General features: G+C 69.3%; 59 protein-coding genes (2 of these 59 running past the window's edge). 28 read left to right on the forward strand and 31 right to left on the reverse strand.

Annotation, left to right across the window (positions count from 1 at the left end):
• From ACTWQA_RS14345 to ACTWQA_RS14365, 5 genes are all read right to left on the reverse strand, one after another.
• Nucleotides 1-503 carry the 5' portion of an ABC transporter permease gene (locus ACTWQA_RS14345; protein WP_443159710.1) on the reverse strand. Its footprint begins 442 nt before the window's first position, so the window shows 503 of its 945 coding nt (coding positions 1-503); the start codon lies at nt 501-503; its stop codon lies beyond the left edge, outside the window.
• Nucleotides 500-1,912 (reverse strand): ABC transporter substrate-binding protein, encoded by a 1,413-nt coding sequence (locus tag ACTWQA_RS14350; protein WP_443159711.1) that lies wholly within the window; start codon nt 1,910-1,912, stop codon nt 500-502. The genes ACTWQA_RS14345 and ACTWQA_RS14350 overlap by 4 nt, the downstream gene beginning before the upstream one ends.
• A gap of 152 nt (nt 1,913-2,064) precedes the next feature.
• Nucleotides 2,065-2,832, reverse strand: coding sequence for a sulfite exporter TauE/SafE family protein (locus ACTWQA_RS14355; RefSeq protein ID WP_305924334.1), 768 nt, complete (start codon nt 2,830-2,832; stop codon nt 2,065-2,067).
• 109 nt (nt 2,833-2,941) lie between these two features.
• Entirely contained in the window at nt 2,942-4,147 is a 1,206-nt protein-coding gene (locus ACTWQA_RS14360) for an MFS transporter (RefSeq protein WP_443159712.1), read from the reverse strand.
• A gap of 46 nt (nt 4,148-4,193) precedes the next feature.
• Nucleotides 4,194-5,147, reverse strand: coding sequence for an NAD-dependent epimerase/dehydratase family protein (locus ACTWQA_RS14365; RefSeq protein WP_443159713.1), 954 nt, complete (start codon nt 5,145-5,147; stop codon nt 4,194-4,196).
• 72 nt (nt 5,148-5,219) lie between these two features.
• On the opposite strand from ACTWQA_RS14365, the gene ACTWQA_RS14370 reads away from it, so the two are divergent.
• A complete protein-coding gene (locus ACTWQA_RS14370; RefSeq protein ID WP_443159714.1) occupies nt 5,220-6,140 on the forward strand; it encodes an AEC family transporter in 921 nt (306 codons plus the stop codon).
• 475 nt (nt 6,141-6,615) lie between these two features.
• On the opposite strand, the gene ACTWQA_RS14375 is transcribed toward ACTWQA_RS14370, so the two are convergent.
• Both ACTWQA_RS14375 and ACTWQA_RS14380 read right to left on the reverse strand, forming a co-directional pair.
• Nucleotides 6,616-7,449 (reverse strand): hypothetical protein, encoded by an 834-nt coding sequence (locus tag ACTWQA_RS14375; protein WP_443159715.1) that lies wholly within the window; start codon nt 7,447-7,449, stop codon nt 6,616-6,618.
• A 344-nt stretch (nt 7,450-7,793) separates the two neighbouring features.
• Nucleotides 7,794-8,027: an AAA family ATPase gene (locus ACTWQA_RS14380; RefSeq protein ID WP_443159716.1), complete on the reverse strand. Its 234-nt coding sequence runs from the start codon at nt 8,025-8,027 to the stop codon at nt 7,794-7,796.
• A 260-nt stretch (nt 8,028-8,287) separates the two neighbouring features.
• Between ACTWQA_RS14380 and pyrH the strand changes: the two genes are divergently transcribed.
• Nucleotides 8,288-9,007: a UMP kinase gene (gene pyrH / locus ACTWQA_RS14385; protein WP_443159717.1), complete on the forward strand. Its 720-nt coding sequence runs from the start codon at nt 8,288-8,290 to the stop codon at nt 9,005-9,007.
• Here the strand turns inward: pyrH and ACTWQA_RS14390 are convergent.
• The 6 genes from ACTWQA_RS14390 to ACTWQA_RS14415 all read right to left on the reverse strand — a co-directional run bounded on the left by ACTWQA_RS14390 (nt 8,994) and on the right by ACTWQA_RS14415 (nt 12,538).
• Nucleotides 8,994-10,136, reverse strand: coding sequence for a methyltransferase domain-containing protein (locus ACTWQA_RS14390; protein ID WP_443159718.1), 1,143 nt, complete (start codon nt 10,134-10,136; stop codon nt 8,994-8,996). The genes pyrH and ACTWQA_RS14390 overlap by 14 nt on opposite strands.
• Nucleotides 10,136-10,300: a hypothetical protein gene (locus ACTWQA_RS14395; protein WP_443159719.1), complete on the reverse strand. Its 165-nt coding sequence runs from the start codon at nt 10,298-10,300 to the stop codon at nt 10,136-10,138. The genes ACTWQA_RS14390 and ACTWQA_RS14395 overlap by 1 nt, the downstream gene beginning before the upstream one ends.
• A 62-nt stretch (nt 10,301-10,362) precedes the next feature.
• Nucleotides 10,363-10,569: a hypothetical protein gene (locus tag ACTWQA_RS14400; RefSeq protein ID WP_443159720.1), complete on the reverse strand. Its 207-nt coding sequence runs from the start codon at nt 10,567-10,569 to the stop codon at nt 10,363-10,365.
• A gap of 261 nt (nt 10,570-10,830) precedes the next feature.
• Nucleotides 10,831-11,691 (reverse strand): helix-turn-helix domain-containing protein, encoded by an 861-nt coding sequence (locus tag ACTWQA_RS14405; RefSeq protein ID WP_443159721.1) that lies wholly within the window; start codon nt 11,689-11,691, stop codon nt 10,831-10,833.
• A gap of 21 nt (nt 11,692-11,712) precedes the next feature.
• Nucleotides 11,713-12,213 (reverse strand): DUF6879 family protein, encoded by a 501-nt coding sequence (locus ACTWQA_RS14410; protein WP_443159722.1) that lies wholly within the window; start codon nt 12,211-12,213, stop codon nt 11,713-11,715.
• Complete coding sequence (locus ACTWQA_RS14415) at nt 12,179-12,538, reverse strand: hypothetical protein (protein ID WP_443159723.1); 360 nt, start codon at nt 12,536-12,538, stop codon at nt 12,179-12,181. The genes ACTWQA_RS14410 and ACTWQA_RS14415 overlap by 35 nt, the downstream gene beginning before the upstream one ends.
• Nucleotides 12,539-12,637: 99 nt before the next feature.
• Here ACTWQA_RS14415 and ACTWQA_RS14420 point away from each other — a divergent pair, with 99 nt between their 5' ends.
• A complete protein-coding gene (locus ACTWQA_RS14420; protein ID WP_443159724.1) occupies nt 12,638-12,976 on the forward strand; it encodes a hypothetical protein in 339 nt (112 codons plus the stop codon).
• On the opposite strand, the gene ACTWQA_RS14425 is transcribed toward ACTWQA_RS14420, so the two are convergent.
• Nucleotides 12,961-13,092, reverse strand: a complete 132-nt coding sequence (locus ACTWQA_RS14425) for a hypothetical protein (protein ID WP_443159725.1) — start codon at nt 13,090-13,092, stop codon at nt 12,961-12,963. The genes ACTWQA_RS14420 and ACTWQA_RS14425 overlap by 16 nt on opposite strands.
• Before the next feature lie 71 nt (nt 13,093-13,163).
• Here ACTWQA_RS14425 and ACTWQA_RS14430 point away from each other — a divergent pair, with 71 nt between their 5' ends.
• Complete coding sequence (locus ACTWQA_RS14430; RefSeq protein WP_443159726.1) at nt 13,164-13,976, forward strand: SAM-dependent methyltransferase; 813 nt, start codon at nt 13,164-13,166, stop codon at nt 13,974-13,976.
• Between the two features lie 95 nt (nt 13,977-14,071).
• On the opposite strand, the gene ACTWQA_RS14435 is transcribed toward ACTWQA_RS14430, so the two are convergent.
• The 6 genes from ACTWQA_RS14435 to ACTWQA_RS14460 all read right to left on the reverse strand — a co-directional run bounded on the left by ACTWQA_RS14435 (nt 14,072) and on the right by ACTWQA_RS14460 (nt 21,863).
• On the reverse strand, nt 14,072-17,350 hold the full coding sequence (locus ACTWQA_RS14435) for an AAA family ATPase (protein WP_443159727.1): 3,279 nt from the start codon (nt 17,348-17,350) through the stop codon (nt 14,072-14,074).
• Between the two features lie 63 nt (nt 17,351-17,413).
• Nucleotides 17,414-18,616, reverse strand: a complete 1,203-nt coding sequence (locus ACTWQA_RS14440) for a cytochrome P450 (RefSeq protein WP_443159728.1) — start codon at nt 18,614-18,616, stop codon at nt 17,414-17,416.
• A gap of 94 nt (nt 18,617-18,710) precedes the next feature.
• Nucleotides 18,711-19,439, reverse strand: coding sequence for a class I SAM-dependent DNA methyltransferase (locus ACTWQA_RS14445; protein WP_443159729.1), 729 nt, complete (start codon nt 19,437-19,439; stop codon nt 18,711-18,713).
• A 39-nt stretch (nt 19,440-19,478) separates the two neighbouring features.
• Complete coding sequence (locus ACTWQA_RS14450; RefSeq protein ID WP_443159730.1) at nt 19,479-20,321, reverse strand: ABC transporter permease; 843 nt, start codon at nt 20,319-20,321, stop codon at nt 19,479-19,481.
• Nucleotides 20,318-21,286, reverse strand: coding sequence for an ATP-binding cassette domain-containing protein (locus tag ACTWQA_RS14455; protein ID WP_443159731.1), 969 nt, complete (start codon nt 21,284-21,286; stop codon nt 20,318-20,320). The genes ACTWQA_RS14450 and ACTWQA_RS14455 overlap by 4 nt, the downstream gene beginning before the upstream one ends.
• Before the next feature lie 10 nt (nt 21,287-21,296).
• On the reverse strand, nt 21,297-21,863 hold the full coding sequence (locus tag ACTWQA_RS14460) for an NADPH-dependent FMN reductase (protein ID WP_443159732.1): 567 nt from the start codon (nt 21,861-21,863) through the stop codon (nt 21,297-21,299).
• A 378-nt stretch (nt 21,864-22,241) separates the two neighbouring features.
• On the opposite strand from ACTWQA_RS14460, the gene ACTWQA_RS14465 reads away from it, so the two are divergent.
• The gene (locus ACTWQA_RS14465; RefSeq protein ID WP_443159733.1) at nt 22,242-22,748 is read left to right on the forward strand and encodes a hypothetical protein; all 507 of its coding nucleotides are present in this window, start codon (nt 22,242-22,244) and stop codon (nt 22,746-22,748) included.
• Nucleotides 22,749-23,258: 510 nt separating this feature from the next.
• Here the strand turns inward: ACTWQA_RS14465 and ACTWQA_RS14470 are convergent.
• Nucleotides 23,259-24,272 (reverse strand): LacI family DNA-binding transcriptional regulator, encoded by a 1,014-nt coding sequence (locus tag ACTWQA_RS14470; RefSeq protein ID WP_443159734.1) that lies wholly within the window; start codon nt 24,270-24,272, stop codon nt 23,259-23,261.
• A gap of 247 nt (nt 24,273-24,519) precedes the next feature.
• Here ACTWQA_RS14470 and ACTWQA_RS14475 point away from each other — a divergent pair, with 247 nt between their 5' ends.
• From ACTWQA_RS14475 to ACTWQA_RS14510, 8 genes are all read left to right on the forward strand, one after another.
• Entirely contained in the window at nt 24,520-25,368 is an 849-nt protein-coding gene (locus tag ACTWQA_RS14475; protein WP_443159735.1) for a carbohydrate ABC transporter permease, read from the forward strand.
• The gene (locus ACTWQA_RS14480) at nt 25,365-26,234 is read left to right on the forward strand and encodes a carbohydrate ABC transporter permease (protein ID WP_443159736.1); all 870 of its coding nucleotides are present in this window, start codon (nt 25,365-25,367) and stop codon (nt 26,232-26,234) included. The genes ACTWQA_RS14475 and ACTWQA_RS14480 overlap by 4 nt, the downstream gene beginning before the upstream one ends.
• A complete protein-coding gene (locus ACTWQA_RS14485; protein ID WP_443159737.1) occupies nt 26,231-27,652 on the forward strand; it encodes a glycoside hydrolase family 43 protein in 1,422 nt (473 codons plus the stop codon). The genes ACTWQA_RS14480 and ACTWQA_RS14485 overlap by 4 nt, the downstream gene beginning before the upstream one ends.
• Before the next feature lie 6 nt (nt 27,653-27,658).
• Nucleotides 27,659-28,954 (forward strand): ABC transporter substrate-binding protein, encoded by a 1,296-nt coding sequence (locus tag ACTWQA_RS14490; RefSeq protein WP_443159738.1) that lies wholly within the window; start codon nt 27,659-27,661, stop codon nt 28,952-28,954.
• Nucleotides 28,954-30,171 (forward strand): pectate lyase family protein, encoded by a 1,218-nt coding sequence (locus ACTWQA_RS14495; RefSeq protein WP_443159739.1) that lies wholly within the window; start codon nt 28,954-28,956, stop codon nt 30,169-30,171. The genes ACTWQA_RS14490 and ACTWQA_RS14495 overlap by 1 nt, the downstream gene beginning before the upstream one ends.
• Entirely contained in the window at nt 30,168-32,078 is a 1,911-nt protein-coding gene (locus tag ACTWQA_RS14500) for a pectinesterase family protein (protein WP_443159740.1), read from the forward strand. The genes ACTWQA_RS14495 and ACTWQA_RS14500 overlap by 4 nt, the downstream gene beginning before the upstream one ends.
• 191 nt (nt 32,079-32,269) lie before the next feature.
• A complete protein-coding gene (locus ACTWQA_RS14505; protein ID WP_443159868.1) occupies nt 32,270-32,482 on the forward strand; it encodes an SAM-dependent methyltransferase in 213 nt (70 codons plus the stop codon).
• Between the two features lie 133 nt (nt 32,483-32,615).
• Complete coding sequence (locus ACTWQA_RS14510; RefSeq protein ID WP_443159741.1) at nt 32,616-34,031, forward strand: hypothetical protein; 1,416 nt, start codon at nt 32,616-32,618, stop codon at nt 34,029-34,031.
• A 47-nt stretch (nt 34,032-34,078) separates the two neighbouring features.
• Here the strand turns inward: ACTWQA_RS14510 and ACTWQA_RS14515 are convergent, their stop codons facing one another.
• Nucleotides 34,079-35,416, reverse strand: coding sequence for an esterase/lipase family protein (locus tag ACTWQA_RS14515; RefSeq protein WP_443159742.1), 1,338 nt, complete (start codon nt 35,414-35,416; stop codon nt 34,079-34,081).
• Between the two features lie 326 nt (nt 35,417-35,742).
• Here ACTWQA_RS14515 and ACTWQA_RS14520 point away from each other — a divergent pair, with 326 nt between their 5' ends.
• The 8 genes from ACTWQA_RS14520 (at nt 35,743) to ACTWQA_RS14555 (ending at nt 42,039) form a co-directional block, all read left to right on the forward strand.
• Nucleotides 35,743-36,195 carry an Hsp20/alpha crystallin family protein gene (locus ACTWQA_RS14520; RefSeq protein ID WP_443159743.1) on the forward strand — a complete coding sequence of 151 codons (453 nt, stop codon included), beginning with the start codon at nt 35,743-35,745 and terminating at the stop codon, nt 36,193-36,195.
• 23 nt (nt 36,196-36,218) lie between these two features.
• A complete protein-coding gene (locus tag ACTWQA_RS14525) occupies nt 36,219-36,773 on the forward strand; it encodes a hypothetical protein (protein WP_305923302.1) in 555 nt (184 codons plus the stop codon).
• A gap of 5 nt (nt 36,774-36,778) precedes the next feature.
• The gene (locus ACTWQA_RS14530) at nt 36,779-37,129 is read left to right on the forward strand and encodes a hypothetical protein (RefSeq protein ID WP_443159744.1); all 351 of its coding nucleotides are present in this window, start codon (nt 36,779-36,781) and stop codon (nt 37,127-37,129) included.
• A 39-nt stretch (nt 37,130-37,168) separates the two neighbouring features.
• Nucleotides 37,169-37,438 (forward strand): hypothetical protein, encoded by a 270-nt coding sequence (locus tag ACTWQA_RS14535; protein WP_327587503.1) that lies wholly within the window; start codon nt 37,169-37,171, stop codon nt 37,436-37,438.
• Between the two features lie 125 nt (nt 37,439-37,563).
• Nucleotides 37,564-38,496 (forward strand): alpha/beta fold hydrolase, encoded by a 933-nt coding sequence (locus ACTWQA_RS14540; protein ID WP_443159745.1) that lies wholly within the window; start codon nt 37,564-37,566, stop codon nt 38,494-38,496.
• A gap of 101 nt (nt 38,497-38,597) precedes the next feature.
• A complete protein-coding gene (locus ACTWQA_RS14545) occupies nt 38,598-39,986 on the forward strand; it encodes a family 2B encapsulin nanocompartment shell protein (RefSeq protein ID WP_443159746.1) in 1,389 nt (462 codons plus the stop codon).
• Between the two features lie 29 nt (nt 39,987-40,015).
• A complete protein-coding gene (locus tag ACTWQA_RS14550) occupies nt 40,016-41,170 on the forward strand; it encodes a family 2 encapsulin nanocompartment cargo protein terpene cyclase (protein ID WP_443159747.1) in 1,155 nt (384 codons plus the stop codon).
• Complete coding sequence (locus tag ACTWQA_RS14555) at nt 41,167-42,039, forward strand: geranyl diphosphate 2-C-methyltransferase (protein ID WP_443159748.1); 873 nt, start codon at nt 41,167-41,169, stop codon at nt 42,037-42,039. The genes ACTWQA_RS14550 and ACTWQA_RS14555 overlap by 4 nt, the downstream gene beginning before the upstream one ends.
• 3 nt (nt 42,040-42,042) lie before the next feature.
• Here the strand turns inward: ACTWQA_RS14555 and ACTWQA_RS14560 are convergent, their stop codons facing one another.
• The 4 genes from ACTWQA_RS14560 to ACTWQA_RS14575 all read right to left on the reverse strand — a co-directional run bounded on the left by ACTWQA_RS14560 (nt 42,043) and on the right by ACTWQA_RS14575 (nt 45,170).
• A complete protein-coding gene (locus ACTWQA_RS14560) occupies nt 42,043-43,155 on the reverse strand; it encodes a S1C family serine protease (protein ID WP_443159749.1) in 1,113 nt (370 codons plus the stop codon).
• 154 nt (nt 43,156-43,309) lie between these two features.
• Nucleotides 43,310-43,969 carry a class I SAM-dependent methyltransferase gene (locus tag ACTWQA_RS14565; RefSeq protein ID WP_443159750.1) on the reverse strand — a complete coding sequence of 220 codons (660 nt, stop codon included), beginning with the start codon at nt 43,967-43,969 and terminating at the stop codon, nt 43,310-43,312.
• Between the two features lie 105 nt (nt 43,970-44,074).
• Nucleotides 44,075-44,527, reverse strand: a complete 453-nt coding sequence (locus ACTWQA_RS14570) for an STAS domain-containing protein (RefSeq protein ID WP_305923293.1) — start codon at nt 44,525-44,527, stop codon at nt 44,075-44,077.
• A 73-nt stretch (nt 44,528-44,600) separates the two neighbouring features.
• Nucleotides 44,601-45,170, reverse strand: a complete 570-nt coding sequence (locus ACTWQA_RS14575) for a helix-turn-helix domain-containing protein (protein WP_443159751.1) — start codon at nt 45,168-45,170, stop codon at nt 44,601-44,603.
• 71 nt (nt 45,171-45,241) lie between these two features.
• On the opposite strand from ACTWQA_RS14575, the gene ACTWQA_RS14580 reads away from it, so the two are divergent.
• The 3 genes from ACTWQA_RS14580 to ACTWQA_RS14590 all read left to right on the forward strand — a co-directional run bounded on the left by ACTWQA_RS14580 (nt 45,242) and on the right by ACTWQA_RS14590 (nt 46,920).
• Nucleotides 45,242-45,835, forward strand: a complete 594-nt coding sequence (locus tag ACTWQA_RS14580; protein ID WP_443159752.1) for a CGNR zinc finger domain-containing protein — start codon at nt 45,242-45,244, stop codon at nt 45,833-45,835.
• A gap of 62 nt (nt 45,836-45,897) precedes the next feature.
• A complete protein-coding gene (locus ACTWQA_RS14585; protein WP_443159869.1) occupies nt 45,898-46,368 on the forward strand; it encodes a protein-tyrosine phosphatase family protein in 471 nt (156 codons plus the stop codon).
• A gap of 39 nt (nt 46,369-46,407) precedes the next feature.
• Nucleotides 46,408-46,920: a GNAT family N-acetyltransferase gene (locus tag ACTWQA_RS14590; RefSeq protein ID WP_443159753.1), complete on the forward strand. Its 513-nt coding sequence runs from the start codon at nt 46,408-46,410 to the stop codon at nt 46,918-46,920.
• Here ACTWQA_RS14590 and ACTWQA_RS14595 read toward each other — a convergent pair.
• Nucleotides 46,892-47,251: a hypothetical protein gene (locus ACTWQA_RS14595; RefSeq protein WP_443159754.1), complete on the reverse strand. Its 360-nt coding sequence runs from the start codon at nt 47,249-47,251 to the stop codon at nt 46,892-46,894. The two genes, ACTWQA_RS14590 and ACTWQA_RS14595, sit on opposite strands and share 29 nt — an antisense overlap.
• A 224-nt stretch (nt 47,252-47,475) precedes the next feature.
• Between ACTWQA_RS14595 and ACTWQA_RS14600 the strand changes: the two genes are divergently transcribed.
• Entirely contained in the window at nt 47,476-48,654 is a 1,179-nt protein-coding gene (locus tag ACTWQA_RS14600; protein WP_443159755.1) for a site-2 protease family protein, read from the forward strand.
• Between the two features lie 4 nt (nt 48,655-48,658).
• Here ACTWQA_RS14600 and ACTWQA_RS14605 read toward each other — a convergent pair whose 3' ends face one another.
• Nucleotides 48,659-48,847, reverse strand: a complete 189-nt coding sequence (locus ACTWQA_RS14605; RefSeq protein WP_443159756.1) for a hypothetical protein — start codon at nt 48,845-48,847, stop codon at nt 48,659-48,661.
• A gap of 85 nt (nt 48,848-48,932) precedes the next feature.
• Between ACTWQA_RS14605 and ACTWQA_RS14610 the strand changes: the two genes are divergently transcribed.
• The 3 genes from ACTWQA_RS14610 (at nt 48,933) to ACTWQA_RS14620 (ending at nt 52,936) form a co-directional block, all read left to right on the forward strand.
• Complete coding sequence (locus tag ACTWQA_RS14610) at nt 48,933-49,697, forward strand: STAS domain-containing protein (RefSeq protein WP_443159757.1); 765 nt, start codon at nt 48,933-48,935, stop codon at nt 49,695-49,697.
• A 226-nt stretch (nt 49,698-49,923) separates the two neighbouring features.
• Nucleotides 49,924-52,029, forward strand: a complete 2,106-nt coding sequence (locus tag ACTWQA_RS14615; RefSeq protein ID WP_443159758.1) for a PQQ-dependent sugar dehydrogenase — start codon at nt 49,924-49,926, stop codon at nt 52,027-52,029.
• Nucleotides 52,030-52,039: 10 nt separating this feature from the next.
• Nucleotides 52,040-52,936, forward strand: coding sequence for a sugar phosphate isomerase/epimerase family protein (locus tag ACTWQA_RS14620; RefSeq protein WP_327587518.1), 897 nt, complete (start codon nt 52,040-52,042; stop codon nt 52,934-52,936).
• 88 nt (nt 52,937-53,024) lie between these two features.
• Here the strand turns inward: ACTWQA_RS14620 and ACTWQA_RS14625 are convergent, their stop codons facing one another.
• The 3 genes from ACTWQA_RS14625 to pstS all read right to left on the reverse strand — a co-directional run.
• Nucleotides 53,025-53,435, reverse strand: a complete 411-nt coding sequence (locus ACTWQA_RS14625; RefSeq protein WP_443159759.1) for an ATP-binding protein — start codon at nt 53,433-53,435, stop codon at nt 53,025-53,027.
• Between the two features lie 131 nt (nt 53,436-53,566).
• Nucleotides 53,567-54,403, reverse strand: coding sequence for an SAM-dependent methyltransferase (locus ACTWQA_RS14630; protein ID WP_443159760.1), 837 nt, complete (start codon nt 54,401-54,403; stop codon nt 53,567-53,569).
• 191 nt (nt 54,404-54,594) lie between these two features.
• Nucleotides 54,595-54,960, reverse strand: partial view of a phosphate ABC transporter substrate-binding protein PstS gene (gene pstS, locus ACTWQA_RS14635; protein ID WP_443159761.1) — the 3' end only. Its footprint extends 708 nt past the window's final position; only the last 366 of its 1,074 coding nucleotides appear in the window; its start codon lies off the right edge, out of view; its stop codon occupies nt 54,595-54,597.

Genomic DNA, 54,960 nt, shown 5'->3' on the forward strand with positions numbered 1-54,960 from the left:
GCCGTCGGCGGGAACCAGCCGAGCCGCACCGCGAACACCGCCACCAGCACCACACCCAGCGCGAACTCCGGGATCGAATACAGGCCGACGGTCACCGTCGTCAGCACCCGGTCCAGCGGCCCGCCTTGACGTACCGCCGCCGTCACGCCCACGGCCACCGAGATCGGCACGAGCAGCAGCAGCGTGAGGCCGGCCAGCACCAGAGTCGGCGGCAGGCCGTCGGCGAGCACGCCGGGCACCGGGCGCCCGGAGACGAGCGAGACGCCGAGGTCTCCACGTGCCAGCCCGGCCAGCCAGCCCGCCCACCGCTCGGCCGCCGGACGGTCCAACTCCAGGGCGTGCCTGATCTGGGCGATGCGTTCCTCGTCCGGGATGTCCCCGGCCAGCACGACGGCGGCGTCGCCGGGCAGCGCCTCGGTCAGCACGAACACCAGCGTGGCCACTGCCACCACCTGTGCCACGCCGAGCAGCAGCCGCCGCAGCGCGTAGCGGGCCAGACTCAAGCCAGCCATACCTTGTCGAAGCGGGCCCAGTCGAGGGTGTTCGCAGGGGCGTTGGCGATCCCGCGCACCCGCGGAGAGGTGCCGAGCAGCCAGTCGGCGAAGCCCCAGATGAGGAAGCCGCCCTCGGCATGCAGCGTGCGCTGCATCTCCAGGTAGATCTCGCCGCGCTTGTTCTCGTCGGGGCTGGCGACGGCCTGGTCGTAGAGCGCGTCGAACTCGGGGCGGGCCCATTTGGTGGCGTTCGTGGTGGAGCCGGTGAGCAGCCGCTGCGAGATGTGCGTCTCGATGGGCATCGCCCCGGAGCGGTAGCAGCAGATGACGCCCTTGTTCAGCACGTCGGCCCAGTAGGTGTCCTTGTTGCCGGTGGCGGCCGTCATATCGAGCCCGGCCTGCCTGGCCTGGTCGGCGAAGACGCTGGCCGCCTCCAGGAAACCGCTGGCCGCCGCCGAGGTGTCGAGCCGCACCTTCATGCCCTTCGCCCCGGCCTTGTCGATCAGCCACTTGGCCTGCTCGAGGTCGGGGGTGCGCTGCGGGATGCCGGCCGCGTAGTACTGGTAGTCCTTGCCGAACAGGTCGTTACCCACCTGCCCGGCGCCCGCCAGCACGCTGTCGATCATCTGCTCGCGGTCGGCCAGCAGGAACATGGCCTGCCGCAGCTGGGGGTCGTTGAAGGGCGGCCGGTCCACCTTCATCGCGAACGCCTGCATGCCGCTGTTGCTCAACCGGGTGATCGCCATCCGGCCGCCGCCCTGGTGAGTGCGGGCCGTGGCCGGGGCCAGGTCGTGCGCGTAGTCGGCCTGCCCGCCGAGCACGGCGTTCACCCGGGCGGACTCCTCGTTGGCGATCAGGTATTCGAGCTCGTCCAGGTACGGCGGCCCGTCCCAGTAGTTCGGGTTCCTCTTGAGCAGCAGCGACCGGCCAGGCTGGAACGAGCCGAACACGAACGGCCCCGACCCGACGGGCTTGCTGAACTCGTCAGCACCCTCAGGCACGATGTAGGCGCCGAAGGCCGCCAGCACGTTGGGGAACTCGGCGTAGGGGCGCTTCAGCGCGAACTCCACCGTGCGGTCGCCGATCGCGCGGCTGTTCTTCAGGTCGATCAGGGCGAGGTTGGCCTTGGCGCGGAAGGTGCGCTTCTCGTCGGCGATGCGGGCGTAGCTGTGGAGCACGTCGGCCGCCCGCACCGGCCGGCCGTCGTGGAAGGCGGCCTCGCGCAGCGTGATCCGCCACGTGCTGAGCTTCTTGTCCGCCTCCCACCCACTCGCCAGGCGCGGCACGATCGACACGTCGGTCCCGTAGTCGGCGAGCTTGTCGAACATCGCCTTGGACCGTGACGCCTCCAGGAACAGGTTGGCCAGGTGCGGATCCAGGCTCTCTTGGGCCCCGCCGCCCGCGAACGCCGCCCGCAACCTTCCACCCCTTCTGGGCTGAGACGACACGGTCCCGGATTCAGATGGGACGGCACATCCGGCGAGGACGATGGCGGCGGCGGAAAGGAAGGCACGACGATCGGGGCGCATAGCCGACAATGGTAACGATTTTCATTTATGCCGCAAGCTCTCTAGTCTGTGAGGAGTTTCACGATCGCCACGACGCCGATGCAGACGATCACACCGCGTAGGACCGGCTGTGGCAGTCTCCGCCCGACCCTGGCCCCGAGAAAGCCGCCCGCCATCGAGCCCAGCGCCACCAGCAGCACCGCGAGCCAGTCCACGTCGGCCACCACCGCATACAGCACGGCGGCCACCGAGTTCACCAGCAGCACGAGCACGTTCTTCGCCGCGTTCAACCGCTGCAGGTCATCGGCGAGGAGGATGCCCATCACGCCGAGAAGCAGGATGCCCTGCCCCGCGCCGAAGTAGCCGCCGAACATGCCGGCCGCCAGCGTGCCCAGCCACAGCCACGGCCCGCCGTGCGCACCGGAGCTCGACGCGGGGTTGAGCTCCGGCGCGTTGAGCAGGCGGCTGAGCCTGGGCTGGATCAGGACCAGCGTGCAGGAAATCGCGATCAGCACGCTCACGATCAGGTTGAAGCTGCTCTCGGGCAGGTTGAGCAGCAGGAAGCCGCCGATCAGTGAGCCGATGGCCGAAGCGGGGGCCAGCTTGAGCAGGCGCTCGCGCTGGCCCTTCAGCTCGGGCCGGTAGCCCATGACGCCGGTGAAGCCGCCGGAGACGAGGCCGATGTTGTTGGAGACGTTGGCGGTGATCGGAGGCAGGCCGACGGCCAGCAGTGTGGGGAACGTGATCAACGATCCGGACCCCACCACGGTGTTGATGGCCCCGCCCGCCACGCCGGCCGCCAGCACCGCGGCCATCTCCCAAGGTGTCATGCCGGGAGACTCTAGAGGACGTCTTATTGAATAAGACGATCGCTCTCGACATATGAGACTCGGGACGCCGCGAGCGCTCGTGGAGTTCGGCGCGCTGACCGGGTGACGGTCACGGTGCGGCGACGGCCTCGGCCGCGGCCTTGGCATGGCGGGCAGCCGGTGACAACCACGCCAGTGCCACGGCCGTCGTTGCCGCGACGAACGCGGCCAGGACCGGGGCAACCGGGGTGATCTCGTACAGGGCGGTGGACAACAGCGGCCCCACCACGAACGTCGACCCGATGACGGCGTTGACCAACCCGGAGATCGAGCTCTGCCCCTCGGGCCCGACGAGCAGGCCCGGCGCCGCCGCGACGCCCGGCATGGCGAGCCCCAGCCCCACGCCGAGCAGCCCGAACGCCACGGTGATCAGCCACAGGCTGTGGGCGACGGCGAGCAGTCCGAACGCGGCCACTGCGATGGGCGCCCCCACCCGGATCAGCCGGAGCGCCCGCCACCCCAGTGCCGGCACGAGCGCTCCCTGCACGCCGACGATCACGATGCCCGCCACGGCGAGCGCCAGGCCCACGCCGCCCGCCGTGGCCTGCGGATCCACATGCAGGCGGTCGGCGATCAGGAACCCCAGGATCACCTGCACGAGCCCGAGCGAGAGGAAAACGCAGAAGCCGATCGCGAACAACGGCCACAACCGCGCATCCCACAACCGCGGCCGGGGACCCTCGACGCCTTGGGGCGCTCTGGCAGGCTCACGCCGTACGGCCACCAGCACCCAGACCGCGAGCAGCAGACAGATCGCCGGCGACACGTAGAGGGGCAGCAGCAGCGACGCCACGGCCAGCACGCCGCCACCCGCGGGCCCGACGACCAGCGACAGCCCCTGCGCCGCACCGACCAGCCCGGTGACCCTGGTCCGATCGGCCTCTCCAGTCGTGACGAGCCCCGCCACGGTGAGGGCGGCGACAGGCAACGCGGCAAGCCCGAAGCCGAACAGAAGGCTACGAGTGGCGATCATCAAGGCGAACGTGACCGGCGGCGGCACCACTTCTTCCAGCCCGAGAGTGACGGCCACGGCGAACCCGATCAGGCCGGCGCTCGCAAGCCCGAGCCCGCTCAGCAGCACCGTACGCAACCGCATCCTCCGCATGGCCCGCCCCCACATCGGGCTGGCCACGGTCAGGGTGGCCGCGGAAATCGTGATCACCAGCCCGAGCTGCGTCTCCGTCAGAGCCAGCTCCCGCGCCAGCGGCGCCAGCACCGGCGTGAGCAGCTGCTGCGCGGAGAAGACGGCGAGGATCGTGACGAGCAGAGGAGCCATGGCCTTCCGCACGCTCGCACCCCTTCCGGTCAGCTTCCGGTCAGCTTCAGGTGCTGATGACGCCCGATCTGGCCAGCCAGTTCACGGCCTCGGAGATGGCCTCGAGCGGCGTGTAGCGCGGCCGGTGGCCCAGCAGCCGCTCGGCCTTCTCCATGCTGCAGTGCGGGCTGTAGGAGATGTGGTCGAGCGTGACCTGCGCGTCGAACTCGGACACCGTGGTCCGCCACTGCTCCCACGGCAGGTACGTCAGCCGCGCCTCCCGCCCGAACCACCCGGCCACCGCTTCGGCGTACCCGCGCAGCGTCAGCGCGCTCGAGGCGACCGAGTGGAAGCTCTCGCCCACGGCCACGGACGGACTGGCCATCGCGTCCATGAAGATGCGCGCCACGTCATCGGCGTGCACGTGCTGCACGGTCTCCAGGCCGAAGTTCGGCAGCGCCAGCTCTTCCCCGTCCGCCAGCGTCTGGAAGACGGCGGGATTGACGTTCCCGGCAGGATTGACCGGCACCCATCCAGGGCCGGTGATGTGCCCCGGATGAATGATCGTCACGGGGAAGCCATCCCGATGGGCCCGCTCCAGCAGATACGCCTCGATGGCGGCCTTCTTCCGGCCATAGTCCCCGAGCGGTGCCTTCGGCCGATCCTCGGTCGTCGGCACCTGCGCGCTCGGCCCGTGCGTCCAGATCGTCCCGCAGTGCAGGAACTGCCGCACCCGCCCGTGGAGCGCCTCGGCGAGGTGCCGCGCGCTGTCCTCCTCGAAGCAGATGAGGTCGATGACGACGTCGCCCTCCAACTCGACGATCCGCCGCCCGAACGTCCCGTCGGCATCCTCCGCGTCCCGGTCGGCCGTGACGGTGGTGACCCGCTGCCACGCCCCGTGCGGGCTGTAGGGGTCCCGCTTGCCCCTGCTCACCGCGACCACGTCATGACCTGCTTCGACGAGCCTTGGGACCAGATAAGTGCCGATATGACCGCTGGCGCCGATGACCACTACACGCATGGACGCAGCGTAACCCGCACCAGGGCAACCCGATACGCTCCTTAACGTCCGATTTTCGGAGGTCAGTTCAGCGTGTCGGGGGTTGTCGCGGCGTTCGCCGCCCTGGTGTCCGTTGCCGTGCTCGGCTACCTCGTCGGCGCCTGCGGCTTACTGCGTGCCAGCGACGAGCTGGTCCTGTCCCGGCTGGCCTTCTTCGTCGCGACACCGGCACTGATGTTCGCCACGGTCTCCCGCGCCGACCTGGCCACGCTCCTCTCCCCGGTGTTGCTGACCGAGGTCGTGGCGGTGGCGTGCGTGCAGCTCGCCTACGTGCTGGTGGCAAAGCTGCTCTGGCGCAGGGACCGCCGCGAGACCACGATCGGCGCGCTGGCCTCGTCGTACGTCAACGCCGGCAACCTCGGCGTCCCCATCTCCATCTACGTGCTGGGCGACGGCGCCCTGGTCGCGCCCATCCTCCTCTTCCAGCTGATCGTCATCACCCCGATCTCCTTCCTGATCCTCGACAAGGGTGCAAGGTCGATCCGCTCGGCCCTCCTGCTCCCGCTCCGCAACCCCCTCACGGTGGCCTCCCTCCTGGGCCTGGCCTGCGCCCTGACCGGCCTTTCCATCCCCGTCACGGTCATGCGCCCGATCGAGCTGCTCGGCGGCGCGGCCATCCCCGTCGCCCTGCTCGCCTACGGCCTCAGCCTGTACGGCTCCCAGCGCGCGCCCACGGAAAAGAGCGGCGGCCTCGGCTGGGACATCGGTCTCGTGGTCGCGCTGAAAGCGGTCGTCCAGCCCGCGATCGCGTACCTGACCGCCCGCTTCGTCCTAGGCCTCGACGACAGCGCGTTGCTGGCCGCCACGTTGTTCGCCGCGCTGCCCACGGCGCAGAACATCTACGTGTACGCGGTGAACTACGACACGGGCCGGCGCCTGGCCCGCAGCGCCGTCCTCATCACTACGGTCCTGTCCATCCCCATCATGACGGCGATCGGCGCAGTCCTGGGCTGAGCCATGCTCACCCTGCGCCTGCGGTTACCCTTGGCAGGGTCGCCGCCCGTGCGGCCGACGGAGGGCTGAGGATCGCGAGCCGGTATTCACGGGTCGTGGTCAAGCTCAGCGGTGAACTGCTGGCCGGGCCTTCGGGTTCGGGCGCGGACTGTGTCACGCAGACAATGACCCGCGCCCACGCCGTCGGCTGACGGGACCCGTCAGGCCGCGGCGATCTTCGCCCCGGCGGGTTCCCCCTCATCCGGGCGATGGGGTTCCGGATGAGTGGTAAGCACGGCGGCGGATCCAAGAAGAATGAGCCTCTCCCGCAGATCCAGCTCGTCCCCGTGCGATCATGTGAGACGCCGTTGCTGCACAGCTTCGGTCATCACGACCCCGTCGACACAAAGCGTCTCCAGGCTGATCACAGATGGTTCGTTTCATCCTCCGCCCCTACCCAACAGGCGGCAAAGCGTACGTCACGGCCCGCGAGCGCTCAGAAGTTGGCCGGGGTCAACTTCAGCGTTTGGACATCAATGTAGTGGGTCGGCACCGTGGCTCCGATGGCATAGAAGGGTTCGCCTTTATTGTCAATCTTGATATCTCCCGACTTGTCACCTCCGGTCCAGTGGAGCATCGCTTCCCAGGCTATTACCGTCGAGCCATCCGAACTGTTGCCGTGCAGAACGATCACTTCCGGCTCTTCATTGTTTACCATGTAGGGGAACGGAGTGACCTTGCCGGACGCGTCCGGCACCGGCGTCGCTACGGGATTGTCCGGATTGAATTGAAAGTACCGCTGCGGGATTCCCGCACCGCAGCCCTCGGGATCCTCGTCACGTAACTCAATAACGGACCCGCCACCAAGATCGGACTTATTCATCTTGATAATGGGTTTGAGTTCATGCAGCACTACGGCATTTGAATCCTTACCTGTGACGGTCAACTCTATGCCCTCGCGGTCAGTCCCCAGTTTGGCGCCGGACTCGATCAACGCCTGCTCCGCATAGGCGTATCGCTTAGCTATCGATGTGTCGGACGGCAGCTTCTGGAGCTTTTTCCGAACCGCATCAAGCGCGTCCTTCGGCGACACATCTGCGAGATAGTACGGCGAGCAACCACCATCTAACGGCTGCTTCTTAATGCGAACCTCTACCAGCGGTTCGCGACTTTCGAACAGTGCGGCGAAAAAACTGAGTCCGCCCGTCTGAACCCAGCCCGCCAGAACCGCAACGAGTCCCGTCGAGATCGCAGTGATGACGGCTGGCCTACGCCACCAAGGGCGTTGTGACGATGCCGGTTGTTCCGCCCCTTCTGGGGAATCAGGCATTTCCCACCCTATGGCCGCAATTTCTGCTAGATCTGCTCAACAGGTTCACACAAGGATCCCGATCATCGCAAGCCTTGACCGCAATCCGGTGCCTGTGGAGTTGCGATGCTCTCGCGCCACACGGAGCGGCCCCCGAGTCGGGCTTCACGACCTTACCCGTGACCGATCAAGGCAGACTTGAGTATGACCTCCCCCAAGGGCTAGCGTCACATGCGCCAGCCTCCAGACCTCGTCCCGCCCTGATCACCTCGTACGTCCTCGATCCACCGCGAAGCGGCAGCGGGCCCGGGGACGGAGGCGCGAGCTCGGCCTCGCGTGTACGTCAACCGGTCGCCGTTCCTCGATCATTGCAGGTCGCCTGCTGTCAATCGGTGGCGCAGACGCAGCTGCCGCACCGCCTCCTCGGAAGGGTCGGGAGTCATGTCCGCCCGCCCATTGATCACCATGCGCCGGAACAGGTCACCTCGGACATGCACCGAACGAGGCAGCCGTTGAGCCAGCCACTGCGCGATGGTCGACTTCCCGGCCGCCTGGATCCCGGTGATGAGGATGACGGCCTGCTGGTGTGCTGGGATCACTGTGCGGTGTCCTTCGTGGATCGGCGGCTCACGTCGGCGGCGTAGGTCATCCAGTCGCCGCTGCCGGCGCGTTGCCAGGCGACGGCGACGTCGATGTGGATGCCGAGCATGTGGGTGAGCAGGGCTGCGAGGAGTTCGGTGGCGAGTTGGAAGAGTGCGGCGGAGCGTGCCGGCGGACGGCGTAGAGCAGGGTGCGTGTTGGTCCCCCGTTACGCTGGTCGGGTCGCCGCCCGCGCGGCCCCGACGGAGGGCTGGAGATCGTGAGCCGCTATTCACGTGTCGTGGTCAAGCTCAGCGGCGAGGCGCTGGCTGGGCCTTCGGGCTGGGGCGCGGATCCGGCGAGTCTCGCGCAGTTGGCGGATGAGCTGCTGTCGGTCCACGCACTCGGAGTCGAGCTCGCCGTGGTGATCGGCGGCGGAAACTACTTCCGGGGCCGGATGGCCGAAGGATGGGGCATCGGACGAGCCGAGGCCGACAACATCGGCATGCTCGGCACGGTGATGAACGCGCTGATGTTGCGCGGGGTCCTGACGGCACGCTCCGAGTCGGACGTGCGGGTGATGACGGCGGTGCCGATGCAGAGCGTCGCCGAGCCATTCATCCGCTTGCGCGCCGACCGGCACCTGCGGCGCGGACTGATCGTGCTGCTGGCAGGCGGCATCGGGCAGCCGTACGTCACCACCGACTACCCGGCGGTCCAGCGGGCGCTGGAGTTGGAAGCCGACGCGCTACTGGTCGCCAAGCGCGGCGTGGACGGCGTCTACGACCGCGACCCGAACCGCGATCCCGACGCCAAACGCTTCACCACTCTCACCTATCGGGAGGCGCTGGACGCAGGGGTCAGGGTCATGGATCAGAGCGCTTTCGTCCTGGCCAACGAGCAAGGGCTCCTCATGCACGTCTTCGACGTCGCCGAGGTGGGCGCGATGAGCGCGATCTGCCAAGGCGAGGACATCGGCACCCGCATTACCCGCGATTGAGCACCTGATCGGGTGTGTCCAGCCAAACGCGCTGCTCTTCGGGGGTCACCGTCATCCCGAACCGGTCCCGTCCGGGCTCGCCCCAGCCGACCCACCGGAAGTAGGCATCGCACACCTCCTCCCACAGGGGACGCTCGCCCATCTGGTAGACCGTGTGCTCCGGATTACCCCGCTCATGGACGGCCACCGCCCACTGACCGGGATCGGCCGGATCCAGCACGTATGTCAGGAACCTGTTCTCCTCCCGGCTGATGTGCGCGTACAGGTCGGTGACAGCCGCCATGGCCAAGTCTGCGCCGGGTGGCGCGAGCCCGATGGTGCGCGGATGCACCTGGGTGGGGTGGCGCCGACCGCTGCCGTCGTCAGGGGCAGCTGAAGCAGGCCGCTGCAACCGCATCATCATGTAGGCGGCATAGCCGGGGAACCGCCCGATCGCAGTGCCATCCGGCAGCGCCACCAGTCGCAGCACGTGATCGCCGAAGCCAGGGCTATAGGGCGCTACGATGACCCCTCCCGGCCGGCACTGCTCGACCCACGCGTAGGGGAGGGTGCGGATACCACAGGTGACGTGCACACGATCGTACGGCGCCCGCTGGGGGCACCCGTCCGCGCCGTCGCCGATGACCATATGCGCCTGCACGCCGGTCTGGGCAAGATTCTTCGCGGCCTGCTCGCCCACAACCTCGTCTATCTCAATCGACGTCACGCTGCCGTGCGGGCCGACCAGGTGAGCGAGCAACCCGGCCGTCCAGCCCGTGCCGGTCCCCACCTCCAGAACCCGGTCGTCCGGCTCAGGGTCGAGGAGTTGCAGCAGATGCGCGACCGTACTGGGTGCGGACGAGGAGGACGTGTACGCGCCCACCCCGGCCCTGATGTCGCTGCCGCCGTCGTCGAGTTGGGTAACGATGGGATTCGGGGAGTAGACCGTGTCCCACCAGGAGTCGGGATCTGTATCCCGATCGATGACGAATGCCTGATCGGGATCGCCGGGCGTCGCCAGCGCCACATCGGGGATGAACCGGTGACGAGGGACCGCACGAATGGCCTCGGTGACGAAGCTCTGGATGTCCTCGAAACCACGAATGTACTCGACCAGGCGATCGACACGCTTTGCGATGGCCTCATCCACTACTTCTTGCCGTCCTTGCCTTTGTCGTCCGCATGCTTGCCGCCCGACTCTCTGTGGCCATCGGGCGTTGCCCTGCTGGGGTCGGCCTTGAACGGCTGGTCTTTGGGACTCTTGGGGTCCTCATGCTTGCCCACGTCGGGGTTCTCCTTTGCCTTAAGAAGCACTCATCGTGACCGTATGACTGCATAGTGGATCGGGCGAGGCAGGATCGACTTTCTCGAGCGCTTCACGCCGCGCCACGCAGTCGCCTGGGCGGCCGCTTCTGGCGGCCAGTCTCCTGCTCCAAGTGCTCAGAGAGCTCAGAAAGGGTGGCGCCGCAACGCACGTTGGAGAGTCCGCTGTGATCGGGCACCAGGACCGTACGGAAGGCGATGTAGCCGCCTCCGGCGCCGTCCATGATCTCCCAGCCCGGGTAACTCTTGGTCGTTGTCACAGCGCTTCTCCGCAGGGGTTGTCATTTGGTGGCGGAATGGCGCAGGCAGGGCATGGCGGCAGCACTATGGCAGGACGCCCGGCCTGCGCCGGATTGTGTGGAGCGGCGGGAAGGTCGTCACCGGTCCGCCCTGCCCGAGGCATAGCACTGCAATGACTGGCTCAGCATCAGACGGTGACGTTGAGCGTGTGTGAGCGCCATGCTTAGACGGTAGATGCGGGTGTAGTCAGAGCTCCAGAAGCTTGCGGATGTTTGCGAGCATTAGCCCATCGCGTGCTTGGCACGCTCGATAAGAGCCCGTGCCTGCCGTCCGAACACCGCCGCGTCGTAGAGGCCGACGAAGGTCTCCGCATAGAGCGTGACTTCCCGTGGCTGCCTGATCGTGAGAAAGCCTGAGACGAGCTCGACGTTCGCTTGCTCGTCGTCGAACATGTAGAAGTTCTCGACGGGCCATCGTCCCGCGCGTTCCACGTCAGGAGGGATGATCCCGAGAACGACCGAAGGCAGCGACATCGCCTCCAGGAGGTGGCTGAGCTGCTCCGCCATGACCCCCGGCCCGCCACGCCGATAAGACAGGGCGGCTGCTTCGAGAATGAAGACGAAACGGTGTCCCGGCGCGCGCAAGATGTGCTGGCGGGCCATGCGCTCGGCGACAGCGTCGGCCACGTCGTCTACGGGCACACGACGTCCGTCACGGATGGCCGACAGTGTCGCCGTGGTGTACGCCTCAGTCTGGAGAAGTCCGGGAATCACGTCTTGGCAATACGAGCGATACAGCCTCGTGCGCTCGTAGAGCTCCCTGACGGCCACATTCAGGTGCGCCAGGCCGGTTTTCTCCGCGCGACGCCAATCCAGCCAGGCCAGGTCGACGGCCCGCAGTTCCGCGACCAGCTCAGGTACCAGCCTCGGGACGCCGCACACGTGCGCCCAAGTCGCTATGTCACTTTCCGACGGCTGCTTTTTGCCGTGCTCGATGCGAGACGTCTTCGCCTCGTGCCACCCCGCCGCGGCCGACAGCGCCCGCGAGGTCAGATGCGCGTCGAGCCGTAGCTCGCGCAGCCTCCTCGCAAGCGCCTGCCGAGCCGCCTGGGCACTTGAGCTGGAGTGTGGCGTGGAAGCCATGAGGACCGGATCCGAGCGATGCTAGACGTGATACTCCCTGTGATCCGCAGCCCGATCCCATGCCGCGGCAAAGGCGCCGGCGCATTGCTTCACGACGGCCGGAGAGTCGTTCTCGTCGTTGGCCACCCAGGACCCGTCGCCGGCGAAATGGCAGAACTGGACCAGCCGGTCGTCGAAGATCCATACGTCGTTTCCCGGAAGCAGCAGATCCGAGGCCAGACGTCGGGGCAGCCAGCGAATCCCCTCACCAGCGGCGAGATTCACCCCGGGTGTCACCGCGTGCTCGAAGATGATGTAGGCGCTCACCGGCTCAGAGACGATACGCACGCGGCGCATGGCCACTCCGCGATTCACCGCCGACCTAGCGGTGGCAGTCCAGTCGGAATACAGCTGTACTGCTCTGCCGAGGTCGCCCGCCTCCCAGGCCAAATAGCCTGGATCGCCAGTCATGTACTGGTCGCGCATCTCCAGCTTGAAGGCTGTGCGCTCACACCTCGCCAGAAGTTCGCTGAAGTCTGCCAAGACATGCCTCCATGATGATCTGGATCATGCGCTCGGGGAGACGCACGACTGACTCGGTGTCCAGGATGGGGCTTTTCGCTGCAATCCATGTGAGGGTCTCGGGATCTGCCACGGTCTCCCCCTGGAAGTAGAAGTCGCCAGTGGAAGGGTCCCGGAAGACCGCTGGGCAATTGTTGCCCGGATTGTCCGGGTCCTTGCCATAGAACACTAGCGCCATGACCGTCTCCTGTGTCGTTGGCTTGCGGATCCTTGCATCCACGAGCCTGTAGGGCATCTCAGCGGCCGTCAAGGGAAATGCATACGTTGAGTGGTCGTTGGTAAGCATTAGGTAACCGTGGTGTCGACCTCGCCTAGATTCAGCTTGGGCAGCAAAAGCCTGCCTTTGAAGCGCCATGTGATCTCTTGATGCGGTTGGTAGTGGCAGGTGGATCGCGTAGAAACCGACGCGCGCAGGTGGGCGGCCAGTGCGGGGTGGGCGTGGTCGAGTTTGCGCAGGACGTCGCGGATTCTGGCCGGCCGCCCGCCTGTCGTCGCCCAGCCCCACGGCCCGGTCGATTTCCTCGTCCAGCTGGGTCAGGCGGTGGCGGTAGCGGGTTGTGGCCTAGTCATCCAACGTGTCATCGCCGCCTATTCGGCGGGCCGCCACGAGGCGCTCGCCGCCTTCCGGGGCCAGCAGGCGTACGGCGGGTACGTGAAGGAGGGATCCATGGGGTCGGTGCACGGCGGGCCGGGTCCTGCGGTCGATCTTCACCGGCCGTCGTGACGGCGGTCGTCGCGCTGGTTCTGCTTGCCGTCGACGACGGTAAAGGAGGCGGTGGCGACCTTGTTGCCGACCTTGACGGGCACGGTCTTGGTGGCGGGCTTGGTCTTGGTGGGCACGGTACGTCAAGTGGCGCCAATGCGGTGCTAAGCCGCCATTCGGGACCATTGCCATGGAATGATGTTTCATTGTGAGTGACAGCAACGCTGCCGCGTCGGCTTGGGCCCGCGTCGACACCGCCGTGCCGCACTCCGCGAGGGTCTGGGACTTCCTGCTCGGCGGCAAAGATCACTTCCAGGTGGACCGCGAGGCCGGCCAGACCCTGCTGCGGTTGTTTCCCGACTTCGCGATGGTCGCCCGGCTGCAGCGCGAATTCCTCATCCGTGCCGTGCGCTACCTGGTGCAGGAGGCCGGGATCCGGCAATTCCTGGATATCGGCACCGGGCTGCCCACGGCGAACAACACGCACGAGGTCGCACAGGGCCTCGCGCCAGAATCGCGCGTGGTTTACGTGGACAACGATCCGATCGTGCTGGCGCACGCCCGGGCCCTGCTGACCAGCACGTCAGAAGGCGCCACGGACTACATCGACGCCGATGTCCGCCGTCCCGACCTCATTTTGGGGCAGGCGGCCAGGACGCTGGACTTCTCCCGGCCGATCGCGCTCATGATGCTGAGCATCGCAGGGCAGCTGACCGACGATGACGATCCGCAGGGCATCGTCGACCGGCTGCTGGAGCCCCTCGCCGCCAGAAGCTATCTGGTGTTGAGCGACGGCACGAACACCAACCCGGCCCTGATCGAGGCGGTCTCCGCGTACAACAAGAGCGCCGCCAACACCTACCAGCTGCGCAGTCCGGAGCGGATTGCCGGCTTTTTCACCGGCCTGGAGCTGGTGGAGCCCGGCGTGGTGCCCACACCGGAGTGGCGGCCTGAGCCGGACCGCTGGGACGGTCCGGCCACCGTGGTGAGCGCCGTGTGCGGAGTGGCCCGTAAACCATGAGCCCATGGCAGTCGATGGATGTTCCATCTTCACGACATCCCGTGCCATGACACGTGACACGTGACACGTGACACGTGACACGTGGCGCTGGGCGCTCAGAGGCGCCAGGCGGTCTCGTCCTCCGGCTGGTAGCGGCACGTCGACCCGGTGGAGATGGAGGCGCGCAGGTGGGCGGCCAGCTCGGGGTGAGTGTGATCGAGTTTGCGGAGCACGTCGCGGATCCTGGCCGTGACCGTCTTGCGGGCCCGCTCGGCTTCATCTCCCAGGCGGCGGGTACGGCCGCCGAGGCCCGCCGCCGCCCGCAGCTCCTCCAGCAGCGCCGCCCGCTCCCGGTCGAACTCGGCCGCCCGCACGTCGTCGCCCCGCTCCACGGCCCGGTCGATCTCCTCGTCCAGCTGGGTCAGGCGACGCCGGTAGCGGGTCTTGGCCTCCTCGTCGAGCACGTCGTCGCCGCCCATCCGGCGGGCGGCCGCGACGAGCTCGCCGCCTTCCGGGTCCAGCAGGCGTACGGCGGGCACGTCCTCGCCCGGGCGGCTGAGGAGGGTGTGCAGGTCGCGTAGGCCTTTCGCGTCCGGCATGTGTGCGGCTCGGCCGGCGAAGACCAGCGACCAGACTGCCCCGTCCCGCCGGAATTCTGCGCTCGGCGCGTGCTGGGCCGGGCTTCTCGGCCGGACCGGCAGGGGTGTCCAGGCGTTTCCGAGCAAGCCCGGCGCGTTGTCCTGGCCGGCGACGTGCGGGCCGTTCCACGGCGGCTGGGGCTGCCGCGCCGGGCGTACGGACTCCAGCACGTGCGGCATGCCCAGCTCGGCCGCGTCCCGGCGGACGCCGTCCAGGAGGGTTTTCGCCGCTTCCGCGTCGCCGGGCGACGCGCGGGTGAGCAGCGTCTCGGCCAGGTGCGCCCGGGCCAGGACCGACCATGGCCGGGCCTGCATGCGGTCGGCGGAGCGGTAAGCGGCGGTGAGATCGTCGACGGCCGCGTCCCAGCGGCCCTCCGCCGCGTCCACCATGCCGAGCCACAGGTCGTAAGGCCCGCTGATGTCCCAGCCCAGCAGCGCCACCGCCCATTGCCCGCGGTGCGGGGACAGCGCGGCTCGGGCCGCGGCGCACAGCTCCGGGTCCTGGGTGGCCACCGCCAGCTCGGCCTGCAGGCGCAGCCACAGCGGTTGGGACATGCGGTCGCGGGGCTCGCCGTCGGCCAGGTGGTGCAGGGCGAGTTCGACGTCGCCGCTCTGCAGCGCCGTCAGCGCCTCCAGCAACCCTGGGCACGGGTGGCTGCTGCCTCTGAGCTCGTTGAGCATCTCCTCCTGCTCCTCGAGCCGGCCTTGTAGCCACGACATCGCCCAGCGGTGGTGCCGCAGCATGTAGACCATGTGGCCGTGGTGAGTGTCCAGGTGGACGTCCGACAGCAGTGTCTCGGCTTCGGCGAAGCGGCCGGCGAGGGCCGCGATGATGCTTTCGTCGATCGCCGCGGTCATGACGAAGTGCGGTTGCTCGGTGCGGCGGCCCTTGGCAGCGTAGTCGTGGAAGTGGTCGAGGTAGCGGGGCTCGCCCTGCTCGATCATGGCCACCCAGCGCAGCGCCCTGGCGAAGTGCTCCAGCTCGGGGTCCGAGGTGCGGCGGGCGAGGGTGACCAGCTCGCCGGTCAGCGCCACGCGTTCGGCGGCGGTGCCCGGGCCCCAGATGATGTCGTGGTGCGCCCACAGGCTGAACGCCAGCGCGTCGTCGTCGCCTCCCTGCCTGGCCAGCTGAGCGAGGCGGACGACCAGGTCGAGCGCGAGCCGGTCGTCCGGCGCCGGGCCGCCGACCAGTCTGGCGTGGGCCTGTCTCAGCCGGTCGAGGGCCTTGTCGCGGCCGTAGTGGGAGCGGAGGGTCAGGGCGACGCGGGCGGGCAGCTCGGCGTCGTCGAGGTCGTCGGCGATGGCGGCGGCCTGCTCGAAGAGGCGCTGTGCCTCGTCGCCTGCGCCCGTGTGGTGCAGCTCCTTGCCGAGCTCGAGTGCGACGATCGCGTGGGTGCGGGGATCGGCGGCGGCGCTCACCTCGTATGCCCGCCGCAGGTGGCCCAGCTGCTCCTCGCCCGCCATCCGGCCCCGCGCGTCCCGGGCCGCGGCGAGCAGCAGGCCCGTCGCCCGGCCGGGGTCGATGCGGTCACCCGCCAGGTGAGCGTGCCTGGCCAGGTCGCTCGGCAGGATCCTGCCCGCCAGGCCGGAGGAGTCCGCGAGGCCGGGTGCGCGATCGAGGGCGGTGACCACTGCGGCGTGCAGGTCGCGTGGGTCGGCCAATGAGTCGTAGAGGGTCTCGCGGACCAGGTCGTGGGCGAAGGCGAACGCGCCGCCGCCCTTGGTCACCACGAGCCTGGCCACCACGGCCAGCTCCAGCAGCCGGTCCACATGCGCGACCGGCGCCGCCACGGTCGCGGCCAGCACCTGCCGGTGGAACTCGCGCCCCAGCACGGCCGCCGCCGGCAGCAACTCGGCGACCGGCCGCGGCAACAGGGAGAGGCGGCGCAGCAGCGCGTCGCGGATGCCGGGCGCGACGGCAGTGGCCGAGCCGCCGCTGCGCCACAACCGCGCGGTCTGCTCGACGAAGAACGGATTGCCGCCCGTGCGCAGATGGACCTCGGCGACCAGGTCAGGCGGTGGCTCCTGGCCGGCGGTGCGGGCCATGAGCGCCGCGACCCCCGCCTCGTCGAGGCCGGTCAGTGTGATGGTGGTGGCCTTGGCGACGAGCGGTGACAGCAGGTCGCGCAGCGGGTGGTCGACCGGCTCCACCTCGGCGTCGCGGTAGGTGCCGATCAGCAGCAGCCGCTCGAACCAGGTCTGCTGGGCCGCGAACTCCAGCAGCCGCAGCGAGGCGGGGTCGGCCACGTGCAGGTCGTCGATGACGATGACGACCGGGCGGCGCTGCGCGAGCGCGACCAGGGCGGAGGTGACGGCGTCGTAGAGCCTGAAGGTGTCGGGAACCTCGTCCCCGCCCGGGGTGACCGAGAGGAAGGGGGACTGCCCCTGCCGAGCCTGGTCACCGTCCGGCATCGAGGCTTCGCCGAGGAGGGCGGCCAGGCTGCCGCCCGCTGCCGCCTGCGCCGCGGCCCACTCCTCCGGCTCGGTCCCGCGGCGCAGGGCCCGGATGACCTGGGTCCACGGCCAGTAGCCCGGCGCGCTGCCGGAGTCCCAGCACGCGCCGCCCACCACCAGCGCGCCCTGCCGCCTGGCCTCGCGCGCCGCGCTCGTGACGAGCGTGGTCTTGCCGATGCCCGCCTCGCCGGTGACCAGCACCAGGCCGCCGTGGCTACCGATGAGCCGGGTGATCTCGGCACGCAGCAACGCGGCAGGGTGGTCCCTGCCGATGAGCTCGTGTGTGGCGGCGTCGATAGGCATGACGGTTGTTCACGCTACCCGCCGCCACTGACAATGCCACCGGCAGAGCCACCGGCGCATCCACTACCAGGCGACCTCCAGGGAGGACAGGCCGTAGACGATGCTGGACGAGCGGAACTGCGGTGTGTTCTCTGTCGGGCGCAACCCGGGGAAACGCCGGAACAGCGCCGGGAAGGCGATCTTCAGCTCCATGCGGGCGAGCGGGGCCCCCAGGCAGTGGTGGACGCCGTGACCGAAGGCCACGTGGCCGGGCAGGCCGCGTACGAGGTCGAACTGGTCCGCGTCGGCCATGAGCCCAGGGTCGCGGTTGGCGGCGGACAGAGCGCAGATCACCAGGTCGCCGGCCGCGATCTTCTTCCCGCCGAGCTCGACATCGGTCGTGGCGACCTTGGTGGTGCCCGAGTTCACGATGCTGAGCCAGCGCAGCAGCTCCTCCACCGCGCCGTCGATCCGCTCGGGCTCCTTCTTCAGCAGCTCCAGTTGCTCGGGATGGCGCAGCAGCGCCAGCGTGCCCAGGGAGAGCATGTTGGAGGTGGTCTCGTGCCCGGCGAACAGCAGCAGGCTCCCGATGCCGATGAGCTCGTCGGTCGTCAGGTCGTCGCCGTGCTCGCGGACCAGCATGCCGAGCAGGTCCTCACCCGGGTCCGCCTGGATGCGCCGGACCAGGTCCTCCATGTAAGCGCGCGCCTGGAACTGCAGCCCCACCCGCTCCTCGGCGGGCACGGTCATGTCGAGCATCCTGCTGGAGCGGTATTGGAAGCCCTCGCGCTCCTCGTACGGGACGCCGAGCAGCTCGCAGATCACCAGCGACGGGATCGGCAGCGCGAACGACGACACCAGGTCGGCCGGGGACCCGGCGGCCTCCATCGCGTCCAGGTGGTCGTCGATGATGCGCTTGATCCGCGGCTCCAGACGGCGCATGCGCCGGATCGTGAACTCGGGGGTCAGCATGCGCCGCAGCCGCGTGTGCTCGGGCGGGTCCGCGCCGATCAGGTTGCCCGCGTTGATCTTGGCGAGCTGCTCCTTGGTCAGCTCCGGCGCTCCGGGGAGCCGGGCGATGGTCTGTGGTGCGATCTTGAACCGCTCGGCGTCGCCGAGCACCTCGCGTACATCTGCGTACCGGGTCACGAGCCAGGCCTCCGCCCCGCCGCCGTACACGCTGGGGACCCGCTTGACCCCCTCCTCGTCACGTGCCGCCGCCAGCTCCGGAGCCGGGTCGAACTCCACCCGCCGCATGTGCAGCGGCATCGCCGAGGACTCGGTCATGGGAAACCCCTTGATGATCGTCGTTGGTCGCGTAAACCGTAACAACCTCGGAGGGCCCGTTCCAGGGTGATCGCCGATCAGATATGAGACCGAATCACGTCTTCCGCCACACTGATACGTGGCTGCGGCTCTCGCCGGTGAAGGGCTCGCGTTTCCAGCCGGCCCAGCGCTCGTGCAACGTCATCCCGGCCAGCCGCGCCATGAGATCCAGCTCCGCCGGCCACACGTAGCGATGGGGCGTCGAGCGGGTCTCGAGCTGACCGTCCACCACCCAGTAGTGATGGGAGTAGGCGATCTGCGTCGCGACGTCGTACTCCTCGAAACCCAGGTGCTCGGGCGTCACGGTGAACGGGTGGACGGTCTGGCCGGGCGGGAGCCGGCGCAGCTCGGGGACGTACACCTCGATGACGAAGCAGCCGCCGGGCTCCAGCTGCGCCGCCACCGAGCGGAAGCACTCGACCTGCTCGTCCTGTGTCGTCAGGTTGGTGATCGTGTTGCGCACCAGGTACGCCACCTTGAAGGGCCCGCTCACCCTGGTGGTCGCGAAGTCGCCGATCGTCACGCCGACGCGCTCGGAGCCGGGCGCGGCCCGCAGCCGCGCCGCCATGGCCGGGGACAGCTCGATCCCGTGCACGGGGACACCGCGCCGGCTGAGCGGCAGGGCGATGCGGCCGGTGCCGACGCCGAGTTCGAGAGCGGCGCCGGATCCGGCCAGCTCGGCGAGGAAGTCCACCACCGGATCGACCACCGCCGGGTCGAACAGTTCGGGCCACTTGGCTTCGTACGTCTGCGCGGTCCGTTCGTCGAAGCTGTTCTCTGGCATAACCCATCTGTGCCCGGGGGAACCGGGCACAGACGCGGCTTACTTGCGGTTGTACAGCCGCATGGTCAGCGTGCCGAAGATTGCGATCAGGACCCCCGAGGACACCAGGACCCATGTGATCTCACCGGCGTCCGGCGTGCCGCCCATCAGAGACCGTACGGCGCTCACCAGGTGGGTAATCGGGCTGGCGTTCACGAACACCTGTAGCCAGCCCGGCATGGTGGACGGATCGACATAGACGTTGCTCAGGAAGGTCAGCGGCATCAGCACCAGCATGCTGACCCCCATCACCGACTTCTCGCTGCGCATCAGCAGCCCGAACATGGTCCACAACCAGGAGAACGCGAACGAGAAGGCGAGCAGGAGCAGGATCCCGCCCACCGCGCCGGTGACCCCGCCCTGCGGGCGGAAGCCCAGCACCAGCCCGACCGCCAGGATGACGACCGAGGCGATCGTGTAGCGCAGCAGGTCGCCCAGCAGGTAACCGACCATGGTGGACGGCCGCCAGATCGGCAGGGTCCGGAAGCGGTCGAAGACCCCCTTCTCGATGTCCTTGTTGACCTCCACACCGGTGTACATAGTGATCATCACGACGCTCGTCACCATGATGCCCGGCAGCAGGAACTGCAGGTATTCGGTCGGTGACCCGGCCAGCGCGCCGCCGAACAGGTACGTGAACATCAGCGTCATCATCAGGGGGAACGCCGTCACGTCGAAGAGCTGCTCGGGCACGTGCTTGATCTTCAACATCGCCCGCCAGCCGAACGTGACCGACGCCGACCAGGCGCTCGGCCGCGGCGGTCTCGCCCCCGGCGCCAGGACCGTGCCCAGGGCGTCGGCCGCGGGGGAGTAGGTGGTGCCGGTGTCAGTTGTCGTGCTCATGCTGCGGCCTCCTCGGTGGCGCGGTGGTCGGTGAGGGCCAGGAAGACCTCGTCCAGGCTGGGCTGGCCGAGGGAGAAGTCGTCGACGACGATGCCGGCCTCGGCCAGCCGGTGGAGGGCACGCGAGGCCTGCTCCGCCTCGTTGCCGCTGCCTGTGACGCGCGCGGTCAGGGCGACCGGGTCGGACTCCAGGTAGACGGGCGCGTCCAGGGTCTCGGCCAGCACCCGCTCGGCGTCGGGGCGGGTGGCCGGGTCACGCAGCCGTACGTGGACCGAGCCCGCGCCGACGGACGACTTGAGCTCGCCCGGAGTGCCCTCGGCGATGACCCTGCCGTGGTCGATGACCGCGATGCGGCTCGCGAGCCGGTCGGCCTCCTCCAGGTATTGCGTGGTCAGCAGCACTGTGGTGCCGTGGGCCACGACGATGCGGACGATGTCCCAGACGTTGTTGCGGCTGCGCGGGTCCAGCCCGGTGGTCGGCTCGTCGAGGAAGAGCAGGTCGGGCGTGTTGAGGATGCTGGCCGCGATGTCGATGCGCCGCCGCATGCCGCCCGAGTACGTCTTGACCTGCCGCCCCCCGGCCTCCGCCAGCCCGAACGCCTCCAGCAGTTGCGCCGCCCGCTCCCTGGCGGCCGGCTTGCGGTGACCGAGCAGACGGGCGAGCAGGATCAGGTTCTCCTCGCCGGTCATCTCCTCGTCCACGGAGGCGTACTGGCCGGTCAGGCTCACCCGGCTCCGTACGGCGTCCGCCTCGCGCACCACGTCGTGCCCGAACACGCTCGCCTGACCGCCGTCCGGTTTCAGCAGCGTGGCCAGCATGCGCACCGCGGTCGTCTTGCCCGCGCCGTTGGGGCCGAGCACGCCGTACACGGCGCCGGCCGGCACCTTGAGGTCGAGCCCGTCGACGGCTCTGGTCGTGCCGAAGGTTTTGACCAGTCCTGAGGTTTCTATCGCTAGATCGCGCATGATGTTCCCTTCATGAGGCGTACGGCTGGGCGCGGCGGGCGTCCCGCAACGCCCGGCCCCACCAGGTGAGCTGGTCGAGCATGGCGGCGATGGCGCACAGGCGGTCGTCGGTGTCGCGGGGCCGCCCGCATCCGTCGACGCCCTGGCCGAGGAGGTCGAGCCCTACCCAGTCGCGCATGGTCACCGCATGCAGGGCACAGAAGACCGTACGGAGCTGCTCGACCGCGTAGAGGCCGGCGGAGCCCGAGCCGTAGGACACGAACCCGACCGGCTTGGCCTGCCACTCGTCGTAGGCGAAGTCGATCGCCTGCTTGAGCGAGGCGGGGAAGCTGCGGTTGTACTCCGGGGTGACCACGACGAACGCCTCCGCCTCGCCGATCGCCGCGGCGAAGCCACGCATGTCCGGTGTGGCCTCCTGCGGATAGCAGGCGGGAAAGGCGTATGCGGCCAGGTCGAGCACCTCGACCGCGAGGTCGTCGCGGCGGCGGGCGCGCTCGGCGAACCAGTTCCCGACCGTGTCGCAGACACGGCCGACCCGGGTGCTGCCGACGATCACCGCCACTCGCAACGGGCTCATGGTCGGTCCCTCCCTTCCGCGCCGTCACCCGGTAGGCGCTAGGAGGGCCGCTAGATCGGATCTAGCGGGCGGTCATCGGCTCGGCCGCGTTCGGGGTGCTCGCCGCGGCGCTCGTGGCCCTCGGCGGCGGCACGGTCAGGCGTCGGGACCTGATCGTGTGAAGGTGCATCCGATGAAAAGGTGAGACTCGCCTTAGAGAAATCGTGTGTCGCAGGTCACCAACCCCAGATCGCGGTCCCTGCCTGCGCTAATCCAATTCAAAAGAACGTGGCAGATTGCTCTTAGATTCGATCAGCAGAGTGTTCGGCGTGGGGATGACCTTCGGGGCTGAATTCAGATGTTCGGCCAGGTCCCTCCCGGATTGGATTCGAGACCAAAATGCGTTTCTCCAAGCCCCTCACCGTGACCCTCGTCAGCGCGGCCATGCTCGCCCTGCCCTTCTCCGGCGCGGCCCTCGCCGACTCCCGCACGCCGGCGCCGACGATGACGATCACGCCCCAGGAACCGGCGATGACCATCACGCCCGCGCAGCCGCCGCACTCGGACCGCGCCAAGACCCGGGACAGGTGGAACAAGAAGAACTCCCTCGCGGTGTCGGTCAGCCCCGGCCGCGTGCGCGCCGGCGATTCCTACACCGTGACGATCACCGCCAAGGGCGTCTCCTCGGGCACCGCCACCGTGACGAGCCCTGAGGGCAGGACCTACCGCGTCGCGCTCTCCGGCGGCCAGGCCACCAAGACCCTGACCCTGCCCGCTAAGACCAAGCCCGGCAGCAAGACCGTGAGCGTCAAGGTCGGCAACAAGGTCGCCACCGCCTCCTTCGCCGTGGTCGGCGGCAAGCAGCAGCAGCGCGACGACCACGGCCGCGGCCACGACGGCAGGTAAGGGTCGTCTGGCGTACCAGAGGCAGGCGCGCGCCGTCGCGGCCGCCGACGCCACCCCGCCGAGCCCAGTCCCCCAACCCTCTCCCCGTGGCTGGGCTCGGCAGGGTTCAACCCTCTTTCTCGTGGGTGTGCTTGGCGGCGGGCAGGCGTCAGCCGGCCAGCCGGTTGTACTTGCGGATCTGGGTGTCGAAGATCTCGCTCATTGGCCGCGTTGAAGAGCCCGCTGTCTCGCATACCAAGCATGAACTGCTGCCAGGCGGCGCCGGGGTGCAACCCTACTGCTGTAACAGCGCACCGTTGTCCTTCGAGCCGCCCACCACATCCAGGCACATGCCGCTCTTGTGACGGCCTGTTGGTAGACACCGCCCGCCACGGGTGTGGCTGCCGCCTGCACGTGTGACGATGGCCCACAGGCGACTGCCGTGGCCGCGGCCAGGGCGGCGCCTGTGAGCTTTCGCATGGACACGTAGCGCCCTCCTTCCTCTCGGCCACCGAGGAAGTTCCATAAATTTCACGCCGGAGCCGTGCTCGACCGGACGACGAGCGCCGTGGGCAGCTCGGTCCGCGCCGCGGGCTCGCCGGAGAGCAGGGCGGTCAGGGCGGCGGAGCCCAGCTCGGGCCAGGGCTGGCGGATGGTCGTCAGCGGGGGCGTGGCGTGCATGGCCGCCCACGAGTCGTCGAAACCGACCACGCTCACGTCGTCAGGGACGCGGTGGCCGCGCTCGCCCAACGCCTGGTATACCCCCACCGCCATGGCGTCGGAGCAGGCGAAGACGGCGGTCGGCGGCTCAGGGAGCTCGGCGAGCATCGCCCTCGTGGCTCGCAGGGCGAGGTCCTTCTGGAAGTAGCCGCACACCTCCGACCGCGGGTCCACCGGCAGCCCGGCCGCGGCCATGGCCTGGCGGTACCCGGCCAGCCGCTCGATGGCGGCCGGCACGCCGGGGCGGCCGGTCACGATGGCGATCCGCTCGTGCCCCAGGCCGATGAGGTGCTCGGTAGCGGCGCGGGCGCCGGTCTGGTTCGTGGCGCAGACGACCGGCATACCCGGCGGGGGGTCGCGGCGCGGGTCGACGACCACCGCGGGGATCCCGTGGTCGGCCAGCCAGGCCCGCTGCGTGGTGGTCGGCGACGTGCGTACGAGCAGCACCCCCGCGCTGTCGCGGGCGCTGATCCGATCCAGCCAGGCGGGCGGCGGCTGGCCGTTCTTGGTACGGGCGACCACGGCCGAGACCACCAGCTCCACGCCCAGCCGCCAGGCCCCGTCCTCCACACCGCCTAGGATCGCCAGCGCGTACGGCGAATCCAGGCCCTGCAGCATGACGTCGACCATGCTGCCGCGCGACGGCTTGGCGCGCTGTCTGGGGTAGCCGCGCCGCTCCAGCACCTCGGCGACCAGGCGGCGAGTATGCGCGGAGACGTCTGACCTGCCGTTGAGCGCCTTGGAAACGGTTGCGACGGACACCCCGGCCTCACGGGCGATCACCGCCAGCTTGGGCAACGGGTGGGGCGTGTCTTCGGCCGTCATGCCCCCACTTTCCTCCGCACCGCCCGTGAAAGGCCAGGCCATGGTCCCGAAAATTTCGAAATTTCGGCATTTGCCCTGGTGGCGGAGCTAGGTGCGTTCACATGCCATTGACGTTGCGTTCGTGCTAACCCAACGTTTCCTGCAACCGATTGCATTCCACAGTCCCACGAAGGAGTCGTGCACGTTGGCCGTCGTCCCGGCGCATCCGCCCCGCTCAAAACCCCGTCGGAGGGGGTGGACGCCCTATGTGCTGATCGCCCCGTCGTTGATCGCGATGCTCGGGTTCCTCGTGTACCCGATGGGCAGCGTGGTCTACTACAGCCTCCAGCACTACAACGTCACCAAGCCCTGGGACAACGGCTTCGCCGGGTTCGACAACTTCCGCACGCTGCTGTTCGAGGACCCGATCTTCTGGCAGAGCCTCGGCTTCAGCGTCAAGTGGGTGGTCGTCGAGGTAGTGCTGCAGTTCCTGCTCGGGCTTGTGCTCGCGCTGATCGTCAACGAGAGCTTCGTCGGCCGCGCGCTGTCGCGGGCGCTGGTCTTCTCCCCGTGGGCCGTCTCCGGTGTGCTCACCACCGCGATCTGGGTGCTGCTCTACAACCCGTTCACCGGCGTGTCGCGCTACCTGGCCGACATGGGACTGATCGAGTACGGCGCTGCGCCGCTGGCCAACCCGGACACGGTCTTCTGGGCGGCGGTGCTGGCCGAGTTGTGGCGCGGGGTGCCCTTCTTCGCGATCCTGCTCTTGGCCGACTTGCAGTCGGTGTCGAAGGACCTGTACGAGGCCGCCGCGGTGGACGGCGCGGGCCGGATGCGCAGGTTCGTACACATCACCCTGCCGCACCTGAGGGACGCGATCATCCTGTCCACGCTGCTGCGGTCGGTGTGGGAGTTCAACAACGTCGACCTGCTCTACACGTTGACCGGCGGCGGGCCCGCCCACCAGACGACCACGCTCCCGCTGTACGTGGCCTCGCTCGCCGCCCAGTCCCACGACTTCGGCTACGCCACCGCGCTGACCACGGTGGCCTTCGTGATCCTGACCTTCTTCTCCATCGTCTACCTGCGGCTGAGCAAGTTCGGAGCGAAGTCATGACCTTGGTGACCGAACGCCCGGCCGTGACCAGGCCCCAGACAGCGCCGGCACCGAGCGCGCAACGGGTGTCGCGGTGGCAGATCTACCTCCCGCTGGCGCTGTACCTGTTGTTCACCCTGGTGCCGTTCTACTGGATGCTGGTCTTCGCGTTCCGGCCGAGGGGGTCCACGGCGATCGTCCCGTGGCCGATCACGTTCGAGCACTTCGACACGGTCTGGAATGGGATGGGGTTCGCCATCTTCTTCCAGAACAGCCTGCTCGTCGGCCTCGCCTCCCTGGTCGCCACCACCATCGTGGCGCTGGCCGGCGGGTACGCCTTGGCCCGCTACTCCTTCCGCGGCAAGGCCGCGTTCATGGTCGGGATGCTGTGCACGCAGTTCATCCCCGGCGCCTTGATGATCATCCCACTGTTCGAGATCTTCCGGACGCTGAAGCTGACCAACTCGCTGTGGAGCCTGGTCATCGCGGAGACGGTCTTCCAGCTGCCGCTCTCCCTGATCCTCATCAGCGGCTTCATCAGGAACATCCCGTACGAGCTGGAGCAGGCGGCCTGGGTCGACGGCTGCTCCCGGCTGCGCGGCTTCCTGGCGATCGTGCTGCCGCTGCTGCGCCCCGCGCTGGTGGCGGTGGGCTCGTTCGCCTTCATCCACAGCTGGAACAACTTCCTTTTCGCCCTCATGTTCATCAACGATCAGGAGAAATTCACTGTGCCCGTGGGCCTGGCCTACAACCTCGGCGAGAACAGCGTCGATTTCGGCGCCCTCGCCGCCGGCGGCGTCGTGGCCGCGCTACCCGTCGTCATCGTTTTTGGCTTCATCCAGCGCTTCCTCGTGCAGGGCATGTCCGCCGGAGCGGTGAAGGGATGACCCAGACGTACCGCAACCCCGTACTGAACGCTGACTGGTCCGACCCCGATGTGATCCGGGTGGGGGAGGACTTCTACCTGACGGCCTCCACCTTCACCAAGGTGCCGGGGCTGCCGATCCTGCACTCGCGCGACCTGGTCAACTGGACGATCACCGGGCATGCCCTGACCAGCGGCTACGACGACGTACGGCCCGGCTGCGGGGTGTGGGCGCCGGCGCTGCGCCACCAGGACGGCCGGTTCTGGATCTTCTACGGCGACCCGGACGTGGGTATCTGCGTGGTGAGCGCCGAGGATCCGCGGGGGCCGTGGACCGTGCCGCACGTGGTCAAGGAGGGACTTGGGCTCATCGACCCGTGCCCGCTGTGGGACGACGACGGGCAGGCGTACCTGGTGCACGGCTGGGCGAGGAGCCGCGCGGGCGTGAACAACCGGCTCACGCTGCACCGCATGTCGCCGGACGCGCGGAAGGTGCTCGACGAGGGCACCGTGATCATCGACGCCGACCTGCTGCCGGGCTACCGGACGCTGGAGGGGCCCAAGCTGTACAAGCGCGAGGGCACCTACTGGATCTTCGCGCCTGCGGGCGGCGTGGAGGAGGGCTGGCAGTCGGTGTTCCGGGCAAAGTCGATCTTCGGCCCGTACGAGGACCGCATCGTGCTGGAGCAGGGCGGCACCGACGTCAACGGCCCGCACCAGGGCGGCTGGGTGGACACCCCATCCGGCGAACACTGGTTCATGCACTTCCAGGACCGCGGCCCCTACGGCCGGGTCGTCCACCTGCAGCCCATGGCGTGGAACGGCGGCTGGCCGGTCATGGGCGCGGACGGCGAGCCGGTGCCCGGCGGCCCCGTGCCGGTCCTTGGCGGCACGCCGAGCGCGCCCGCGAGCTCCGACGACTTCTCGGGCCCGGAGCTTGGGCTGCAGTGGAGCTGGCAGGCCAATCCCGACCCTTCCTGGTGGGAGCTGCACGCAGGCCGGCTCCGCCTGGCCTGCGTGCCAGGACCCGAGGACCTCAGGGAGCGGCCGTCCGTGCTCGGACAGCGGCTGCCCGGCGACCCCTGCACGGTCACCACCACTCTCACCCTCGAGGGTGAAGGGCGGGCGGGCCTGACTGTGCTTGGCCACACCTGCGCCTACGTCGGGCTGGAGAGCACGCCGGACGGGCCCGTCCTGGTGTGCGGCGACGCCGAGCCCGTGCCCGTCGAGGCGGGCAGGCCGGTCACCGTCGGCGCGCGGATCGGCAACGGCGCGCTCGTCACGTTCCTGGCCGACACCGGAGCGGGCCTGCACGAAGTGGGCGCGCCCTTCCAAGCCACGCAGGGCCGTTGGGTCGGCGCGGTGCTTGGCCTGTTCGCCGCGGGGAGCGGGACCGGTCAGGCGATCTTCGACGCGTTCACCGTGAACATCGAAAGGTAGAAACCAATGAGACGACGTGTGCCTGCCGCATCGGCTTCGGTGCTGCTGGCCGTGGCCGTGCTGACCGGATGTGGCTCCGACGCGGGCTCCGGTGGCAAGACCGAGATCACCTTCTGGGACACCAACGCCGGACCGGCCCGCACGCCGATCTGGCAGCACGCGATCGCCGAGTTCGAGAAGGCCAACCCCACCATCAAGGTCAACTACGTGGGCATCCCGATCGCGCAGGCCCCGCAGAAGATCGACACGGCGATCGCCGGCGGCGGCACCCCGGACGTGGCCGATGTGTCCACCTCCTCGCTGGCCAACCTCGTCGCCCAGAAGGCACTGGAGCCGGTGGACGAGCGCATCGCCGCCAACCCGGCGCTGAAGGGCAAGTTCAACGAGGCGCTCGTGACGACCGTCAAGAACGTGGTGCCGGACGGCAAGACGTACATCTTCCCGATCTCCACCAACGCGGGCGCGTTCTGGTACCGCAAGGACTGGTTCAAGGAGGCCGGGCTGGAGCCGCCGAAGACCTGGTCGGAGTTCTTCACCGTGGTGGACAAGCTGACCAAGCCGAAGGAGAACCGGTTCGGTTTCACCATCCGCGGCGGCGCCGGCTCCATCGCCCAGATGCTGGAGGTCGTCTACGGTCAGTCCGGCGTCACGGAGTTCTTCGACGCCTCCAGCAAGGCCACGATCAACGACCCGCGGAACGTGACCGCGCTGGAGAAGTACGCCGGGCTCTACAAGAAGAACACGCCCGAGGGCGACCTGCAGAACGACTACGTCAAGATGGTCGCCCAGTTCGACGCCGCCGGCAGCATCGCCGTCATGCAGCACAACCTGGGCTCCTACCAGGACCACATCAAGGCGCTCGGCCCCGACAAGGTGGCCTCGTTCTCGGTGCCGAAGTCGGACTCCGGGGTCCAGGCGGTGCTGTCCAACCCGGTCGGCGGCGTCGGCGTCTTCTCGGCCAGTGAGAACAAGGAGGCCGCTTTCAAGCTGGCGGAGTTCTTCGCCGCCAAGGAGATGGACGGCTACATCGCCGAGAAGAGCGGCGTCATCCCGGCCAACACCGAGGTGCAAGGAGCGCAGGTCGCGCACATCACCGAGGCGCAGCGGGTGCTCAACGACCCGGCCACCAAGGTCGTGCAGATGCCCTACCACCTGCCGGAGTTCAACGAGATCACCAAGACCTGGGCGGAGCCGCTGTTCCAGAAGGTGCTGCTGGGCGAGCTGAGCGCCAAGGACTTCCTCGACCAGTTCGCGGCCAAGCTCACCGAGGCGCAGGCCGGCTACAAGAAGCGGCACGGCTGATGGGGCCGGTGGCGGCGGCGGTCCTGGCCGCCGTGACGGTGCTGAGCCCGGTGCACTCGAAGGAGCTGGGCCGACAGGTCCTAGCGCCCGACGACGGATGGGCGGCCGCGGAGGGCGGCACCACGGGCGGCGCCGCAGCCGGCCACACGGTGACCGTCCGCACCCGCGACGAACTGGCGGCCGCCGTCGCCGGCGACGCCCCGAAGATCGTGTACGTCGAGGGCGCCATCGACGCGGGCGGGCGGACCTGCGCGGACTACGCGGTCCCCGAGTACAGCCTGCGGTCCTACCTCGACGCCTACGACCCCGCGCACTGGACGGGCCCCGCCTCGGGACCCCTGGAGGAGGCCCGCAAGGCGTCGGCGGCCAACCAGCGAAAGGACGTGGTGATCGGTATCGGTGCCAACACCACGCTCGTCGGCCGCCCCGGCGCCTCGCTCACCGGCCTGGCGCTGACCGTCGACAAGGCCGACAACGTGATCGTCAGGAACCTCGCCGTCCACGACGCCTACGACTGCTTCCCCGGCTGGAGCGGCGGCGACTGGAAGACCGAGTACGACAACATCTCGATCTCCGGGTCCCGGCACGTCTGGGTGGACCACGTGACGCTCACCGACGGCGACCACCCGGACCAGGCCGAGCCGCGGTACTTCGGCGCGCGCTTCCTGCACCACGACGGGCTGCTCGACGTCGTCAGGGGCAGCGACCTGGTCACCATCTCCTGGAGCCGGTTCGCCGGGCACGACAAGTCGCTGCTCTGGGGCAACACCGACAACCCGCAGTACGACGCAGGCAAGCTGCGGATCACCCTGCACCACAACGAGCTGACCGCGCTCAATCAGCGGGCGCCGCGCGTCCGCCATGGGCAGGTGCACGTCTACAACAACTCGTACGTGGTCCCGCCCGGCTCCGAGTACACCTACTCGTGGGGAGTCGGCGTCAACTCCGCCATCTACGCGCAGAACAACACCTTCCGCCTGCCCGGCGGCACGACCGCCGACAAGATCATCTACCGCTGGGGCGGGACCGCGATTCACGAGGAGGGCACGCTGGTGAACGGCAGACCGGTGAACGTCTTGGCGGCGTACAACGCGGCGAACGACCCCGATCTCGGCGGCGACGTGGGCCGGCGCCCGCACCTGCACGGGCGTGTCGATCCTGGGCACGCCGTGCCCGGCCTGGTCCAGGCCCGCGCCGGAGCGGGGAGGCTCTCATGAGGCTCGCACTCGCCGCACTCGCCGCGTTCGCACTCCTGACGCCCGCGCCCGCCCATGCCGAGGCCGTGCCCTCTCATGCCGCGCCCGCCGAGCAGGCCGACGGGTTCGCCGGGCTGAGCGCGCTCGGCGTGGACGGCACGACCGGCGGTGCGGGCGGCCAGACCGTGACCGTGGACAACCAGGCCGACCTGGAGCGGTACGCCACGGCGGCGGAGCCGTACGTCATCAAGGTCAGGGGCTCGATCAGGATAGAGCCCTACGGCAAGGAGATCGCGGTCGCCTCGGACAAGAGCATCGTCGGCGAGGGCGCCGGGGCCGAGATCGTCCACGGCGGGTTCATCCTCGACCACGTGCACAACGTCATCATCCGCAACCTGACCATCCGCGACTCCTACGTGCCCGGCGACTGGGACGGCAAGAGCAAGGACTACGACGGCGTCCAGATGGACGGCGCCCACCACGTGTGGATCGACCACAACCACTTCACCAGGACCGGCGACGGCCTGCTCGACATCCGTAAGGACAGCGACTACGTCACCGTCTCCTGGAACGTCTTCAGCGACCACAACAAGGCCGTCGGCATCGGCTGGACCCCCAACGTGGTGACCAAGGTGACCCTGCACCACAACTGGTTCCGCGGCATCTACCAGCGCAACCCCAGCATCGACAACACCGAGGCCGCGCACCTGTACAACAACTACCTTCAGGACGCCGGCCTCTACGGGACGATGATCCGCGGCCGCGGCCGGATAGTGGTCGAGAACAGCTACTTCCAGTCGGTGCCCGACCCCATCGTCTCCAAGGACGCGATCTCGCAGGTGATGCAGCGGGGCAACGTGTTCAGCGGCACGCGGGGCCGTGTCGACAACGCCGGCCCGGCGTTCGAGCCGTCCTCGTACTACGCCTACACCCCCGACCCCGCCGAGCAGGTGCCCGCGCTCGTCACGCGCGGCGCCGGGCCGCTCGGCGGGCAGCGGCCGGCCCCGCGGGAGATCACCGTGGCGCTCGACGGCAGCGGCGACTTCGGCAGCGTCCAGGCGGCGATCGGCGCGGCCCCACGCGGTGCCGTGATCACCGTCAAGCCGGGCGTCTACCGGGAGATCGTCCGCGTCTGGCCGGGCCGCCGCGACCTCACCATCAAGGGCGCGACGGGCCGGGCGGAGGACGTGGTCATCACCTACAACCTGCCGGCGGGCGGTCAGAAGTTCTACGGCGGCACGTACGGCTCCGCCGACAGCCCCACCTTCAGCGTGCTCGGCAGCGACATCACGGTCGAGGACGTCACACTGGAGAACGCCTACGACGAGTCGGTGGCTCCGAGCCAGGCGCTCGCCGTGCGGACGGTCGGCGACCGGATCGCCTTCAAGGGCACCAGGTTCCTCGGCAACCAGGACACCTACAAGGCCGACACCCCGAACAGGGACGTCGTCAGCCGCGCCTACCTGCGTGACTGCTACATCGAGGGCGACGTCGACTTCATCTACGGCAGGGGCACGGCCGTCTTCGACAACTGCGTGATCAAGTCGGTCGGCGCCGGCTTCGTGACCGCGGCCAGCACCAGCGACTCCAACACCCACGGCTTCCTCATCGTCGGCAGCCGGCTGGAGGGCCAAGTGGCGGACAAGTCGATCTACCTCGGGCGGCCGTGGCACCCGGGCAACGACCCGAAGGCCATCGCCCAGGTCGTGGTCCGCGACTCCTGGCTGGGCGCCCACATCCAGGACGCTCCCTGGACCGACATGGGAGGCTTCTCCTGGAAGGACGCCCGCTTCGCCGAATACCGCAACACCGGCCCGGGCGCGGTCGTCACCGCCGACCGGCCACAACTCACCGACGCACAGGCGGCCGAGTACACCGTCGAGCGGTACCTCGGGAGGTGGCGGCCCTTCACGGAGCGGCATCCGTAAATCCGCTCGACGGCTCTACGATCACGTCGTGTCCATCGACCCCAGCACGCCAAATCTCGCCCGCATGTACGACTACATGCTCGGCGGCAAGGAGAACCTCGCCGCGGACCGAGAGGCCGTCGACCGGCTCCTCGCGCACCGTCGACCACGACCCGGTCGTCGCCGCGCACGCCAGGGGGCTGCTGGTGTCGATGCTCCACTTCATCCAGGACGCCGACGACCCACAGGGCGTAGTGAAGATCCTGCGGGACGCGCTGGCTCCGGGCAGCTACCTGGTGCTCACCCACGCGGTGGCCACGCTCGTGGCGGTCACGGACCGGCGGCCCGACGATCGCCTGCTCGTCGGCGAGGCGCCCCTGCCCGGTCACCTGCTGGCGGGCGCCGCCAGGAAACCCCCCGGATAGGACCTTTACCTGGCCCACCGTCCAACCCCAGCGTATTCATACTGACACGCACAGTTACTATGTGTCACGTTCGTGCATGTACGCATCGTGCGGGCGCGTCCCAAAAGGAGCGGCCCGTACCCGGGGGGATGAAATGAACGACGACGACACCACGGCTGACAGGGCAGACATCGCAGAGGAGATCGGCATCGAGGCCGAGGAGCCGCTGCTGCACGCGCAGGACGACCCGGTGGCCGCTGCGGCGGTCGACTTGGCCGTGGAGATCGAGCTGCTGGAGAAGGACGACCTCGCCGACCGTGCGGCCGCCGAGGCCGAATGGCTGGCGGCCAAGGGGGAGAGCGAACGCCAGATCGCCGAGCTGGATCTCAAGGACCAGGACCGCGTCCGCCGGGTGCAGAGCGAGCTGCGTGCCCTCGGCGCCGACGTCTGGCCGGTCGCCAGATGGTGGGGCTTTGAGATCAACCTCAACGAGAACGGCGGGGTGCGCGCCGCCGAGATCTCGAAGGCGATCGGTGAGCTCGCGGGCATCGTGCTCGGCGGCTGGCTCGCGCCGATCGTCGAGCGGTCGGTCAAGGCCAAGGCCGACTGGATCACCTCGATCGCTCAGCCGTACGGCGTCAAGCTGGTCTCGTCCTGGACCACGCCCGCCGCGCTCATCCCGGTCCGCCTGGGTGGCGCGCCCGACGGCGACGCCCGGCTGTGGTGGGCGGTCTATGAGCCCGGCGAGGGGTGGAGCGACGACCAGCGGTTCGTCGATCATTTCACGGCATCGGGACCGGCCGTCGCCGAGTTCAAGGACCGGCTGTACGTCGCCCACCGCGGCAACGACGCCGACTCCGCCCTGTGGTGGACGGCCTATGACGCGGAGCAGGGGTGGAGTGAGGACCAGCGCTTCCCCAAGCACTTCAGCGCGAGCGCGCCGGCGTTGGCGGCGTACGACGGGCAGCTTTACTGTGTGCACCGCGGCGGCGGCGACGACAATCTTTGGTGGACACGGTGGGACGGCTCCAAGTGGAGCCAGGACGTCAAGCTGCCCAAGCACTTCAGCGCGAGCGCGCCGGCGTTGGCGGCCTACGACGGGCAGCTCTACTGCGTCCACCGGGGCGGCGGCGACGACAACCTTTGGTGGACCGTCTGGGACGGCGCCAAGTGGAGTGCCGACCAGCGTTTGTCCGGCCACGCCAGCCGGTCCAACCCGGCGCTGGCGGCGTACAGGGGCCACCTCTACTGTGTGCACCGCGGCGCCGGCGAGGACACGTCTCTGTGGTGGACCCGCTGGGACGGCTCGAGCTGGAGCGCCGACCAGCGCCTGCCCGGCCATTTCGCCGCCGAGGGCCCGGCTTTGACCGCCTACAAGGACCGGCTCTACGTCGTGCACCGCGGCGCGTCGGACCAGAGCCTGTGGTGGGCCTCCTTCGACGGCTCCAGCTGGAGCCCCGATGAGCGGCTGTCCGCGCACCACAGCGCCGAGGCGCCGGCCGCCATCGCCTACCGCGACAAGAACGCCACCCGCGACCAGCTCCTGGTCGTGCACCGAGGTAACCGCTGAGGCGCCGGGTGCCGGCTCCGCCGAGCCGGCACCCCCTCAGGGGCCGCTCACCAGCCGGCCAGCTGCGCCACGAACCACTCGACCAGCGCCTTGGAGACCGCACCGTGTGGATGGTTGCCGGTGTCGCAGCAGAACGTGTCGAGGAACGTGTCGTCCTTGGACAGCTCCCGCAGGTCCGTGTAGAGGTCGGCCTGCCAGTGGCGCGGATCCCTGGCCAGCGCGACCGCGCTGACCGACGGGACGAAACAGGTGCCGCGGAAGCGGTCCTGGACGGGCAGCCCCATCGCGTCGGCGACCCGCCCGAACGCGTCCAGAGTCCCGCCGGGCGCCCCGTCGAACGCGGCCACGTGCGAGGTCGCGCTCGTCCACACCGGCTCGCCGAAGCCGATCGCGCCGACGTTCCGCAGCTCGCCCATGTCGGGTTGGATCCTGGCGACCAGCCGCAGCGGCCCTTCGCCCAGGTCGAGTACGGGCGTGCCGGGCTTCAGATGCGGTCCACTGCCGTCGCCGGTCCCGTTGGCCAGGCCCAGCTTGTACGGCCGCATCGGGAACCACCCGATTCTGCGGAGATCGTCCAGGAACTCCTTCCGTAGCGGACTGGCGGTCACCTGGCCCGAGTAGCTCGCGCTCTCGGCCCAGGCCCACAGCAGCTGCTGCGCCGCCGGGCTGCGGATCAGCTCGGCCTGCCCGGCTCCGTCGTGCCGCGGCTGCAGCGACTCGTGCAGGTAGGCCAGTTGCTGGAGCACCAGCGGAATCCAGGCGCCGAGGTGCGGGGTGTCGTAGGAGAAGTACTTGTCGGTCTGGTGGTCGATCCGCTCGCTCTCCATGCGGGCCAGCGCGTAGCGGGTGACCAGGCCGCCCATGCTGGCCCCGCCGACCACCAGCGGGGTGTCGCCCTGCCGCTCGGCCAGCGCCCGCAGGACGCAGGCGACGACCACGCCCGCGTTGGCCTGAATGTAGGTCTGCCGCTGGTCGAAGCCCAGCAACACGACGTCGATGCCCAACGTCCGCAACTGGTCGAGGAGGCCGGGGACACCCTTCTCATACGGGGCGTTGAAGTGCCGCCACATCGCGTTCAGGTCGCTGGGCCCGTAGTTGAAGCCGTCGGCGAAGATCAGCGGCCGGGCCAGCGCGGAGTGTGCCTCCGCCAGGTAGACGTGGGCCCGGCCGGTCGCGATGTGCCCCCGATGCGGCTGGTCGCCCACGAGCTCCCACACGAAGTCTGGCCTTGCCTCGCCCGCGCCGGAGCGCGGCGCCGGCGGGGTGGCGAACCACACCCCCGGGTCGCCGAGCGCGCTCGCCACCCGCTGGACCTGCTCCGGGGTCAGGCTGCCCTCGATGGTCCTGGCGTTGATCTCGACGTCGATCCTGGGTTCCTCTGCCATGGTGGATCCCCTCCCACCTGCTCAATGACGTGTGATCACTCACAGTAATCGAGCAGGTGGGAGGGGTGGCGGCGGCCGGGGCCCCGGCGCGTCACCCCGCCGCACGGAATTGCCGAGCGGTACGAGAGGTGTTGATCGAGTCCTGACATGGGTCGTAAGGAGGTCGCCGCCGGGTATGTCAGCGTTGGGGCGTCGTTCGCCAGTCCGTCATGCAATCGCAGCGTCACGTCGTTTGCGGGCAGTCGCGGGGGTAGAGGCGCAATGAATGAAGCAAGCAGGGACGATCAGTTCCTGAGGTCACGGAGGTGAGAGTGATGGGTCTGCCCATGAGGCGAAATCGGGCACCCGTTCCGTGGGGCGGTGCCTGGCCGGCCCGGTCGTGGGATCCCTTCACGGAGTTCCAGCAGTTGTGGGATCAGATGGGGCGGCTGTTCGAGCAGAGCGCCGAGACCGACATCTCCGGCTGGCGGCCCCTCGCCGAGACCGAGGAGACGCCGGAGGCGTACGTCGTGCGCACCGAGCTGCCCGGACTCAAGCGCGAGGACGTCAACGTCGAGGTCAACGGCAATGAGCTGTGCATCTCGGGGGAGATCAACGAGGAGGAGAAGGACAAGGGGAACATGCTCCGGCGGCGTACCGGGAAGTTCGTCTACCGCACGATCCTGCCGACCGACGCCGACCCGGAGAAGATCGACGGTGACCTGCACGACGGCGTGCTGACGCTGCGGGTGCCCAAGACCGAGCGGGGCCGCTCCCGTCGCATCCAGATCAAGGGCTGACCGAGCGAGCACGGGGGAGGCGCATGGCCGGGACACAGGCGTTCTGGATCGACGCCGCGCACGAGGGCACCCAGGAGCGCTATGGGGAGCAGCTGCGCAAGTGGCGGCACGTCTTCACGGCCGCGGAAGGCGAGCCGGGGTCGGGCGGGATCACGCTGGACCCGCTGCACTTCGCGCTGGGCGCGTGGGAGGTCGCCACCCGCCCGATGGCCGAATCAGCCTACGTGCGCTGTCACCCCCGCGTGCTCGACGCGACCTGCCACCGTGCGGAGGAGACGCGCGGCCCGCTGGCCGTGGTCGAGCTCGCGGTCCCGGCCCCGTTCCCGCTGCCCGACGGCTGGTCCACCTGGCACCGGCAGAACGGGGACGACCCGGCGTACGTGGCGCCGCCGTACGAACGGCCGACCGCGCTGACCACGCTGGAGCTGCGGGTGCCGCTGGCGGCCGACCGGCTGCCGACGCCCACCCGGGCGCGGGCCGACGGGCTGCCGAACCTGGACGACGCCCAGGCCTCGCTGGAAGCGCTCGTGGCGGAGCTGAACGACGTCGTCACGCCCTTCCTGCGCGAACTGGACTGATCCCGATGAAGAAATCACACGACGACCCGGACGACGAGTTCTTCGCTCCGGTGCTGCGCGAACCGCCGCCCCGTGGCCCGGGGAAGGTGAGCGACACCGGCGTGCCGGGTGTGGCCGGCGCCGGCCGGGCCCGCTGGCCGAAGTCGCCGCCGCCCTCGAACGTCCTCGGTATGCGCCTGCTGGCGGCCGCCCTCGCCTTGCTCGCCGGGGTGGTGCTGGCCCTGTGGGCACTGCTGGCCGGGCAGGCGGCGCTGGCGATCCCGCCGGCCGTCGTGGCGTTGGGCGCGGCCGCGTACCTGGTGGTGTTCGGCGTGCGGCGGGCCCGTGACGACGGCGGGCCCCCGACGTTCGGATGAGCCGGGTTTCAGGCCTGTCGCCTGGGTGAGGAGAACGGCATGAAGCACCATCCTGAACTGACGCGGCTCATCGACCGTGAGTGCGTCCGGCGGCTGCTGGAGTCGGGGGACACCGACGCCACGCTGGTCTACGTGCGCGGCGACTGCCTGGTCATGCCGGCCGCTGAGGTGGACGACGCGCACAAGGGGCTGGTCATCGCCCGCCGTGACGAGGTCCTGGCCCACCTCCCGGACAGTGGCCTGACCGACCGGGTCCTCGAGGACCTGGCGGACCGGCTGGACAACGTGGTCCGAGATCTGGGCGCCTGACACCGGCAGGCCCTACCCCCGGCGCGGCTCCTCCTTGCGGCGGATGTGGTCTGGGGTCCTGGTCCCAGACGGGGTTCGCTCGCCGGGACGAGGAAACGCGGCGATCGCGCTCCTAGATTCATGGTGTGAGAGCACGGTGGTTGCGCAGAGTCGTCCTGTGGTTCGCGGCGTTGGTCGCGCTGGCGGTGGTTACGGGGTTCGGCTACGAGAGCCTCGCCCGGCAGGGGGACGGCACCCGGCATCCCGCGCCTGGCAGGCTCGTCCGCGTGGGGGAGCACCGTCTGCACATCACCTGCACGGGAGCCGGCACGCCCACGATCGTGCTGGAAGCCGGGCTCGCCGAGTCGAGCGCGAGCTGGGACGACATCCAGCGCCGGCTCTCCGGCGGCTCCCGCGTGTGCTCTTACGACCGGACCGGCTATGCCTGGAGCGAGGACGGCCCGGGTCCGCGTACGGCCTCGCAGGCCGCAGGGGAGCTGCACGCCCTGCTCGCCGCGGCCGGGGAACGCGGCCCGTACGTGCTGGCCGCCCACTCCTACGGCGGCACCATCGCGCGGATCTTCGCCGACCGCTGGCCGGACCTGACCGCCGGCCTGGTGTTGATCGACGTCACCGACGAGACCGCCGACGACGCCCTGGCGGTGTCCCGTCCGCTGATCGCGACCCAGTTCACCGGCTTCGGCCTGCTGGCGCGTGCCGGCCTGCTGCGGCTGGCCGGCGACGCCCTGGTGCCGGCCGAGGCCACCGCCGTGGCGCGGGCCCATGCTCCCGTGGTCTACGGAGGCAGGAGCATGGATGCCGCGCGGGCCGAGGCCTGGTCCAGCCTGGAAAGCGCCGCGCAGGTCAGCGCGACGGTACGGCCGGGGGCATGGGGGGATCGACCGGTCGTGGCCATCATCCCCGCAGGGCAGCCCGCCACCGCGGTCGACCGGGCCCGCCGCCTGGCCACGCTGTCCGGCCGCGGCCGCCTGGTGGTCGCCACCACCGCCGAGCACTACGTGCAGGCCTTCCAGCCTGAGCTGGTCATCGCCGCGATCCGCGACGTCGCCGGCGGTTAGACCGCCGTAAGCATTCCCTCGCCATCAGGTAACTCTACGGATCGTACTCGCATGAATACGTTCGGTAGTGAGAGAGGCTCAAGTGGCGATTGCGAGGGAACATGCCTTCCACGGATGCGCGGTCGAGCCTGGACGTCCGGGCCGCACGCAACCTGGCCACCACCACCAAGACCCGTCCCCAGATGCAGGCCATCACCTCCCGGTGGCTGCTGCGCATGTTGCCCTGGGTGGACGTGCGCGGCGGCACCTATCGGGTCAACCGCAGGCTGACGCACCGGGTCGGGCGGGGCCGGGTGGGCGTGGCGCAGCACGGGGCGGACGACGTGCGCATCATCCCGGAGACGCTCGCGGAGCTGCCCCTGCTGCGCGGCTTCGCGGACGCGGAGGTGCTGTCGGCCATCGCCGCGACGTTCACGCCGCGGGAGGTCCAGGCCGGCGAGGTCGTCGTCGAGGCCGGCGCCCCCATCACCGACACCTACGTGATCGCCCACGCTCGCCTCGAGCGGCTCGCCACCGGCCCGTACGGTGCCCAGCAGGCCCTCGGCGTCATCGCCGACGGCGAGCAGTTCGGTGACGAGGCCGTCGGCAAGGAGGACCCGCGCTGGGCGTATACGGTCAGGGCGGCCACCGCGGGGACGATCCTGGTGTCGCCGCTGGCGGAGCTCCAGCGGATCGCCGGCAGCTCGCCCGCCCTGCGTGCGCAGGTCGAGCGTTATCAGGTGGTCCTGCGCAGGCCGGTCAACCGCCGCGGCGAGGCGGCGGTCGACATCGCCGCCGGTCACGTGGGCGAGCCGGTCATCAACGGCACGTTCGTCGACTACGACCTCCATCCCCGCGAATACCCCCTCAGCGTCGCCCAGACGATCCTGCGCGTCCACACCCGCGTGGCCGACCTCTACAACGAGCCGATGAACCAGCTGGAGGAGCAGCTGCGCCTGACCATCCACGAGATCCGCGAGCGCGAGGAGTGGGAGCTGCTCAACAACCGCGAGTTCGGGCTGCTCCACAACGCCGACTACGGTCAGCGCATCTCCACCTGGTCGGGGCCGCCGACGCCCGACGACCTGGACGACCTGATCAGCATGCGCCGCAAGACCCGCCTGCTGCTCGCCCACCCCAAGGCGATCGCCGCGTTCTTCCGCGAGTGCAACAGACGCGGCCTGGTCCCCGGCAGCACCGAGGTCAACGGCCACGAGATTCCCGCGTGGCGAGGCATCCCGATCTTCCCGTGCGGGAAGATCCCGATCAGCGTCCTGCACACCACCTCGATCGTGGCCATGCGGACGGGCGAGGACGACCAGGGCGTCGTCGGCCTTTACCAGACCGGCATCCCCGAGGAGTACGAACCCGGGCTCAACGTGCGCTTCATGGGCATCGACCCGCAGGCCATGATGTCGTACCTGGTCAGCGCCTACTGCTCGGCAGCCATCCTGGTCCCTGACGCGATCGGAATCCTCGAGAACGTCGACATCGCCGCCCCGCGCTCCTGACCCCCATCGACCTCCGGAGGAGATGCGTCATGTCCGCCAACGAGACGACCCCGGCGCTGCGGCTCCCGGCTCTGCCCACGGGCCTGGGAACGTCCGCACTCAGCCTTCGGGCCGCGGATCCGGGGCCTACCTTCGAGGAAGGGGACGGGCACGAACCCGGCCTGCCCGGAGGCGGGCACCGCTACGACCTCGCCCCCCTGGCCTATCGGGAGCGGCAATGGGGCGACGGGACGTACCCGCCGCTCTACTGCCCCGAGACCGTCCGCGTCGACGACGACCTCGGCGCGGAGGTCGACCGGCGGCTGGCGGCGTGGGCGGAGCGGATCGGCCTGCACGAGGGGCGGATGGAGGAGTTCCGCGACACCGGGTTCGGACGGCTGGCCATGCTCGCCCACGCCGACAGCGACGACCCCGACGAGCTGCTGGTCGCCGCGCAGATGAACGCCGCCTGGTGGGCGGCAGACGACTACTACGCCGACGAGAGCGACCTCGGCGCCACGCCCACGGAGTTGCCGCCGCGGCTGGCGCTGGTGATGTCGGCCATGGACCCGCCGCCGGCCGCAGGCAACTACACCCGCCGGCTGGAGGAGGCGATCAAGGCCGACCCCGTCCTGGTCGCGCTGCGCTCGGCCATCAGCCATGTCTCCCGCCACGCGACCCCTTCGCAGGTCATGCGGGTGTGCGGCATCACGTCCCAGATGTACGTCAGCTGGTGCGCGTACGCCGCCTGGCGCTACCTGAAGACGCCACCGCCGGTCTGGCGCTACCTCGCGGCTCGCCAGCACGACAGCTTCTACACCTCGATGACGCTCATCGACATCGTCGGCGGCTACGTGCTGCCCGCCGACCTCTTCTCCGACCGGCGCTTCCACACCGCGCTCATGCAGGCGGGCACCGCCAGCGTGATCGTCAACGACCTGCACTCGGTCGCCAGGGAGGCGGCCGACGAGCTCCCCGACTCCAACGTGATCCTGCTCATCGCCGCCGAGGACGAATGCTCCATCCGCGAGGCGACCGAACGCGCCGTCTCGCTCCACAACGACTTCGTCAGGGACTTCGAGGCCGGCCAGCGCAGGCTGGCGGCCGTGCCGTGCCCCGAGCTGAAGCGGTTCCTGCGCGGCGCGCAGGCGTGGATGGCCGGATGCCTCGAATGGCACGGCAGCACCAGCCGCTACCAGTCATGACCCCGCATCGAAAGGAGCTCCCGGTGACCGCCAACCCCGTGCTCGACAGCCTCTACCAGCATGCCGTCGCCGACTATTGGAACGAGGAAAGGAACCCGGTCAATTTGCGGCTGGGTGAGGTGGACGGCCTCTATCACCACCATTACGGCATCGGCGACGTGGACTGGTCGGTCCTGGAAGGCCCCGCGGCGACCAGGGAGAAACGCGTCGTCGCCGAATTGCACCGGCTCGAGACGGTGCAGGCCGAGACCCTGATCGCCCGGCTCGGCCCGCTGCGTTCCGAGGACCGGGTCATGGACGCCGGCTCCGGCCGCGGCGGCTCCAGTCTCCTCGCCAACCTGCGCTACGGCTGTCACGTGGAGGGCGTCTCCATCTCCGAGTCGCAGGTGGCCTTCGCCAACGAGCAGGCCAGGCGGCGCGGCGTGGGGGACAAGGTCCGCTTCCACTTCCGTAACATGCTCGACACCCGCTTCGAGACCGGCTCCTTCCAGGCGATCTGGAACAACGAGAGCACGATGTACGTCGAGCTCGCCCTGCTGTTCGCCGAGCACGCCCGGCTCCTGCGCCGCGGCGGCCGCTACGTCTGCATCACCGGGTGCTACAACGACGCCTATGGCCTGCCGTCCCGGGCCATCAGCCAGATCAACGCCCATTACATCTGCGACATCCACTCCCGCAGCACCTACTTCCGGGAGATGGTGGCCAACCGTCTCATTCCCATCAGCGTTCTGGATCTGACCGCCGCCACCATTCCCTATTGGGAGCTGCGTGCGAAAACCCATCTGGCGACCGGTATCGAGCAGTCCTTCCTCGACGCGTACAAGAACGGGAGTTTCCAATATCTGCTCATCGCCGCCGACCGCGTCTGACGGTCACTTCTGTTCTTCCATGGTGACGGTCACGGTCCGCGTCGCGCCGTTGCGCACATAGGTGACGGCCACCTGCTGGCCCACCGTGAACCCGCGGACCTGGCCGACGACCGTGTCGCCGCCCTCGACCTTGGTTTCGCCGATCTTGGTGATGAGGTCGCCCTGCTTCAGACCCGCCGTGTCGGCCGGGCTACCCGCGGTCACCTGGCTGATCAGCGCGCCGGTCGCCTGGCCGGCGGAGTCGGTGACGCTCACGCCGAGGAACGCGTGGCTCACCCTCCCCTTGCTGATGAGCTGCTCGGACACGAGCTTGGCAGTGTTCACGGGGATCGCGAAACCGAGGTTGACACCCTCGGCGGACACCGCGCTGTTGATGCCGATGAGCTCGCCGGCCGCGTTCACGAGGGCGCCGCCGGAATTGCCGGGGTTGATGGCCGCGTCGGTCTGGATCATGCCGCCGAGCGTGGTGGTCTCGCTCTCCGCGCCCTGCCGGCTCCAGCCGGGAGGGAGCTGCTGGTCGTTGGGACTGCCTCCGACGGTCACCGTACGGTCCAGCGCGCTGACGATGCCCGACGTCACCGACCCGTCCAGGCCGAGCGGGCTGCCCAGGGCCAGCACCTCGTCGCCCACCTTGACCTGGTCGCTGTCCCCGAGCGTGGCCTTGGCCAGTCCCTTCACGCCCTCGGCGCGGATGACGGCGAGGTCGGTCGCCGGGTCGGCGCCCACCACGCTCGCCTTGGCCGTGTTGCCGTCGTTGAACTTCACCGTCAGGGTGTTCTGGCCGGACACGACGTGGTTGTTGGTGAGGATCAGGCCGTCCTCCGACAACATCACGCCGGAGCCCTCGGCCGTCTGCCCCTGGATCATCACGACCGACGGCTGCACCTTCTCCGCCACCTGCGCCACCGTGAGCTGGTCGGCGACCGTGCGGAACACCGGGGTCGCCGTGGTCGTGCCGGCGGTCGGGGCCGGGCGGGCGGCGCCGGCGACGTACGCGCCCACCGCGCCCCCGCCGAGCGCCGACATCCCCAGGGCGGCCGCGGCCGCCAGCGCGATCCCCGCGATCGCCTTGCGGGTCAGCAGGAACCCCTGCCGCTGCGGCTCGTTCGTGTCCATGTCATCTCCTTGGGTCCCGATGACACAAGGGTGATCAATGGCGAGTAAGTGCTGCTTAAGCCCAAGATCCCGGCGACCGGCGGTTGCTGATCCCGGCCTTATCGCCGCTGGCAGCACGCGGGCGCCACGGCCGGAAATCCGAGGAAATCCGTAGTCAGGAGACGGCGCGGGACTCGTCCGCCGCCCGGTAGAGCGACACCGAGAAGGGGCGTTGGACGTCGCGCTCGACACGTTCGGCGATCTTGGAGAGGCCGGGGGCGGCGTCGGCGAACCGGTGCAGCCGCGTGGCCTCCGGCCACGGGTGCACGAGGACGAGCAGCCCGCCGGCCGCCAGCAACGAGGTCAGGCGGTGCGAGGCGTGCCGTAACCGGTCGCCGCCGCCGACGTAATAGAGGGTCTCCGCGCAGATCACCAGGTCGAAGCCGGGACGCAGGTCATGCTCGAGGATGTCGGCGTGCAGGAAACGTACGCGGCCGGCGAACTTCTCGTTACGCAGGCGCGCGCGTTCGAGTGCCCTCTCTGAGATGTCGACGCCGGTGATCTCCGCATCCGGGTACGTGGCCGCGAGCAGCTCGGTGAAGACGCCCTCGCTGCAGCCGGCCTCCAGGACCCGCCGGTAGGCGGGGTCGGGCAGCTGCCCGAGCGTGGTCTGGTATTTGTGCTGTTCGTACGCGTCCGTGGACAGGCGCCACGGGTCGGGCCGGCGGTGCCACCAGTCGAAGTAACGACGGAGGACGGCTCCCTGGGATCGGCGGCCGAGCAGGGAGAAGGATCTGAAGAGAGCGCGATGCAAGATATCGGGAAACCTGGTCACAGGGCTCCTTCGGAGGACGGTCACCGATCTTGAACCTATGCGCAGGATCGCGGACCCGTCATCGTCCTATGGAAGGATTATCCCGTAATCTCTGGCACTCCCCTTTTACGCTTGCGTGAGCGTTTCCTCCGTTGCGCGGGATCGCTGAAGTGCGGCGATCACGGCCGCCTCGACGGTGGCGTGCACGTGCAGAACGGTATTCGCCTGAGTGACGTCCATAAAGCGCGCCACCTTGGGGTGAGGCGCGGCCACATGCAGGGTGCCGCCGTGCTGGCGGGCGAAGGCGTGGGTGTTGAGCAGGACGCGCATGCCCGCGCTGCCCACGAACCTGGCCTCGCTGAGATCGATCACCATGTGCTCGCCGGGCATTCGCCGGCTCTGCTGGATGTGGCGGTCGAGCCGACCGGCGTTGGCGGTGTCGATCTCCCCTGCCACGGAGATCACACTCACACCGGGGAGCCACTGGGTGGCGAACGTCAAATCCAGCATGCGAGGCCCACCGATCGGAATTCGGAGACGAATTTCGGAGATATGGACGCAGGCGATGGCTTGCCTCATCGCACAATAACCGGCGGCTCCCCATCGTAGAAGATGCCTCGCGTCTCTTTTTCACTCGAGGTCCAGTTATTTGTCAACGCCGTGCCCTTCGGGGGCGCATGATGAGCGCGGCGACGTAGTACGTGCACGGGACCGTGCCCGGATTGGCGTAGGCATGCTCGACATCCGCCGCGAAATAGGCCGAATCGCCCGCGGTGAGATCGAGATCTCTGTCGCCGAGGGTCAGCCGGAGAGTGCCGGACTCGACGGCCACGTACTCGTGGGAGCCGGCCGCGTACGCGGGGAACCGCCCCGCGTCGCACCCGGGTGGCAGAGTGGTGCGGATCCACTCGAAATTCACCCCGGGCACCACCGGCGTGAGGATGGTCCGGTGCCACCCGCCCGGTTCGTCGATGTGCTCCTGGTCGGCGGCGCGGCGCACGACGACGCGGTGGTCGTCGGGCGGCGCGACCAGCTCGGTGAGGGGCACGCCGAGCCCGTCCGCGATGCGGGCCAGCACAACGATGGTGGGCGCCTTGTGGCCGCGCTCGACCGAGGACAGCATGCTGACGCTCACGTCGGCCGCGTCCGCCAGCTGCTGGAGCGTCATGGAGCGGTCGCGGCGGAGCTCCTGAATGTGCCTGCCCAGGGCTTCGAGGTTCACTGGCTCCCCATCGTAGCCAAGGACCCTGTAAGGGATATAGTTCGGCTATAAGTCTTACGGAAGGCTGGGGCATGGACATCTCGATCAACGACTACGCGGTGGGGGCGGCCGTGGCGACCGGCCTGGTCAACACCTCGCCTGACGTGCGGGGGGAGGCGCTCCCGGACGTGGACGCGCTGACGGCCTTTCTGGGCGAGCATGGCGTCCGAGCCGACGCCCTGGCGGGCGGTCGGCTGCCGGATGGCGACGACCTGCGCCAGGTGCACCTGCTGCGCCGCGAGGTCCGCCTCGTCCTGGAGGCCGAGACGGAGGAGCGGATCGTCGCGGGCGCGATGGTGCTGGCCGGCTGGGCGGGCCGGGCGCCGGCGCTGCGCCGCGAGGGCGATGACGGCTGGCAGTGGTACGTCCCGACCGTCGCGGGCGCGTCGCTCGCCGCCGAACTGGCCGCCCTCATCGGCATCGGCGTGCTCGGCGCCGTCCGTGCCCTCGGCGCGGGGCGCTTGCGCCGGTGCGCGGCGCCGGGCTGCCGCGGCGTGTTCGTCGACACCAGTCGCGGGGGCCGCCGCGCCTACTGCACGCCGGACCTGTGCGGCAACCGCGTCAACGTGGCCGGCCACCGTGCCCGCCGCCGGGTCGCGACCATGAACACGAGCGTGGCGCGATGAGCGGCCGGTCACCGGCGGAGGACGAGGGGATGAGCGGTCGGTCACCGGCGGAGGACGAGGGGATGGGCGGCCGGGCGTCGGCCGGGGCCGCGGGCGCTCCGCCGCTGGTGGGGGCGTTCCGGCTGCCGGACGGCTCCTGGGTGCGCGGGCGGGGCCTGCGCCGCCCGCTCCCGGCGGGGCCGGTGCCCGGCTTCGGCCTCTACCTGGGCTCCGGACGGCTGCGCCGCCGCCACGACAGCGCATTGCCGTGGCGGCACGCCTGGGTGGAGTGGCCCGACTTCCTGCTCCCACGCGACCGCGACGAAGCCGTCCGGCACATTCGGGCGCTGCACGAGCGGGCGCGGGCGGGGGAGGCGGTCGAGGTCGCCTGCGGTGGCGGCATCGGCCGCACCGGGACGGTCATCGCCTGCCTCGCCGTGCTGGCCGGGCTGGACCCCGCCGCCGCCGTGGCCTGGACCAGAGAGCACCACCACCCCCGTGCCGTCGAGACCCCGTGGCAGCGCCGGTGGATCGCCCGATTCCCTGCTCTATAATGTGATCTAGTTTCGCTATAGAGAAAGACGATCATCGTGGTGTCTCCTCCAGCCGTCATCCGCCCGGCGGTTCCCGCGGACCTGAAGGCCGTGGCCGAGATCAACGCCCACTACGTCACCAACACCGTGATCACCTTCGAGGAGACGCCGCCGGCCCTCGACGACTGGCACAGGAAGCTGGCCGATCTGACCGACCGCGGCCTGCCGTTCCTCGTCGCCGACGTGTCCGGCGAGGTGGCCGGATACGCCTACGCCGGCCCCTGGCGCCCCAAGCCCGCCTACCGCAACACCGTGGAGGACACGATCTACCTGTCCCCCGAGCACACCGGCCGGGGGCTGGGCGGAGCGCTGCTGGGCGAGCTGGTGACCCGGTCGATCGCGGCCGGGATGCGCCGCATGATCGCGGTGATCGCCGACGCCGGCGACGACCGCTCGATCGAGCTGCACCGCCGCTTCGGCTTCACCGAGGCGGGCCGGCTGACGGAGGTCGGCTACAAGCACGGCCGCTGGATCGACACCACGCTCATGCAACGCGCCCTGGCCGTCGTCTGAGCTCACCATTTTCCAGGATCAGTGCCAGGAGAGCAGGCCTGCACGTACGACTCGGCGACCAGCCGGCGGGCAGGCCCCGGCGACGATGCCACCAGCGGTAGAAGTCGGCGACGAAGGTCCTGGTGCAGTCGAGGAGGATGATGCTCCCGTCGTCGGCCAACCGCTCCTCCAGGAACCGCTCGTAGGCGGGGCCGAGGCGCAGCCGCTTGAGCCGCATGTACGCCATCGCCTCCAGCATCGGCCGGTCCTGCACCGGGTCGTGCATGTGGTAGACGGACAGGTCGGGGTTGTTCTGGGCGACCAGCTGGGCGGTCGGGGCGAGCGCGCGCATGGCCGAGATCGGGTCGTCCGGATCGGTGTCCCGGTCCCTGACCGCGACCGGCGTGGTCTGCGGCAGGAAGGGCGCGCCCAGCGCGGCGGCAGGCCCTGGACCGGCCGGTCGCGCGCACCATGTTGACGGAGGAGTCGAAGTCGACCTGGGCCCGGGCGGCAGGTTTCTTGAGCACCACCCGGGTAGCCGGATCTGGTCGGCTCGTTGGCTAAGGAAGTGGGCAGATGCGATCGTCGTTCCGTCTGGGCCGCGTCGGCGGGGTCGTCGTCGGGCTCAACGTCAGCGTGCTGTTCATCGTCGTGATCCTGGTCGTGGGGCTGGCCTTCGGGCGCTTCCCGATCGCCTTCCCCGGTCACTCCACGGCCGTCTACCTGCTGGCCGGCCTGGGCGCGGCCGTGTTGTTCATGGCATCCCTGCTCGCACACGAGTTGGCGCACGCCCTGGTGGCCAAGCGTCACGGCATCGAGGTGCCGCAGATCACGCTGTGGCTGCTCGGCGGGGTGGCCGAGCTGCGCAGCGAGCCCCGGACGCCCGCCGCGGACCTGAAGATCGCCGTGGTGGGCCCCGTGGCCAGCCTGGCCTGCGCGGTGGTCTTCGGTGCCCTGGCGCTGCTGACGTCCGGCGCGCCGCTGGTGGCGGGGATGTTCGCGTATCTGGCCGCAGTCAACGTGCTGCTCGCGGTGTTCAACCTGATCCCGGCCGCGCCGCTGGACGGCGGCCGCGTGTTGCGTGCCGCGCTCTGGGCGCGGTGGCGGGACCGGGTGCGGGCCGCCGTCGCCGCCGCCCGCGCCGGGCGGGTGTTCGGGTTCGCGCTCATCGCGCTCGGGTTCGTGCTGATCGTCACCGGGCTCAGTCTCGACGGGCTCTGGCTCGCGCTGATCGGCCTGTTCGTCGTCAACGCCGCCACCGCCGAGGAGCAGCAGGCGCAACTCGGCGCCGCCCTGCATGGGGTACGGGTCGGGGACGTGATGTCCGCCCAGCCCCTCGCCGCCCACCCCGACGAGACCGTGTCCGGGCTGATCGAGCGGCTGGTGATGAGCCGGCGCCTGTCCACGTACCCGCTCGTGGACGAGAACGGCGGATTCCTCGGCCTGGTGACGCTCAACCGCATCCGGCAGGTGCCCCCCGAGGCGCGGGAAACGACCCGGCTACGCGAGATCGCCTGCCCGCCCGAGGAGGTGCCGCGGGCCACCAGAGAGGAGCCGCTGACCGGCCTGCTGGGTCGCATGACCGGGTGCGCGGACGGCCGCGCCGTGGTGTTGGACCCCTCCGGCCGCCTCATCGGGCTCCTCACACCGACCGACATCAGCCGCGTGATCCAGACCGCCGGCCTGCGCGGGAACGATCCCTATTCGCACCCGCGCGGCGCCGACATGGCCGTGCCACACCGCGACGGCTCCTGAGACGTCACTCGAAGTCGTCAGGGTTCAGCTCTTTGCTCCTGATGAAGGCCGCGTCGAATTCGTCCAGGATCTCACCGGGCTCCTCGTCCGCAGCGAGCACGGTCGGCTCTTCCTCGGCCGTGGTCAGCAAGGTCCGGATGGTTTCTTCGTTGTCTTTCCGCTCCGCAGGCGCCTGATCCTTTGGATTGCTCATCTCGACTCCCCCTTCTTCGCTCCCCTGCCCAGCAGGACCCCTCTCATCCGCGTCAACGGCGCCGAGGGGTACGTCGAAATCACAGGTGTCGTCCGCCGCTCGCGGGGTAGTGGGCGACAACTCGGGCGCCCGGGAGGTGGCGGCCATCGGCAAGGTGGTGTGGGAGCAGTCGTTCGACCGCGACTCGCTGTACGTCCTGCGGGCGACGGTGGAAGCACACGCGATCGAGGCGGGCCTGCCGGAGGGCCGCACCGCCGACCTGGTGCTCGCCGTGCACGAGCTGGCCACCAACGTCATCCTGCACGGCTCGGGCGCGGGACGGGTGCGCTTGCGGGCCGCGGACGGCATGGTGCATTGCCAGGTCATCGACCCCGGCTGTGCCGCGGTGCCGGGAGCCCCCGCGTGGCCGTACGAGTTCGGTCACGGGTTGTGGATCGTCCGCTCCCTGGGCGACCGCCACTTCGTGATCAGGGGCCCGGACGGCACCGTCGCCGGCGTCGGCTTCGCCCTTCCCCACCCCCGACGCCCCTCTTTCCGGCTCTTCCGGCACGACGATGACGGCCACACCACGCTGCGCCTGATCGGCGACCTCGACCAGGGAACGGCCCCCGATTTCACAGCCGCCGTCGAGTCGCTGATCGAGGCGGCCCGGCCGCGCCGCCTCGTCCTGGACTTAAGCAGCATGTCCTTCTGGGACTCCATCGGCATCTCCGCCCTCCTCACGGCGCACGAACAGGTCAAGGCGGCCCCGGGCGTCTCGATGACCGTGAAGGGGATCTCCGACGACTTCCGCCACCGCCTCGACTCCCTCACGTTCGTACCGCTCGACTACGAGAGCCCGGGGGACTAGCGCCTGCGTCCGACCGGGCGGCATCGTCAGCGGGTCGGCTCAAGAGACCAGGCCTACCTGGGCGGATGTGCCCCAGCAGCGGGGCCCCTACGGGGCACTTAGTCCGATCGGACGCGAAAGGTGTCTCGGTTTTCGGTGATTAGGCCCTCGTCTATCGGCGGAACTCGGGTTACATTCACGTTACTTTGCCCTCTCTTATCCCCCCGAGTAGACCGAAGGGAGAGGCATGGGAGCGCGAACCATGATCGCGGCCATGACGGCCGCGGCGATCCTCATGCCGGCCGCCGCCGCGAACGCTACGGGAACCGCCGGAGCCGCGGCCCCGCCGCCAGACGCCCAGTTCCAGAAGGTGACACTCAACGACCATCCGGGCGAGCCGATGGACCTGGCGGTGTTACCGGATTCGAGGGTCCTGCACACCACCCGGCCCGGCGAGGTCTGGTTACACGACCCCAAGACCGGACTCAACACGCTGGCCGCCCGGCTCGACGTCTACCAGCACGACGAGGAGGGACTGCAGAGCATCGCCCTCAGCCCCGGCTTCGGCACGGGCTCGAGGCAGGACGACTGGGTCTATCTCTACTACTCCCCGCCGCTCAACACCCCGATCGACGACCCCGCCACGCCCGACGTCAATGAAGGCGACGCGCCGTTCACCGGCACGCAGCAGGACTTCGCGCCCTTCAAGGGGCTGATCCGGCTGTCCAGGTTCCGCTTCACCGGCGCCACCATCGACCTGCGCAGCGAGCAGCGCGTCCTCGACGTGCCGGTGGACCGCGGCATCTGCTGCCATGTCGGCGGGGACATCGTCTTCGACGCCGACGGCAATCTCTACCTGTCCACCGGCGACGACACCAACCCGTTCTTCTCCGACGGCTACACCCCGATCGACGAGCGGGCCGACCGCAACCCGGCGTTCGACGCCCAGCGCAGCTCCGGCAACACCAACGACCTGCGCGGCAAGATCCTGCGCATCAAGGTACGCGACGACGGGTCCTACACGATTCCGCGCGGCAACCTGTTCAGGCCCGGTACGGCGGGCACCCGGCCGGAGATCTACGCGATGGGGCTGCGTAACCCGTTCCGCATCGAGCTCAACCGGCGCACCGGCGATCTGTACGTGGCCGACTACTCGCCCGACGCGGACGAGGCCGATCCCCAGCGTGGCCCGGCGGGGCACGGCAAATGGGCGGTCGTCCGCAAGGCCGGCAACTATGGCTGGCCCTACTGCGCGACCGCGCGGCTCCCGTACGTCGACTACGACTTCGCCACCGGCGCGTCGCGCGCGCCGTTCAGCTGCGCCGCGCCCGTCAACGAGTCGCCGCGGAACACCGGCCTGCGTGCGTTGCCGCCGGTGGTCCAGCCGGAGGTTTGGTACTCGTACGGGCCGTCGCAGGAGTTCCCGCAGCTGGGCACCGGCGGCATCGGCCCGATGGCCGGGCCCGCGTACGACTTCGACCCACGCAGGGCGAGCGGACGCGCGCCCATCGCCTGGCCGAAGTACTACGACGGCGTCCCGCTCTTCTACGAGTGGACCCGTGACTACGTCAAGGCCTTCCACGACAACGGGCGGCGGATCGAGAACGTGTTGCCCTCGCTCGTCTTCGACAACCCGATGGACATGGAGTTCGGCCCCGACGGGGCGCTGTACGTGCTGGAGTACGGCGACGGCTTCTTCAGCGAGAACCCGGACGCCCAGCTCTCGCGCTTCGACTACATCGGCTACACCGGCAACCACACTCCCATCCCGGTGGCCGCGGCGTCGGCGACCGCCGGTCACGCGCCGCTCACCGTCGCCTTCACCAGCGCGGGCACGTCCGACCCCGACGGCGACAGGCTCCGCTACGCGTGGGACTTCAACGCCGACGGCAGGGTCGACGCGCACAGCCCCGACGCCTCGTACACCTACCGGCAGAACGGCCTCTACCACGCCACGCTCCGGGTCACCGATCCCGCCGGCATGTCCGCGGCGACGTCGGTGCGGATCGTGGTCGGCAACGCCGCGCCGGTCGTGGAGCTGGTCCGGCCCGCCGACGGCGGGCAGTTCGCCTTCGGCGACGTGGTCGAGTTCGAGGTACGCGTCACCGACGACCAGCCGGTGGACTGCGCGAACGTGACCGTGGACTACATCCTCGGCCACGACGACCACGGCCATCCGCAGACCACGGCACGCGGCTGCACCGGCTCCATCCAGACCACCGAGCCGAGCGGCCACGACCCGGGGAGCGACGACCTCACCGGCGTCTTCGTCGCCACCTACACCGACCCCGGCGGGGACGGGCTGCCCTCGCTGACCGGTAGCGACCAGGCCGTACTCGAGCCCACCAGTTAGGAGAACCCCCATGTGTTACGGCTATGGCCCCAGCAGGCGCTCCCTGCTCGCCGCGGGCCTCGGACTCGGAGCGGCCGCCTTCGCCGCCGCTTCCCCTGCCGCCGCGGCGACCTCGCCGCACCACCACGGCAGGGACCGTGTCCCGCCGGGCGAGATCAGCATCCAGCTCTGGACCGTACGCGACGACCTCGCCAAGAACTACGACGCGACCCTGGCCTACCTGGCCGAGATCGGCTACCCGAAGGTCGAGCTCGCGCTCGGCTACTTCGGCCGTACGGCGCAGCAACTCCGCGCGTTCCTCGACGGGCTCGGCATCCGCGCCACCTCCAGCCACGACGGCATCAGCGCGGACGACGCCGGCCTGGAGACGAAGATCTCCAACGCGCTGACCCTCGGCCAGTCCTTCATGGTGGTGCCCTATCTGAACTCCGACAGCGAGGACCAGTGGAAGGCCTGGGCCGAGCGCATGAACGTCGAGGCACTGGCAGCCCGCAAGGCCGGGCTGCGGTACGGCTACCACAACCACGCCCACGAGTTCACGATCGACCTCGGCGGCGGGAAGACGCCATGGGACGTGCTCACCGCCGAGCTCGATCCCCGGCTGGTCCACCTGGAGATCGACATCTACTGGGCGGTCACCGGTGGCGTCGGACGCGGCGCCGCCGACCCGGTGCGCTTCGCGCTCGACGTCATCCGGGAGGCGCCGCAGCGGGTGCTGCAGTTCCACGTCAAGGACCGGCATCTCGACGGTGACATGGCCGACCTGGGCACCGGGACGATCGACTTCCGGCGGATCTTCGACAGGCACCGTGTGCTGGAGTACATCGTGGAGAACGACACCCCCGACGTGACTCCCCGGCAGACGGCGGAGGTCGGATACCGCTACCTGCGGAAGATCAGGTTCTGAGCACCCACGCTGCCGAGCCCGGCCCCCTTCGCCTGCCTGCCGCGGTGCCGGGGGCCGGGCCGGCGCTCGAGCAGAAGGCCGCACGCCGTCAGGCGGTGTGGCTGACGGAGAACCACACGATCTTGCCGCCGTTCGCGGCGGACACACCCCAGTCGTCGGCGATCGCCGCGACGATCTGAAGCCCGCGGCCCGAGAGCGCGTCGACATCTACTGAGCACGGGTGGGGGTCGCCGTCACCCGGGTCGAAAACCTCGCCGTAAAGCCGGCCGTCACGTTGTTCCAGGCGCAGCGCATAGGCCGCTCCGCCGTACCGTACGGCGTTGGTGACCAGTTCGCTGACGATGAGCAGGCAATCGTCGATGACCTTCTCGAGGCCCCAGACGGTCAATTTCGTGCGGACAAGGGAGCGCGCCTCGCCGACGCCGGAGGGCACTGAGGGCAGCACGTACTCCGCCGTGCGGATCGGTGCGGCCGACAAGGATCCGGGATGGAGGGACATCTGCATCACATCTCTCGCTTGGGAGCGCTCCCAATCCCTACGGTAACCCGCCGTCTTCACTCTTGGAATCCGGGATAGACAGGATTGTTGCGATTTCGTGTCTCGGTGGTCGTGCGGATTGGTATCCCTGCTCAGGGGATGCGGGCCACGGCGCCGTAGTTGCCCGATGAGCCTGGCTGGTCGCGGCAGGCGAGATCACGCTCGGCGGGGCGCCACTGCGGGACCCACACCAGACCGGGCTCCATCAGGTCGAGACCGTCCAGCAAGGCCGCGACCTCGTCCCTGGAGCGGATCGTGAGACCCGGCAGCGTCATGGCGAGCAGATCGCGGATGGCGGGCAGCAGCTCCGGCGGGATGCTGTCGAACGTCGTGTGCAACAGGCCGAGGAAGCTTCCCATCGGCGCGATGTGCCGGAGCCGCTTGATGACGTAGTGGGCGTATTCATCGTCGTCGAGACTGTACGTCGACAGCAGCAACACGGCCAGGGGCCGGTCCCAGTCGAGGAACGTGTGGATCACCTGGTCCCCGAGCATCTCGTCGATCTCCCGCACGTCACCCTCCACCACGCGGACCAGGTCGGTGAAGGGTTCGATGGTGGCTTGCGCCATGGTCACCACCATCGGATCGTTCTCCACGTACACGACCCGCAGATCGGGGTTGGCCGAGGCACGGCGCGCTATGTCGTGCAATCGGTGCCCGGCCGAGAGGCCGCTGGGGACTCCGCTCCCCACGATCATGAATTGGTCCACGCCTTCGTCAGCGGCCAAGTGGCGTACCACTCGGGACAAAAACTGAAGCACGGCGCGGGCGGCGGTCGTGATCGCGGGGGTCACTTGATCGAAATGACGCACTGTGGCCTTGTCCAGCAGGAAGTTGTTCTTCCCGCCTGCTGCGGCGTCGAATATCCGGGTGATTCTGGCTTGCGTGGAATCGAGCTTGGCCAGGTTTCGGACAGCTCTTCGGTGCATGAGCGTTGCCCCTTTCCCCTCGCCGCCCACCTTCTCGCGGTAAGCGATCTATGGACCTCACTCGACGACTCAGACCATATGTTCCAACAATTCCAGTCAATGGCAATACGATAGACCGGTTATTTCGGGAAATGTTTGTTACCAGAATCTTCGCGAAATGATCTGTGGTCACCGCGTGACCACGGGCGGGCTCAGCCGGTGACGTCGAGCCGCTCACGCACCTTGGCGAGGAGGTCCTGGGGGAGCGGGGCGTAGCCGTACAGGGAGAGGTAGGACTGGCCGGCGTCGCCGGTGGTGTAGCGCAGGAACGTCTCCACCAGCGGGTCGGCGTTCTTCGAGCAGGTGATCTCGTACGTGACCAGGACGATGGGGTAGGCGCCCTTGGCCTTGGTCTGGTAGTCGAACTCCACCACCAGGTCATCGTTCCGGCCGGCCGTCCGGGCGCCCTCCAGGGCCTTGGTGGCGCTCTGGGGCGACAGCTCCACGAACTGGCCGGAGGCGTTGCGCACCTTCGCCGTGCTCAGGCGGGCGTTGCTGGCGAACGCGTACTCCACGTA

Source organism: Nonomuraea sp. 10N515B, from assembly GCF_052245915.1.
Taxonomy (GTDB): Bacteria; Actinomycetota; Actinomycetes; order Streptosporangiales; family Streptosporangiaceae; genus Nonomuraea.

Excerpts from the sequence above, each read along its gene's own strand:
- ACTWQA_RS14355 (WP_305924334.1), bottom strand. The coding sequence starts at position 2,832 with ATGACACCTTGGGAGATGGCCGCGGTGCTGGCGGCCGGCGTGGCGGGC.
- ACTWQA_RS14360 (WP_443159712.1), bottom strand. The coding sequence starts at position 4,147 with ATGGCTCCTCTGCTCGTCACGATCCTCGCCGTCTTCTCCGCGCAGCAG.
- ACTWQA_RS14365 (WP_443159713.1), bottom strand. The coding sequence starts at position 5,147 with ATGCGTGTAGTGGTCATCGGCGCCAGCGGTCATATCGGCACTTATCTG.
- ACTWQA_RS14375 (WP_443159715.1), bottom strand. The coding sequence starts at position 7,449 with ATGCCTGATTCCCCAGAAGGGGCGGAACAACCGGCATCGTCACAACGC.
- ACTWQA_RS14405 (WP_443159721.1), bottom strand. The coding sequence starts at position 11,691 with ATGGCTTCCACGCCACACTCCAGCTCAAGTGCCCAGGCGGCTCGGCAG.
- ACTWQA_RS14415 (WP_443159723.1), bottom strand. The coding sequence starts at position 12,538 with ATGCTTACCAACGACCACTCAACGTATGCATTTCCCTTGACGGCCGCT.
- ACTWQA_RS14435 (WP_443159727.1), bottom strand. The coding sequence starts at position 17,350 with ATGCCTATCGACGCCGCCACACACGAGCTCATCGGCAGGGACCACCCT.
- ACTWQA_RS14440 (WP_443159728.1), bottom strand. The coding sequence starts at position 18,616 with ATGACCGAGTCCTCGGCGATGCCGCTGCACATGCGGCGGGTGGAGTTC.
- ACTWQA_RS14445 (WP_443159729.1), bottom strand. The coding sequence starts at position 19,439 with ATGCCAGAGAACAGCTTCGACGAACGGACCGCGCAGACGTACGAAGCC.
- ACTWQA_RS14450 (WP_443159730.1), bottom strand. The coding sequence starts at position 20,321 with ATGAGCACGACAACTGACACCGGCACCACCTACTCCCCCGCGGCCGAC.
- ACTWQA_RS14455 (WP_443159731.1), bottom strand. The coding sequence starts at position 21,286 with ATGCGCGATCTAGCGATAGAAACCTCAGGACTGGTCAAAACCTTCGGC.
- ACTWQA_RS14460 (WP_443159732.1), bottom strand. The coding sequence starts at position 21,863 with ATGAGCCCGTTGCGAGTGGCGGTGATCGTCGGCAGCACCCGGGTCGGC.
- ACTWQA_RS14465 (WP_443159733.1), top strand. The coding sequence starts at position 22,242 with ATGCGTTTCTCCAAGCCCCTCACCGTGACCCTCGTCAGCGCGGCCATG.
- ACTWQA_RS14470 (WP_443159734.1), bottom strand. The coding sequence starts at position 24,272 with ATGACGGCCGAAGACACGCCCCACCCGTTGCCCAAGCTGGCGGTGATC.
- ACTWQA_RS14480 (WP_443159736.1), top strand. The coding sequence starts at position 25,365 with ATGACCTTGGTGACCGAACGCCCGGCCGTGACCAGGCCCCAGACAGCG.
- ACTWQA_RS14485 (WP_443159737.1), top strand. The coding sequence starts at position 26,231 with ATGACCCAGACGTACCGCAACCCCGTACTGAACGCTGACTGGTCCGAC.
- ACTWQA_RS14490 (WP_443159738.1), top strand. The coding sequence starts at position 27,659 with ATGAGACGACGTGTGCCTGCCGCATCGGCTTCGGTGCTGCTGGCCGTG.
- ACTWQA_RS14495 (WP_443159739.1), top strand. The coding sequence starts at position 28,954 with ATGGGGCCGGTGGCGGCGGCGGTCCTGGCCGCCGTGACGGTGCTGAGC.
- ACTWQA_RS14500 (WP_443159740.1), top strand. The coding sequence starts at position 30,168 with ATGAGGCTCGCACTCGCCGCACTCGCCGCGTTCGCACTCCTGACGCCC.
- ACTWQA_RS14505 (WP_443159868.1), top strand. The coding sequence starts at position 32,270 with ATGCTCCACTTCATCCAGGACGCCGACGACCCACAGGGCGTAGTGAAG.
- ACTWQA_RS14510 (WP_443159741.1), top strand. The coding sequence starts at position 32,616 with ATGAACGACGACGACACCACGGCTGACAGGGCAGACATCGCAGAGGAG.
- ACTWQA_RS14515 (WP_443159742.1), bottom strand. The coding sequence starts at position 35,416 with ATGGCAGAGGAACCCAGGATCGACGTCGAGATCAACGCCAGGACCATC.
- ACTWQA_RS14520 (WP_443159743.1), top strand. The coding sequence starts at position 35,743 with ATGAGGCGAAATCGGGCACCCGTTCCGTGGGGCGGTGCCTGGCCGGCC.
- ACTWQA_RS14525 (WP_305923302.1), top strand. The coding sequence starts at position 36,219 with ATGGCCGGGACACAGGCGTTCTGGATCGACGCCGCGCACGAGGGCACC.
- ACTWQA_RS14530 (WP_443159744.1), top strand. The coding sequence starts at position 36,779 with ATGAAGAAATCACACGACGACCCGGACGACGAGTTCTTCGCTCCGGTG.
- ACTWQA_RS14535 (WP_327587503.1), top strand. The coding sequence starts at position 37,169 with ATGAAGCACCATCCTGAACTGACGCGGCTCATCGACCGTGAGTGCGTC.
- ACTWQA_RS14545 (WP_443159746.1), top strand. The coding sequence starts at position 38,598 with ATGCCTTCCACGGATGCGCGGTCGAGCCTGGACGTCCGGGCCGCACGC.
- ACTWQA_RS14550 (WP_443159747.1), top strand. The coding sequence starts at position 40,016 with ATGTCCGCCAACGAGACGACCCCGGCGCTGCGGCTCCCGGCTCTGCCC.
- ACTWQA_RS14555 (WP_443159748.1), top strand. The coding sequence starts at position 41,167 with ATGACCCCGCATCGAAAGGAGCTCCCGGTGACCGCCAACCCCGTGCTC.
- ACTWQA_RS14560 (WP_443159749.1), bottom strand. The coding sequence starts at position 43,155 with ATGGACACGAACGAGCCGCAGCGGCAGGGGTTCCTGCTGACCCGCAAG.
- ACTWQA_RS14570 (WP_305923293.1), bottom strand. The coding sequence starts at position 44,527 with ATGAGGCAAGCCATCGCCTGCGTCCATATCTCCGAAATTCGTCTCCGA.
- ACTWQA_RS14580 (WP_443159752.1), top strand. The coding sequence starts at position 45,242 with ATGGACATCTCGATCAACGACTACGCGGTGGGGGCGGCCGTGGCGACC.
- ACTWQA_RS14585 (WP_443159869.1), top strand. The coding sequence starts at position 45,898 with ATGGGCGGCCGGGCGTCGGCCGGGGCCGCGGGCGCTCCGCCGCTGGTG.
- ACTWQA_RS14595 (WP_443159754.1), bottom strand. The coding sequence starts at position 47,251 with ATGCGCGCGCTCGCCCCGACCGCCCAGCTGGTCGCCCAGAACAACCCC.
- ACTWQA_RS14600 (WP_443159755.1), top strand. The coding sequence starts at position 47,476 with ATGCGATCGTCGTTCCGTCTGGGCCGCGTCGGCGGGGTCGTCGTCGGG.
- ACTWQA_RS14605 (WP_443159756.1), bottom strand. The coding sequence starts at position 48,847 with ATGAGCAATCCAAAGGATCAGGCGCCTGCGGAGCGGAAAGACAACGAA.
- ACTWQA_RS14615 (WP_443159758.1), top strand. The coding sequence starts at position 49,924 with ATGGGAGCGCGAACCATGATCGCGGCCATGACGGCCGCGGCGATCCTC.
- ACTWQA_RS14620 (WP_327587518.1), top strand. The coding sequence starts at position 52,040 with ATGTGTTACGGCTATGGCCCCAGCAGGCGCTCCCTGCTCGCCGCGGGC.
- ACTWQA_RS14625 (WP_443159759.1), bottom strand. The coding sequence starts at position 53,435 with ATGTCCCTCCATCCCGGATCCTTGTCGGCCGCACCGATCCGCACGGCG.
- ACTWQA_RS14630 (WP_443159760.1), bottom strand. The coding sequence starts at position 54,403 with ATGCACCGAAGAGCTGTCCGAAACCTGGCCAAGCTCGATTCCACGCAA.